This window comes from Pseudomonas sp. G(2018) (assembly GCF_005502415.1).
Classification (GTDB): Bacteria; Pseudomonadota; Gammaproteobacteria; order Pseudomonadales; family Pseudomonadaceae; genus Aquipseudomonas.
The window spans coordinates 56,054-113,724 of sequence record NZ_SCOO01000010.1; the positions used below are offsets into that span (position 1 = coordinate 56,054).

Here is a 57,671-nt window from a genome sequence, read left to right on the forward strand (position 1 = left end):
TCGACCTGACCGTCCTTGAACGTGATGTTGCCGAACAGCACGGCGCTCAAGCCGAAAATGGTGCCGCCCTGTACCTGGGCGACCACGCTGTCGGGATTGATCGCAATGCCGCAATCGACCACCGTGATGATCTTGTGCACCTGCACTTCGCCATTGGGCTTGACGCTCACTTCCGCCACTTGCGCCGCGTAGGTGCTGAAGCAGGAGGTCAGCGCCAGGCCACGACCACGCCCCGCGGCGGGCGGCGTGTCCCAGGCGGATTTCTCCCGGAGCATTTGCAGCACTTTCACTGCCCGCGGGTGTTTCTCCAACAGCGGGTAGCGAAATTCGAATGGATCGGTCTTCGACAGATGAGCCAGTTCGTCGACCAGACCTTCGACCATGAACGCGTTCTGGGTGTGCCCTACCCCACGCCAGAACGCCGGCAAGATCCCCGCCGGCGGATCGTGTCGCACGTAATGCACGCTCAGGTTCGGGAACGCGTAAGGGCCGCAGGCATCGCGGATGGCATCACGGTCGATGCCATTGACGAACGCCGCCGGCGCCCAACGGGCCAGGATCGAACCGCCGGTGACCTTGTGCGTCCAGGCCACCGGACGGCCCTGGGTATCCAGTCCGGCACTGAGGTGGTTGTAGTGGAACGGCCGCAACGTGCTGTGCCGGGTGTCTTCTTCCCGGGACCAGATGACCTTCAACGGGTAGTCCACCTGCCGGGCCAGTTTCACCGCGTCGGCGACGAAGTCGACTTCAAGGCGACGGCCGAAACCGCCGCCAATCAAATGGTTGTGCACCTGCACGGACGCTTCCGGCAGGCCCGTCAATTGCGCGGCCACCGCTTTGGCCCGCGCCGGCACCTGGATACCCAGCCAGAGGTCACAGCCGTCCTTACGCACATGCACCGTACAGTTCACCGGTTCCAGGCAGGCATGGGCCAGAAACGGCACCTGGTAAGTGACTTCGACTTTCCTGTCGGCCTTGGCCAGTGCCGCCTTCACGTCACCTTCGTTGCGCACTTGGACGCCAGGTTCGAGCGAGGCCGTCGTGATGTTCTTGAGCATCGACTCGCTGGACACCCCGGCGTTGGCCCCGGCGTTCCATTTGATCTGCAACAGTGACAGGCCCTTGCGCGCCGCGCCCATATGATCGGCCACGACAGCAACCGAATTGTCGGTGTGCAGCACCTGCCGCACGCCTTTGACGGCCATCGCCGGTGCCGGGTCGACGGACTCGAAGGTGCCGCCAATCACCGGGCACAACATCAGCGCCGCGACCTTCATGCCGGGCGGACGGACGTCGATGCCGAACACCGCCTTGCCGTTGACCTTTTCCGGTGAGTCGGTGCGTTTGGCGGGCGTGCCGATCAACTTGAACTCGCTGGGGTCCTTCAGGGGGATGGTCGATGGCAGCGACAGTGTCGACGCGGCATCCACCAGTTGGCCATAACCCAGTTTCCGGCCGCTGTCAGGGTGCAGCACCACGCCCTTGTCAGCCTTGCAACTCTCGGCCGGGACGCCCCATTGCTTGGCCGCCGCGCTGACCAGCAGAATCCGCGCCGCCGCCCCGGCCTCGCGCAGCGGCTTCCAGTTGCCGGGAACCGAGGTCGAACCACCGGTGACCTGGAAGCCCAGCATCGGGTTGGCGTAACGTTTGTCGTCGGCGGGGGCGTGTTCGATGACCACTTGATCGAGGCCCACTTCCAGCTCTTCGGCGATCAGCGCCGGCATCGAGGTGTAAGTGCCCTGGCCCATTTCGACCGGTTGTATCGTCAGGAAAATCCGCCCCTCGCGGTCGATGCGCACATAGGCGTTGGGGGAAAACTCAGCCTCCCCGGCCTGGGCGCCGCGCATCAGCCCCGGCAGCGAAAAGCTGATCAGCAACCCGCCGCCTATCGCCGCGCCGGCCTTGATGAAACCGCGTCGGGTGAGGCCTTCGGAGATTTCTATCGAACTCATGATGCAGCCTCCGAACTGGCGACAATGACCGGGCCGGCAGCGGTCTTGATCGCTTCGCGTATCCGCACATAAGTGCCGCAGCGACAGATATTGCCCGCCATCGCGCTGTCGATGGCTTGATCGTCCGGGTGTGGATTGGCGGCCAGCAATGCCGTGGCGGACATGATCTGCCCGGACTGGCAATAACCGCACTGCACCACTTCGTGGGCCAGCCAGGCGTCCTGTACGCGCTTGCCTGTCGGCGTTTCGCCAATCGCTTCGATGGTGGTGATTTCCGCCGCCAGCAGGGCGCTGACCGGCATCATGCAGGAACGTATCGGCGTGCCGTTCATGTGCACCGTGCACGCGCCGCACAACGCCATCCCGCAGCCGAACTTGGTGCCGGTCATGCCCAGCACATCGCGCAGCACCCATAACAAGGGTGTGTCGTCATCCACGTCGACCTGATGGACAACCCCATTGATCTTGAGACTCTGAGCCATGAAGCCTCCTCATCCATCCGGTGCTGAAACAGTTGTTATGGTTTTAGCGCTCGCACCCGGATGCCACCTGGCATTGGTGCGCGCGTCAGCTCACTAGAGTAGAGAGTCTGCTCTTTTGAAATACCGTCAATTTCTGCAAGAGCCTTGAAGGGAAACTTAACAATGATGCCGTGCAACGGGCGGTCGGGCTTTGCTCAACCCCGGCTCGGCTCATCTTCCACCAGCAGCGCGGCAAGGCGCTTGATCAACGGCGTTGCCAGCAGCACGAAAGGAATAAGGGTGGCCCAGGCCAGCAACCAGGCCTTGAACCAGTAAACCAGCAGTGCATCGGGGGAAAGGCCGGAGGGACTGGCAATCGCGGCGGCAATGGCGCAGGTGATGGCCGACTGGATCACACCAGTGGCGTGCTGACGGTAGCGCGGGGAAAGTCTGCGCATGCTGCGAACCTCCTGCTGGTATGGCGGTGCCCCGTGCAACGGTGCACCGCCAGGGTGTGGATCAGGCCTTGAGGTAGTCCAGGGTTTGCGCCGTGGTCCACAGAGCATTGGCGATGTAGCGGTAATTGATCAGCGCCGCCAGGTAACCATCGCCTTCCGGAGTGGTCGGGCCGGCGGTGGCGTCGCGGACGACGGCCACTTCAAAACCCTGCTCCAGCAGCTCACGCAAGTGCGACTCGACACAAAGGTTGGCCGCCATGCCCGCCAGAATGACCTGCGACACGCCGTGCTTGCGCAGTTGCAGCGCCAGGTCATTGGTTTCCGGACCGTACACCTTGTGCGGCGAGGCAATGATGGTTTTGCCGTCGAGAATGTAGGGCTTGAATTCGGGCATGAAATCGGCACCGGAGTTTTCGAAACCGTCGAGGGTCAGCGGCCCCTTGCGATCGAACATGCAGATGCTGTGCATCACTTTCTCCAGTGGCCCGCCGAACTGCCATTCGTGGTCACACGGATAGTAGTAATGCGGGGAAACGGCGACGGTAATGCCCGCGTCTTTGGCCGCGGCGAACAGCTGGCCGAGGTGATTGACCACATCGTGTTCGACGACGCTCTTGCCGAACACGCTCCAGCTCACGCCCTCGGGGCTGAGGAAGTCGATCTGCGGGTCGATGACCACCAGCGCGGTACGGGACAGGTCAAGTTTCATGCCCGGATCCGGCAATGCAGGCTCTGCCGGGTCGACGTACTGGGGGGCGATGCGGATCGAATCGTTGCTCATAGCGGTGGACTCCGGTCGTGGACAAGAAAAATCGCTCTGCGCCATGGCACCCGTCAGGGGCGTTGATTACCATCGGCGAGAGCTGCATCCTACGGTCGCGCCCTGCTCCACTTTTGCCAGGACGTGCAGAGTCTTTACCCGGGCGTCTCCAGCATGGATATCCTTTCCGAATTCTTCGAACGCACACACCTGCAGGGCCGGCTGTTCTTCGCCGGCCCCGTGGACGGCACACTGGTACTCGACAAGCCGCCGGGCATGGCGTTTATCCATGTGATCGGCCGCGGCGGCATCGACATGGTGCAACCGGGGCTGCCGAAAATTTCCATCAACGAACCCAGTGTGCTGTTCTGCCCCAGCAGTTGCCGTTATCAGCTGCGTTCCAGCTCCGCAGGAGGCGCCGAGCTGATCTGCGCCTCGTTCCAGTTCGGGCGCAATGCCCTGCAGCCCTTCCCGCTCGGGCTCAAGGAAACCCTGGTGTTTCCGTTCCGGCAACTGGACAACCTCACACCGCTGCTCAGCACCCTGATCAACGAATTCCAGAACCAGGCCCCCGGCCGGACCAAGGCACTGAACCTGCTGCTCGAATATCTCTTCGTACGATTGGTTCGGCGCTCGGTGATGGAAGGCAAGATTTCCAGCGGCCTGCTCTATGCCCTGCAGGATGGGCGCCTTGCGACCGTCTTCAGCCGGATTCATCAGGAACCGGAGGCACTCTGGACCGTGGAGAAACTGGCTCAGCTTGCGAACATGTCGCGGTCGAAGTTCTCGGCGTGCTTCACCCGGATCATGCAGATCTCACCGATGGGCTACGTCACCGCCTGGAGAATGAAGCTGGCCCAGGACCTGCTGCGCGACGGGGTGCAGATCAAGGTGATCGCCGACTCGGTGGGCTATAGCTCGCAAGCCTCGTTCTCCAGAACCTTCCTCAACGTGGTGGGTCTGCCGCCGGCCGAATGGCTCAAGCGCGATGCAAGCGGTGAAGACGTGCCGCAAGTGACGGCCCGCGTACAGCGCGACCTGCCGGACGACTCAACCAACCAGTAACCCAGTCAGAGGGAAAACAGATGATCACCTGCTACCTGAAATATGTACTCGACCCATACAAGCTCGACGCGTTCGAACACTACGGCAAACTGTGGATTCCCCTGGTGGAAAAATTCGGCGGCCAGCATCACGGTTACTTCCTGCCGTCCGAAGGCGCCAACAACATCGCCCTGGCGATGTTCACCTTCCCCAGCCTTGCCGCCTACGAAACGTACCGGCAACAGTCGGCGAACGACCCGGAGTGCATCGCCGCGTTCAAGTACGCCGAAGAAACCCGCTGCATTCTCAGCTATGAGCGCAGCTTTTTCCGGCCGGTCTTCGGCTAATCAAAAACGCAGCCTGCGCCTGACAACAATCCCCTGTGGGAGCGAGTCTGCTCGCTCCCACAGAGAACCGGGTCCTCGAGAGACTTCGCTGCGGCAAAAATTTTCCCTTCAGCACCTTTCAACCCTGTGAATGGCCAGCCATTGGCCATACTGCAATGTGCCCCTCCTCCCGATCTCCCTGCCCAGCCTGGTGAGTGAACATGAACATCCCGTGGAGCCGTTTTCGCGCATTAATCCTGCTGCTGACGCTGTGCTGCCTCAACACGGCACTGGCACAGACCCAACCCGAACTGCCTGCCGTCGAACTGACTCCGGCTGAAGAAGCCGAGGTGCAAAAAATGGTGTTGCCCGTTCTGCCGGACTGGGTCGGGGATTTCGAAGGCATGCGCGAACGCCGGTTGATCCGAGTGCTGGTGCCTTACAGCAAGACCTTTTTCGAGCTTGATCGCGGTCGGCAACGAGGGCTGAGTTATGAGCTAGGCAAGGGGCTCGAAGCCTGGCTGAACAAGACCCAACCCTATTCGAAAAAATCCATGCAATGGCGGGTCATGTTCATCCCGACCGCCCGCGACGAGTTGATGCCCAAACTGATCAAAGGCGCTGGCGACATCGCCGCCGGCGGGCTCACCGTGACCGAGGCACGACTCAAGGACGTGGATTTCAGCGACCCGTTCGCAGTCAACATCCCGGAAATCCTGGTGTCCGCCCCTGGCAGCAAACCCGTGGAAAAACTTGAAGACCTGTCCGGTCAGGAAATTACCGTGCGGGCGTCCAGCAGCTACTACGAGCACCTCCAGGCGTTGAGCGCCTCATTCAAGGAGCAAGGCCTGGCGCCCATCGACCTGAAGGCCGCCGATGAAAACCTGGAATCCGAAGACCTGCTGCAAATGGTCAATGCCGGGTTGCTCAAGTCCACGGTGGTGGATCGATACATCGCAAAAATCTGGACGCCGCTGTACACCGATATGCAGATTCACGAGGGCATTGTTGTGCATGACAACTCCGAGTTTGCCTGGGCGATTCGCAAGGACAGCCCACAGTTGAAAAGCCAGCTCGCCGGTTTCGTCAAAACCCACAAGATCGGAACCACCTTCGGTAACAGTCTGCGCACCAAGTACGTCACCAACAGCAGCAAACGGGTGGTCAACGCAACGTCCGAAGCCGAGATGAAGAAGTTTCAGGAAATGGTGGAAATCTTCAACCGCCACGCCAGCACCTACGGTTTCGATCATTTGATGCTCATGGCGCAGGGTTTTCAGGAGTCGCAACTCGATCAAAAGGCCCGCAGCCCGAGAGGTGCGGTCAGTGTCATGCAGTTGCTGCCGACAACCGCCAAGGACCCAACGGTGGCCATCGACGACATCGACAAGAGTGCCGACAGAAACATCGAAGCCGGCAGCAAGTACATGCGCTTGCTCGCGGACAAGTACCTGAACGACCCTCAATTGACACAAATGAATAGGACCCTGATGACCTTCGCCGCTTACAACGCCGGGCCGGGCAATCTGCGCGAATTCCGGGCGCTGGCAGAAAAGTCCAATCTGAACAAAAACGTCTGGTTTGGTAATGTCGAGCAGGCGGCGGCACAAGTGGTTGGCCGTGAGACCGTGGATTACGTCGGCAACATCTACAAGTACTACGTGGCGTACAAGCTTGTAGAGGAAAAATCCGCCTCGGGCGCTGCAAAACCCACCCAGTGATGGCAAGTGGCTTCTGCGCCGAAGGTCTCAACCCCCATAAACAGCGGCTTTCAGCCTGGATAACTCCAAACATCAACCTACGCTGAACGCCCTGGCCTTCAGCATGGCCAACGATCTGTATCCGCTGCTGCCGTTTCATCAGACGCTGGTGTTTGCGGCCTGTCACACCCCAGCGAGGATTCCATTTTCTCGCCGCACTGAAGCGCGAAAGCGGGTTTTGACGCCGTTGCCACCCCGGTGGCGTACCGCTGAAGGATGAGTGCTGTCTGGATCAAGGTTCGGCAACAAATCGACGAACGACGCCCAATCCGCGACCTACGACCACGCGGGGCTTGAATTGTCGAACTAATCTTCCACGACTGCCTTGAGCAGTGAACGGGAATGCCATTGTGTCGTCAGGCGATTTCCTTGAACTGTCCGGGCTAAACGTTGGGGGGTTACTCACGAAGATGCTTGTTGTTTTGCCCTCGATGCCTGAGCGGCCCACAACGAGGATCTGAACTTGAGAAAGGACACCCTTATGAACAGGTTCGCGCACCGCTCCAGGCTTTACCTCGCATGTTCATTGTTACTGGCAATCAACGTTGCCCAGGCGGCACAAACCGAAAAAACCAATATCCTGTTCATCGTCTCCGACGACACGGGCTATGGTGACCTCGGCCCTTACGGCGGCGGTGTCGGACGAGGCATGCCGACGCCCAGCATCGACCAGTTGGCGGCAGAAGGCACCACCTTCTATTCCTTCTATGCCCAACCCAGTTGCACCCCGGGCCGGGCCGCGATGCAGACCGGACGCATCCCCAACCGCAGCGGCATGACCACGGTAGCCTTTCAGGGTCAGGGCGGCGGCTTGCCAGCGGCTGAGTGGACACTGGCCTCCGTACTGAAAACCGGAGGTTACGACACCTACTTCACCGGCAAGTGGCACTTGGGCGAGGACGACTACGCGCTGCCCAATGCTCAAGGCTATGACGTGATGAAGTACGTTGGCCTGTATCACCTGAACGCTTACACCTACGCAGACCCTACATGGTTCCCGGACATGGACGATGAAACCCGTGCGATGTTCACCAAAGTGACGCGCGGCGCATTGTCGGCCAAGGCCGGCGAAAAAGCGGTGGAGGAATTCAAGATCAACGGCCAGTACGTCGACACGCCTGTGATCGACGGCAAACCCGGTGTCGTCGGCATCCCGTTCTTCGACGGCTATGTCGAAAAAGCCGCGCTGGAGTTTCTCGACACCGCATCGAAATCCGATAAACCGTTCTTCATCAACGTCAACTTCATGAAGGTGCACCAGCCGAACATGCCGGCACCGGAGTTCGCCCACAAGTCGATCTCCAAGACTAAATACGCCGACTCGGTGGTAGAACTCGATACCCGCATCGGCCGCATTCTGGACAAGTTGAAAGCCCTGGGAATGGATAAAAACACCCTGGTGGTCTACACCACCGACAACGGCGCCTGGCAGGACGTTTACCCCGACGCCGGCTACACGCCCTTCCGTGGCACCAAAGGCACCGTGCGCGAAGGCGGCAACCGCGTGCCGGCAATCATGGCCTGGCCCGGCAAGATCAAGCCCAACACCAAGAACCACGACATCATGGGCGGTCTGGACCTGATGGCGACCTTCGCTTCCGTTGCCGGGGTGAAGCTGCCGGACAAGGATCGCGAAGGCAAGCCGATCATCTTCGACAGCTACGACATGACCCCGGTGCTGCTCGGAACCGGCCCGGCCCCTCGTAAAGAGTGGTTCTACTTCACCGAGAACGAGCTCTCTCCCGGTGCTGCCCGTGTCGGCAATTACAAAGCGGTCTTCAACCTGCGCGGCGACAATGGTGCCGTCACCGGAGGTCTGGCCGTCGACTCCAACCAGGGCTGGAAAGGCCCGACCAAGTACGTGGCGACTGTCCCTCAAGTGTTCGACCTGCTGCAGGATCCGCAGGAACGCTACGACGTTTTCATGAACAACTACACCGAGCACACCTGGACCATGGTGCCGATCAGCATGGCGATCTCGAAGCTGATGAAAACCTACGTTCAGTACCCGCCACGCAAACTGCAAAGCATGAGCTACGACGGCCCTGTCGAGTTGTCCAAGTACCAGAAATTCCAGTCGGTTCGCGAAGACCTGGAAAAAGAAGGCGTCATCATTCCAATGCCTAACTAGCCCTGTGGTGGCAGCCTCGTCGAGGCTGCCATTTTTTTGAACAGGAAAGTATCCGGAAACCTGCACACATCCCCTCACGCACAGCCTGACCCTGCCGATAACGTCGGAGCGTCGTGCCCGTTCGCCGCCGCTTCATGCATCCGAATGCTTTGACAGGGACTTCACATGCGTCACCTCCGACACCTCACCTCCGGCCTCAACCCGCAAACAATCGCCGGCGTCACCTTTCACTTCGACCCGTCTCACCAGACCGAACTGGCGACCTTGCTGCAGCGCTTTTTTGCCCAACCCGAGCAATACGCACTGCTGGATATCCCTGAGGAAACCCGCAGCGTGTTCCTGCTTGAAGGTGAGCGTAAATGGGTGTTGAAACACAACCGGCTGACCCACTGGAAAAAGCAGCTGCAGAACTTCCTGGGTCTCAAGCGTGCGTTCGGCCTGCATGACCTGACCAATGAGTTCATCAATTTGTCAGCGGTGTCCGCCAAATCGCAGACCTCGCCCCGGGTCGCGGCCTTCGGCCACAGCGGACGTTTTCCGTTTCTCAAGGAAGAGTATTTGCTGGTCAGTTTTTTCGACAACCATTGCAGCGTCGATGAACGACTCATCGCAAAACCGGAACAGGCCGCCACCCTGCTGCTGGACATTTTCCACCTGTTTGGCCAGACCCTGGTCGAAGGCTTTGTGCACATGGACCCGCACCCCAAGAACATCCTGATCGGTCCCGATGGCGCGCTGAGACTGATCGATTTCGAATGCTGCGCACATTCGGTGCTGGATCACGACTTCAGCCTGGGCTTTCTGCTGGGTTATTTCTATCGCTACTGGTTCCAGAAGTTCATTGCGCTGGAGGACTACGATGCTTGCTGCGAGCGCTACCTGAGCATGGTGCACCCGACCGTGAACCGAGAGATTTTCCAACCGGTGTACGCGCGGTTTCGCGACAGCGGCGTTTCTCGCAGCACCCGTTATCGCATTCTTACCTGCGCCAGATCCCAGGGCGAGTTTCTGCGCGAGCTCCGGTTATCAGCGGATCAGCCCTTGGTCAAATCGAGACAATAGGTGTAGTAACCCGGATCACGCACATAGCCCAATGACTCGTACAAACGTTGTGCGGTGATGTTATCCGTCGCTGTTTCCAGGGTCATGCCCCTGGCGCCCATCAACCGCGCAAAATCGCGGGCGGTGTTCATCAGTAGCCTGCCGACGCCTTTGCCCCGGGCGGCGGGCGCGGTGAACAGGTCGCCGAGCAGCCAGGTGCGGTGTGCGTCGATGGAGGAAAACGTCGGGAACATCTGCACGAAACCCAGGGTTTCGCCACTGGCGTCCTCGGCATAGAAAATCACCGATTCGTCCCGGGCGATGCGTTCGGCGATGAACTCACGGGATTGCGGCAGGTTCGAAGGCTGGCCGTAGAAGCCGCGATAGGCGTCGAATAACGGGGCAATTTTTTCGATGTGGGAAGCGTCGGCGCGCAGGGCCTGGATAGCCATGGGGGTACTCCATTGGGGTTCTTGGGATCTAGAGCCTAGCAATGGGATTCGAAATTGTCCCCTGAGAGCGAAACTTGCTCGCAATGAGGCGATTACTATCAACATTGATATTGACCGGCCCACCGCTTTCGCAAGCAGGCTCACCCCCACAATGAATCTGCGTCGCGCCGGGGTTTTGAATTCACTGAAGATCAAATGTGGGATCAGCCCTGCTCGCGAAAAAACTGCCGGGCACCGCTGTGCATCAGGTTTCCCGCGTTATCGTTCACGACCAGTTCAAGCTCGCTCCTATAGCGGCCCGGTGGCATCTCAGCGATTTTCAATAGGACTCACGGGGGGCTCGTACTCGCAAATAACGGTATGCAACAAACGCAAACAACACAATGAAGCCAGTCACAATAGTGCTTGTCATCATCACGCCCTGTGTAAATGCAGCGTTCGCTTCTAGCAGAATCCGCGTCGGCACTTCCTCTGGCGTGGCTTTGCTGATTGAGTGAGCCCCACCCAACGTCGCAACCGCGGTAACTACATTTTCGGGGGTGCCCTCTGGAATTACCAAAGACAACCGATACAGCGCCGCTACTGCCCCTCCGATCAACGTGGTACCCAACACCACGCCAATCTCGTATGCCGTTTCACTGACGGACGAAGCACTGCCGGCGCTCTCGGCCGGCACCGAGCCCAATAAAAGGTCATTGGACACGGTGGTGATGGCGGCAACACTAGCGTTGAGCAAGACGAAAGCCACACCTACGATCAGCGCAGTAGGCGCAAGCAGTGCCATCATCGCGAAAGCCGCAGCGGCCAGCAGCAGACAGCCGGCAATCACCCTGTTCGGTGCATGCTGTTGCGCCACCGGTACGACGGCAAGTCCGGCGACAATCGCCAATACCTGCCCCGGTACCAATATCAAGCTGGCCAACACCGGGGGCAAGCCAAAGACCAACTGCAACAGCTGGGTGGCGAAAAAGATGAAGCCAATCAACAAGCCCAGGCTAACGAGATTTGTCGCAATGGACACGCTGAAGGCAGGAGAGGCGAACAACCTGAGGTCCAACAGCGGCTGCTCTAACGCTAGCTGGCGATGGACAAAAACCACACCCAGTAATATTCCGGACAGCGCCCAGATTAAAACCTGGCCGTCGAAGCCGACCGTGGCCAGATGCTTGAGACCCAGCATCACACCCGTCATGGCGCCCAGGCTTAGCAAGATACTCAGATAATCGGTTGATCTACCCGACTCTCTTGGCGACTCGGTGATCATCGGCGCAAAGAACAACACGGGCAGCAGAAACAGCAAAGCCACCAGAAAAACCGACTGCCAATCGAAATATTGCAGCAGCACACCGCCAAGCAATGGCCCCAATGCCGACCCGATAGTCAGGCAAGTTGCCCACACCGCCACTGCCAGACGCCGCTCTACTCGATCCTCGAATGCGGTGCGGATCAGCGCCAGGGTCGCAGGCAAGATCATTGCACCGAAACAGCCCAACAGAGCACGCCCCGCAATCAGATGCCACGCTTGCTGTGAAAACACCACACCCACCGACACCACTGCGAAACCCATACACCCTAAACAAAGCATGCGTCGATGACCAAAGCGGTCCCCGGAACTGCCCATGGTCACCAGCAACCCAGCGAGCACCAGAGAATAGGCATCGATCATCCACAGTTGCTCGGCAGCAGACGGGTTAAGTGCCGTAGCGATACGAGGCAAAGCGAAATTGAGAATTGTGTTATCGATGGTTACCAACAGGACGGGAAGCATGATCACCAGCAAGGCGGCGCCCTTCGAGCGATCCCGGATAATGGAGATAAGGGGGGATGCAGTTCTTTGCATCAGTCACTTTTCCTTGATGGGTTCAGTGTTTTGAAGAGCGCTTCGCAGGTTTTTCCATAGGCGTCGACATACGCACCCAGCTGTCTTTGCACAGCATTCAGCTTTTCGGCAAAAGCCTCAGGCGTATCAACCCCACACAGATGATCCAGCAATCCTAGGCTGGCAGATAATTGATACCGCTGCTGCCGGGCTGCATTGTTGTGTTTCTGGATATCCCAGTAGATGACAGGCGCGTTGTGCAAGATTCTCGCGACCAGGCTCAGCATGGTTTTCATCGGCGGTGGTGCCAATGCCTGGAGCGTATCCATGTCACATCCTGATTGCTCCAACGCAAAGGCAAACGCCAAGATCGCTGCGTGAGGCAGTGCTTGGCATACAGCCATCGCGCGATCATGCTCATCGGGAAGCAGCCGTGTTACTTGCATTGCATGTGCTTGTAAAAGTGTTGCCAAGCGATTGCCCGCCTCGCTTTCACTGCGCTCGCACAGCACCACTGGACGCTCCGCACAATCAAGCGTCGGTGCAAACATAGGATTGATACCCACCGAGGCAACTGCGGGAAACAACTCCTCAGCCCTACGCTGAAACGGCGCCTGCACAGAGCATGTGTTGACTAAGACTTTGACGGATTGAGCCTTCCCGACAAAGCACTCCAACCCCCGAATCGCGACATCCTCAGGTAAAGCAAAAACAATGATGGTGGCAACCTCAAGTAGCTCGGGGGCTTGCTCGGGCATGCTTAGCACATCCATCACACGGTGATTAAGCAGTGTTCGCGGCGGAACTACATCTACCAAAGTGAGTGCGTGCCCGCCCTTCCCCAGAATCCCGGCGACGAAGCTACCGACCATACCCGCGCCACCCAGGATCAAAATATTATCCAATGGTTACCCCTTACCCTCTAATACTGTGAAACGGCACACTAGCCTTCACCAGTGTCTCGTGCATTTCCTCTGCCGGATCAGAGGCGGCGACAATTGCGCCCCCGATACCGAAACGGGCGATACCATCTTTAATCACTGCGGTCCGGATCACGATGCTTAGATCTGTGTAGCCATCGAATCCGATCCAGCCCAAAGCCCCCGAGTAGATGCCACGCGCCGAGGATTCAATTTTGTCGATGATTTCCATGGTGCGTATTTTCGGTGCACCGGTCATAGAGCCGCCGGGAAAACAGGCTCGGATCGCCGAGAATGATTTGACTCCCCTACGCAACTGTCCTTGGACCGTCGAAACCAGCTGATGCACCGAGGAGTAGCTTTCAATATCAAAAGCCTTTGGCACCTTCACCGATCCCGGCACGCAGATGCTGTTAAGGTCATGGCGTACCAGATCGACAATCATCAAATTCTCTGCACGGTCCTTTGAAGAGCACGCGAGATCTTGCTTGAGCGCTAGGTCTAGTTCAGGGTCATTCGCCCTGGGCCGGGTGCCCTTTATTGGTCTGGAAGTGATGCGGCCTGTTGCATCGATATTGAGGAAAGTCTCAGGGGACGCTCCAAGGATCGAAAACGTCCCAGTGTTTAAATAGGCACCATAAGGCACAGGACTGATACGACGCATACGCAGATAGGTACTGAGAGGGTCTTTCGTACAATGCAGGCTAGCTCGGTTGGTGAGGCAAATCTCATAAGACTCACCATCGGCAATCTGCCGCAGACACGCATCAACCTTTGCCATGTAAGTGCTTGAACAATCGGCCAGCCCCAGCGACGACTCAGCCACCGGGCCAGGGGTAAAGAACACATTTTCGGTGTGTTCGGCGTTGTCCGTAGCCTGCAAAACCAGACGTTCGCCCCACAGATGACACAGATAGGTGATTTCGGTTGCGTGATCGAGGACCAGCATATTCTGTGGCAGGTAAAACAGGGCATCGGGCAATTCCGACACGTGAGCGTTGCGCACACCGACTAGAGCTTTCAACTCGTAGCCCAAGTAGCCTACCAAACCGCCCTTGAAGGGAAACGGAACCTGTTGCTGCTGTCCTACCCCCAATAAGTCAACAACCTCCTCCATCAAACTGAAAAAATCCCCTTCGATAGTTGCGCACCCTACAGGCCCGTCGATCGACAACAATCGTCGATTGACGTCATAGGCAAACACCAACGCCGAATCGCGATCGCAGGAGCCCATCAGTGAATACCTTGCCTGCGACCGATCAGAAAGCTCGCTGTCAAGCCAAAAGGCGGCCGGCTTACCTGCGAAATTCGCATCGAAGAGCTGGGCCGGGGTGGGTGAATGCTCTATGCATTCGAAATCTAATGACAACCGCATCGGCCCACCAGCCGCCTGCAGTGCCTGGAGCATCGGACTATGCGTAGCACACCTTCGACAAATCTGCGCCTCGCCAGCCAGCCGAACAAAATTGTGGATGATCTGCAGACCGAATTCAGAATCGATTGACTCCGGGTGAAACTGCACGCCCCAAATTGCCCGCTCATGGTGCGCCAAACCCATGATTAGGCCGCAGTCCGAACGTGCTGTCACTTCAAGACAAGAAGGCACCTCAGTGCACACCAGAGAATGGTATCGCACGACTTCAAAGCCATGCGGGATACCCTCAAAAAGACCGGTGCCAGAATGACTGATGCGAGACCGATAGCCATGCACAGGCTTGGGTGCATGTTCCACTGTTCCACCAAAGAAAAAGTTGATGCCCTGATGTCCCAGACACACGCCGAGTATCGGAATCGTCGCATGCTCCAGAACATCACGACACACGCCGAAGTCGGCATCACGGGCAGGATGCCCCGGCCCTGGCGACAATATCACCGCATCATAGCCCGCTAGGTCGAGTCGCTCGAAGGATGTGGTATTGGGTACGACTTTCGGCTGATCACCCGATACCTCATAGACATACTGGGCAATATTGTTAGTAAAGGAGTCGAAGTTATCGACAATAAGGACGCGCATGCCTCATTCCTCCACACGCGACTGGTAGAGAGCGTCCATAAGGCGCTGCTCCTCGTCGCAGGTTTCCTTGATGATTAAGGCGAAAAGGTCGCCGACGTACTCCGGGCGCAACTTATGTGAAAGCGCCATAGACCTGACCAAATCCAAGGTGGAAGTCACCCGATGCGGCTGCATCATTGGGATCCCATTCGCGGACTTGACGTGGGCAATCACCCGACAGACCTCCATGCGTTGGGCCAGTAGATTCATCAGTGCCTGATTGATCTCGTCCAGTTGCTGGCGATAGGGTTGGAGATCTCCACCAGGCGCAATGCTCCCTTCAGCATTCGGTGACATAGCCATTCCTTGCGAGAATCGTCAGGCAGATGCCTGGCTTAGTTGGACGTTGAGTTGACGCGCCAAGTTATCGATCTGCTCTGGCGTGTGAAGCGCCGACATTGCGCACCGCAGCATGGCTTTTCCGGTTTCAACGATCGGGTAAAACACCGGAAATACGACAATGCCAGCGGCTCGTAACGCACTAGCAGCTGCCGCTCCCTGCTGCTCGGTTTGAAACAATGCACCGCGAATAGGTGCGCGTAGCGAAGCATTCATCATCTCCTGCTTAACTTGCTCATCCAGACGGCGTACGTTCTGCCACAACGCGCTCTGCAGGCAGACAATATCTGAGGAAAGATGGAGCTGTGCTGACGCAACATTAGCCGCCTGCAACGGCACAGAGACGGTGTGCCCAAATACCAGCGGGTTGGCAAGCGCACGCAATTGCGCCGCTTGATAACCAGATTTCAGCACGATGAATCCACCCGCACCGCCGAATGCCTTGCTCAACGAACCGGCAATAATCGTATTGCCCGGAAGACGGTGCCCCAGATTCTCGAAGGCATAGCCCGCTCCGTGCTTACCCGTAATCGAGATACCATGGGCGTCGTCGATGTAGAGATAACCACCCCAGGCTTGCAGTAGTTCGCTCAGCTCACTCACCGGCAACAATCCTGACATTGACCCAACGCCATCGATCAAGAGAACAGGAGTGATCTTTTCCTGGGCACACTGCACCAGCACATGCTTGAGTCCATCCATGTCTTGGGTATCGACCCGGTTTACCGGCCCAAACTGCGACAACACCCCACGTAGCACCTGCATCGAGGCATGAGCAGTGCGATCCACAAGCCACATGATCGAACTCTTGATTGGGTAGCCGTCCATGGTCCCGCTGCCTAAAAGTGGCAGCACACCCAGGTGCGCATTACTAGTTGAGGTGAACACCGTCACGCTCGCGCCGGTGTAGATATCACTTAGCAACTGCTCAAGTTGCCGAAGGTAAACCGGACTCATGGCGCTCCGGCTAGCTGAAAGGTGGATGCCAATCCGCTCCAACGCGGCCCCTGCGGCCTGAATTAGCATGGGATGGCTTTCCAAGCCTAGGTAGGAGCATGAAATGAACTCTGTGCAAGTCGTACCATCGGCAAGCGTTAGCGCCTTACCTTTGCGGGAAACCACTTCGAAACTGGTAAGGCCGTTATCCGATGCACTGCTTAGCGCACCGCTAGTGCGCTGCTGACGAATAGTCATCCAGCTTGGGCCCGTTTCCATAGTGTTCATGCTTTTATTCCTACGGTAATGACGGAAGAGCCCGTCGCATCGGAAAAATCTTCGTTAACAGAAGTACAAATCGAGCAGAAACCATGACTTTTCAGGATTAATCCAACCTGCTGCTCTTGGGATTCACCGTGCTCGATTAGTAATGTGCCTCTCGGCTTCAGCACCGAGCTTGCAAGTCGTGCGGTCGACTGGATCAGCGCAACACCTTCGTCCGGGGCGAAGATGGCGCCGGCAGGATGATTAACGCCCCATTCAGGCAGAAGCACCGTGCCTTGAGGAACATAGGGTGGGTTGGCTACTACGACATCTACGCTGCCCCTCGCAGATTCAAAGACGTCAATACGATTGATATTTGCCTCGCACAAGGTCACCCCCTGTTCGCCAGCGCTCATTCGTAGGATGTTGCGTTTGAGGTAGGTCTGTGCGATTTCATCGATTTCAACGCACACCACTTTGGCGGCGGTTCTGGACCAGATCGCCAAGCCGATCGCTCCTACTCCCGCGCAGAGGTCGTACACGGATGATCGGGCATCAAGTGACAGGTTCTGCTCGATCCATTGCACAATGGCCATACTCTGCAATCGCGGCACGAAGACTCCAGTGCCCACGACGAAACGAAGGTCGGCAAAGTCGACGTAACCCAGAATGTGCCCGAGAGGTATGCGTGCACATCGCTCGGCCACATCCTGGCGAAAACCTGCCATTCTTTGCGGATCTGGTGGCCCTTCCGTATGAAAATGCTTGCCTATGATGGCTTGGAGATCCTGGACAGGATCCCAGACGCCAGCGTCCATTAAGGTTGCCAATGCCTTGGCACGGTCATACTCGAATTGAGAATGGATCATGACCAGGCCTCGTAATAACGTGCCAGACGGTCATACATCGAGCGATACAGATACGAGAAGGCGACCAACTCGGGCGGTGGTGTGAATTGCGGGTGCAGCGATTCAATTAGTGCCGTGTAGTTTTCACTCATACCCTTGTCTAGCAAAGGCATCCAATACGGTTTGATATTCCAGTGGTACTCGTAGCCCGTTGCGAACATCTGCTTGACGGTCTCGGCCACTGTGTTGCTGCGCGGTACTCCTTGCAGGGGTTTGCGCACCGGTGCAAAACACGACAAATCCAAGTTGTTAGGAACCCCTTGAATCTGGTCTGCCACCCAAGCGGCTAGCAGCGGCGATTGATGCAAGCCATCACGATATGTACCGGTGGCCAACCACAGTCCTTCGTAACCACATTGCCCAATCAGAGGAAAACCATCGGCGGGGATGGGCCGGTTACCGACCTGGATGCTCATGATTTCGGCATCATGCAGGTCGAGGTTGAGCTGGTCGACAGCACAGTCGAGCAGAAACTGAACATCAGAAATCAATGCATGCGAGCGAGGCTCTTCAGCCAGGATATTGGTTGCGCCTATATATAGCAGCTCCGACGTACGCGGTACGCAATGCAAGCCGCAGGCAAAGGCGCGGTTAGGCGTTCGGATCACCGTCGACGGCGTTAACTGTCCCGGCTTCAGCTTAGCGAGCACGGATACCCCGTAGCCTGCAAACATCGGCGGTATTCGATCTTTGATGTCATCCAAGGTATCGAGTAGTGACAGTGACTGGACACCGGCCGCTATTACGACATGCTTTGCCGCGATGTGTTGCCCGTTTTCCAGTTCCACACCTGTCGTCACACGGCCCTCTGTCAATATGGTGCGGGCGTTGATGTTGACGAGTTCACCCCCGCTCGCCAGAAATGCGGCGTCTAACTTTTCCAACAATAGGTGAGAGTTCACCGCATTTTCATCGGGGATCAACAATGCCTATAGCGGGCGCACTAGATCGTTAGCGTTGACCCACTCCAGCTCAGCAGGGGCAACGCTTGTGAAAGGCTCTCGGCGATCACGCAGAGTTTGTTCGATGGCTGCGTAGTTGACGCTATCAATTTCAGCCATACCCGCAGAGTTCAGGAGCACATGAGTGCCGCGTGCTGCCAGCATTTCTTGCCAGTTGCCAGAGGCCTGCGCAAGCCGCTGAGACCAATCCGCCCATAGATCCTTAGCTTGAATATCCATGGTCAATTTCAACCGACCATGCTCACTGGCGAGCAGACCGCTGGTAATTTCACCGAAACAACCATTCATCGCGCCCGCAACCTTGGATGCCGCATTCGTCCTGTCCGCCTCACCTAGCCTGCAGACTTTGAACCCGCGACTCGCCAATTCGAAGGCAATCGAACCACCAATGGCACCGTTACCAACCACAACAATGTCGTAGATCATTTTCAGCTCCAAACTTTAAACTCAGAGTCAACATCAGAACTTACGAAAAAGACAGAAGACCACTAAACCCAGAGCACAAACTTGCTGAACCAAAAAATCATTCTCGCATTCAAATAGATTCAATTACGACAACATCATATATTTGACAATTATTTCCCCCACGAAAAAGCACTTTCGCGAAACGAAACTGTGGCTTGATTACTCGAAATCAAAGTCCACTCCGCCCCGCACTTGTACCTTCGCGCAATCCATATTCCGGCACACCAGCTGAACGAGATATCGCACCGAACCTGTTGGCGCTTACTGGTGTACCCGGCAACGGCAAAGGGCATATTTTTCAAACCGACCTCAACTGCACCTCACAGCATGAAAGTCTCTTTCAGACCATTTTCGATGACCATGCTTCAAGCCTAAAATTTACCCAATAAGAAACTATCGTACACCACGAAGTTTCACCCTAAACAACAACAAGGACGCATCTCACACTAGAAAAATAATGTTCTGAAGGAAATTTCTCACTCTTCACCACAACTTCAATTACCCACCCCGATCAACGTAATTAAAGAATCAAATTAACACGCAATAGATCAACACAGACGCACCATTGCCAGCCAACAATGCCCAGTTACTGCTGCGTAACGCGTACGGGTCGAAGCTGGAAAAGCCCTTCAAGAGCAAATTAAAAACAGGTGCGATTAACCAATGCCCCATCGCGCTCCTACGGTGAACATGTTCATGTACCAGCCTCCCCTGCTCGCGATGGACGACAACGATGACGTGCCCTGACTGGATGCCCGCGTTGTCTGGATGTTTTTCGCGAGCAGGCTCGCTCCTACAGTGGAACGAGTACACCCGCCAAATCAGGTCGGCTTTAAGGCCGCCTCGCGGTGCTTTGGCTTTTGATTTTCTTGCCCCCTCGATAGGTCGAGTGGAGGTTCTGCGCAGTGGGCAAACCGGCATGGATGCCGGTTTAGCCGCGCTGGGCCAAGGATGGCCCAGCGCGGCGGGCCCACGGAGCAGGACCGGAGCGAGGCACCGAACGAAAGGGGCAAGAGCCCTTGGTTACTTGGAGCTTTTCCAAGTGACTCGCTGTAAGAGCGAAACCAATAGTGGCCGTTTCCGCAGGAATGGATATGTACTCGGTCAGTAATACATGGAGCGGTTCGGAGGCAGCCATCGCGGGCAAGCCTTGCTCCCACAGGAGATCGTGGATACCCGCGAAATCAGGCTAGACCCGCACGTTACGCCCCGGCAACGCCGAGCGCTGGCTGTTCTCCCAGTTCTCCACCAGCCCGACCGGCACCTGCGATGCCGGCAGCATCGCCACCCCGCGCACCAGGTCCGACGCCCGCTCGGCCAGCATGATGGTCGGGGCATTGAGGTTGCCGTTCGGCTCGGTCGGGAACACCGAGGAGTCGATCACCCGCAGCCCGGCAATGCCATGCACCCGCAGCTCGGAATCCACCACCGCCAGGTCGTCCTCACCCATGCGGCACGAGCCACAAGGGTGGTAGGTGCTTTCGAGGTTGTCACGGACGAAGGTGTCGATCTGTTCATCGGTTTGCACCAGTGGACCAGGGGCAATTTCGCCGTCGCGGAAACGGTCCATGGCCTTCTGGCCGATGATCTCGCGGGTCAGGCGGATACAACGGCGGAAGCCTTCGCGATCCTCCTCGCGTTGCAGGTAGTTGAAGCGGATTTCCGGGTGTTCATACGGGTCGGCGGAACGCACCCGCACGTAACCACGACTTTTCGGTTTGTTCGGCCCGGTGAGCACCATGAAACCGTGGCCCTTGATTGGCTTATTGCCGTCGTAACGCATGGCGGCCGGCAGAAAGTGGAACTGGATGTCCGGCCAGCGCAGGCCCTTGTCGGAACGGATGAAACCGCCGGCCTCGAAGTGATTGGTGGCGCCCAAGCCATCCTTGAACAACAGCCAGCGCAGGCCGATCAACAACTTGCTCAGCGGGTCCATTTTGCTGTTGAGCGTCACCGGTTCCTTGCAGCCGAACTGGATGTATACCTCGGCGTGATCCTGCAGGTTCTCCCCTACCCCAGGCAGGTCATGACGCACCTCGATCCCGGCTTTGCGCAGAACCTCGGCCGGGCCGATGCCGGAGCGTTGCAGCAAATGCGGCGAACCGATGGGGCCGGACGAAATCAGCACTTCGCGGTTGCAATACACCTCATGGGTCTGGCCATTGTGGTCATAGCGGATGCCCACCGCGCGCTTGCCTTCGAGGATGACCTGCCGGGTCATCGCGTGGGTGATCACGGTCAGGTTCGGGCGGCCCATGGCCGGGCGCAGATAGGCGTTGGCGGTGGAGCAGCGCACGCCATTCTTCACGGTCATGTGCATCGCCCCGAAGCCTTCCTGCATGAAGCCGTTGCAGTCGTCGGTCTTGATGTAGCCCGCTTCCGCCCCGGCTTCGACCCAGGCCCCGTACAGCGGGTTTTTCATGTGGTTACCGTTGGTGGTATGCAGCGGGCCGGTTTGCCCGCGATAGCTGTCCCCACCGGACTCGTAGCTCTCGGCACGCTTGAAGTACGGCAGGCAATTTTTATAACCCCAGCCTTGGGCGCCGAGGGTTTCCCACTCATCAAAGTCGTAAGCGTGTCCACGGATGTAGACCAGGCCGTTGATTGACGACGAACCACCCAACACCTTGCCGCGTGGGCAGTGAATGCGCCGGCCATTGAGGTAAGTTTCCGGCTCGGTTTCGTAGCGCCAGTTGTACTTCTTGGTGTTCATCGGGATCGAAAACGCACTGGGCATCTGGATCACCACACTGCGGTCGCTGCCGCCGAATTCCAGCACCAGCACAGAGGTGGCCGGGTCTTCGCTGAGACGGTTGGCCAACACACAACCGGCCGAACCGGCACCGATGATGATGTAGTCGTATTTTTGCGTAGCCATGATTTATCTCCGAGCCGCCGATTCGTTGAACACCGGCAACGAGGGTTTGGTCAGCGAGTCGCCGGTGGTGTATTGCGGGCAGGTTTTTTCGATGTGCTGGATGATGGTTTCTTCGCGCTTGAGATCAATGGAGCGGCTCAGCCAGTAGTACGCCAGCCCCGACACGATCAGCCCGACCAGCCAGGCGATGTCGATGCTGCCCAGGGCCTTGGCCAGCGGGCCGACGTACACCTCGCGCTGTTCGACACCGTCGTAGATGTAGAAGAACGGGATCATCGAGATGAAGCCGATGGCATACGCGGCAATCCCCCGCAGACCCCAACTGCCGTAGATGTTGCCGTGGGGCATGAAGAAGTGCGGGATGGCGTAGCGGCCCTTGCGCACGAAGAAGTAGTCGGTGAGGTTGACCGAGGTCCAGGGCACCAGGAAGTACAGCATCACCACCAGGTAGATGCCGAGTACCGACAGGCCCTTGCCCGAACTCTGGATGCTCAGGGCCACGCCCAGTTGCAGCAGGATCACGAAACCGATGGCCAGGATTCGCGCCTTGCGGGTCGGTTCGATGTGCTTGATGGAGTCGACGCAGGTCAGCGTGGTCAGCTTGGCGCTGTAGATGTTCATCGCAATCACCGGCAGGAACGCCAGGATGGTGATGACCACCACCGCCGTGCCCATCAGGGGCGACACGGTATTGCCGACTTGCCCCAGGGCCACCAGTACGTCGGTGGAATGCAGGTGATCGGCCAGCCAGCCGCCCACGGAAATCATCCATGCACCGGACAACGACGCACCGAGGAACACCACCGCGATCAACTTGCCGCTGGAGGTATTTTTCGGCAGGTAACGCGAGTAATCGGACACATACGGCGCATACGCAATGTTGTAGCTCGCCGCCGCCGCGAACTGCGCGATGAAGCCGGTCCAGTTGAAACCCAGCGGCGCCGGGGCCACTTCACCTTCGGCGAGTGGCGGCAGCACCGCATCCGGCACCCAGCCCATCAACACTGCCAGCGTCACCAGGCCGTACAGCGGCAGCGACAGGTACAGGGCCCATTTGAAACTGCGGTGCATCCAGTCATGCCCCAGAATCGCCAGCACCGCCGCCGGGATGGTCACCGCCACCGCAATCACCGTGGGGCTGAACCCGAACAGCGTGTGCAGCCCTTGCATCATCAACACCAGATTGACGATGTTGAAACCGGCAAACACGAACAGCGTCGCCAACAGCACCAGAATCACCCCGCGATAACCGAACTGCGCCCGGGACTGGATCATCTGCGGCAGGCCCAGGTGCGGGCCTTGCGAACCATGAAAGGCCATGAACAGCGTGCCGAACATGATGCCCAGCGTGCCGGCCAGGGTGGTCCAGAGCGCCGTCAGGCCCACGCTCGGGCCGACGAAACCGATGGTCATGGTGAAGAAGGTGAAGTTACCGAGGAACCAGAACGGACCCTGGCTCGACAGCTTGTCGGTGCGCTCGTTCTCCGGGATGAAATCGATGGAATGCCCCTCGACCACGGATTTGTCGTCGAGGATGGACAGACTCGGAGCAGGCTTGGCGTCAATGTTCATGATGGTCTCTTATTGTTGGAAGATCATGACGAGATAACCGCATTCTTTTGGCGCGTCCCTGCCGATTACCCTGTAGGAGCGAGCTTGCTCGCGATGAACCCAGGAACACCACGGGGTGTCAGGCTGCCAGCGTTATCGTTGGCGACCATCGCGAGCAAGCTCGCTCCTACAGGGTCAAGGTCAACCGGGCAAGGTGATCCATACCGCCTTGGTTTCGAGCAGGTAGTCGAGCTGCTCCGCGCCCAGGTCCTTGCCGAAACCCGACTGCTTGTAGCCACCGAACGGCATCGACGGGTCGAGGGTGCCGTGGGCGTTGACGTAGACCGAACCCGCTTTCAACCGCGGAATCAGGCTGTGCACTTTTCCAAGGTCGTTGGAATACAGGGCCGCCGCCAGGCCGTAGGGCGAGTCATTGGCCAGGGCCAGTGCCTCTTCTTCATCGTCGAACGCGGCGGTCACCAGCACCGGGCCGAAGATCTCCTCCTGGACGATGCGCATGTCGTTGCGGCAATGGGCAAAAATGGTCGGCTCGACGAAGAAACCCGGACCCTCGACCGGCTGGCCGCCGTAGACCAGCTCGGCACCTTCGCGCTTGCCGGCCTCGATGTACTCGGTCACGCGCTGCTTCTGCAACGCCGAGACCAGCGGTCCGATGAAACAGTCCGGGTCCAGACCCGGCGCCATCTTCAACGTCCGGGTGTACGCGATCAGTTCACGCAGGAATTCGTCGTAGACACTGCGATGAACATAGGCCCGCGTACCGGCGTCGCACACCTGCCCCGAGTTGAAGAACACGCCATTGGCAACCGCTTGCGCAGCGGCCGGAATGTCCGCATCGGACAAGACGATTACCGGTGATTTTCCTCCGAGTTCGAGGGTTAGTCGCTTCATTTCGTCGAGCGCGGCACGGCCGACGGTGCGGCCCACCGGGGTCGATCCGGTGAAGGTCAGTTTGTCGATGCCGGGGTGGGTGGCCATGGCCGCGCCGACCACGCTGCCGCGCCCGGTGACGATGTTGATCACGCCGTCCGGGATGCCCGCTTCCTGTACCAGCTCGGCAAATCGCAGCGCCGAGAGCGAGGTCAGTTCGGCGGGTTTGACCACCACGGTGCAACCGGTGGCCAGCGCCGCGCCAAGCTTCCAGGCCATGGTTTGCAGCGGGAAGTTCCACGGCACGATAGCGCCGACCACCCCCACTGCTTCCTTGCGGGTATAGGCCAGGTAATTGCCCGGCAGCGAAGGTTCGACGGTACGCCCGTGGAGCTTGGTCGCCCAACCGGCGAAGTAACGCAGGGTGTCGACCGTGCCCTGGATATCGACATCCTTGGCGAAGGCGACGGATTTGCCCATGTCGATCGATTCGATCTCCGCCAGCTCAAAGGCGTTTTGCTCGATCAGGTCCGCCAGGCGCTGTATCAGCCGTTCGCGCTCCGCCGGTTTGGCCTGGCGCCAGGCGCCGCCGTCGAACTGGGCACGGGCAGCTTTTACGGCGCGGTCCAGATCTTCCGTGGTGCCCATGGGAATGCGGGTGATCAGGCCTTCGGTCGAGGGTTCGATGACCTCGGAGGTCTGGCCGTCGCTGGCTTCGACCCAGGCACCGCCGATGAACATTTTCTGCACCTTGCTGAGGAAGGTTTGGGTGGCTTCGCTGACGCCGAATTTTTGCAGGTAGCTTTTGACGATCGTGTCCATTTTTATGCTCTCAGGCCGGGGTGGCTTCGTTGATGGACTGCCGCGCCTGGGCGCGCTCGTGGAAGATGAAACCGATGCTATTGAGCAGCAGTTGCGCGGCGAGAATCGAGGTCATGCCGGTCGGGTCGTACACCGGCGCGACTTCCACCAGGTCCATGCCGACGATGTTGCCCTGGCTGCGTTTGGCCAGCGCCTGGATGATCTCCAGCACTTCGTAGTAGAGGAAGCCGCCATGGCTGGGGGTGCCGGTGCCGGGGGCGATGGACGGGTCGAAACCGTCGATGTCGATGGTGATGTAGTAATTGATGTTCTGCGGGATCAGCGCCAGCACCCCATCGACACCGAGCCGGCGCACGTCGCGTACCGAAAGGATCTTCGAGCCCGCCGCGTGGGCCGCTTCGTAGTCATCACGGTTGGACGACGACACGTTACGAATGCCCATCTGGGTCATGCCGACGATGTGGTTCATTTCCGAGGCGCGGCGCAGCGGGTTGCCATGGCCGTACCTCACGCCGTGGCGCTCGTCGACGAAATCCAGGTGCGCATCGAAATGGATGATGTGGATCGGACCGCGCCCTTCGAACGCCTTGATCACCGGGGCATGCACCGAGTGATCACCGCCGAGTACCACCGGCATCACGCCGGCATCGAGGATCTTGCGCACCGCGTATTCGGTGTTGTGGTTGCTGGTGACCATGTCGGTGTGGACGATGTCGGCATCCCCGACGTCGACCATGCGCACATCGGCGGCGGTCAGGTACATGACGTCATCTTCGTGGTCGTAGGCGCCGGCATGGCCGAAGGAAAACAGCGTCGATGCCTCGCGAATGCCCCGTGGTCCGAAGCGTGCGCCGGAGCGCCACTGGGTGCCCATGTCGTTGGGCACGCCGAGCACCGCCACGTCTGCGTCCAGGGCATCCCAGTCGGTGCACACCGGGGATTTGCCGAAGGTGCAATGCCCCACGAATGGCAGGTTCAGGCGGCCGGATTCATAACCGTTGTTCGACATTTCAAGCCTCTCCACTTCTTGTTATCGGCTGGGCGGACTGCAAGGCGACCGCCGTTGGAAAGACTATGGGCGCAGCTTTTCGTGGAAAAAATGCTAAACATCAGATACTCATATCGGCATTGCCGATGTATTCGCAGGCGGGAGGTCCAGGGTGATTCAACTGCACGATGTCGACCTGAAATTGCTCAGGGTGTTTGCCACGATTGTCCGCTGTGGTGGCTTTTCCGCGGCGCAGGCGGCATTGAACGCCGGCCAGTCGACCATCAGCGAACAGATGACCCATCTGGAGACCCGGCTTGGGGTCAAGCTCTGCCAGCGTGGACGCAGTGGCTTTCGCCTGACCGAGCAAGGCGTGGCGATTCATGAAGCCACCCAGCGCCTGCTCTCGGCGGTGGAAAATTTCTGCATGGACGCCGATGTGCTCAAGCAGCACATCAGCGGCAAGCTCAACCTGGGGATCATCGACACCACCATCACCGACCCCGATTCGCCGATCCCGCGCACCACCCAGCGCTTCGTATCGCGCGGGCACGATGTGCACCTGAGCGTGTACGTCGGCGAACCTGCCGAACTGGAGGAACGGGTGCTCGACGGCCGCCTGCACCTGGCCATCGGGCACTTCCCGATCCATGTGCCGGGGTTGCAGCATTCGCCGCTGTATCAGGAAGCGCTGGGGCTGTATTGCGGGCGGCGGCATCCGCTGTTCGGCAGCCAGGCCGAAGGTGATGAGCTGCTTGAAGAAATCAGCACCAGCCGCATTGTCGTGCGCGGCTACATGCAGCAATACGACCTGGAACACCTGGGGGTGAGCAAGGCGGCGGCGACCGTGGACAACATCGAGGCCTTGGCGATCCTGATCATCTCCGGGGCTTACCTGGGCTTTCTGCCGGTCCACTTCGCCACCCAGTGGATCAAGACCGGCGAGATGCACCAGCTTGCCCCGCAGAGTCTGCAACTGATGTCACCGTTCGACGTGATCACCCGGCGCGGCACGGCACCGCCGCCGATTCTCCAGGCATTTCTTGAGGATCTGGCGGCCTGTTCGCGAAAAGTGACTTGAGCCGAGAAGAACTGACAAACCTTTCCCCACAGTTTTTTTTGCACCAGCACCACCATGGAGGTGTAGCCGATTTCAAGCCATGATGGGCTGGCTTGTCATGCATTCATGGAGGTCGGCACGATGCCATCTGCAGCTCGATCATTGCTTCTGTTCCTGTGCCTCACCCTGACCTGCCTCGCCAATGCCGAAGACAGGCCCGGGCACATGGTGTATTTGCGCACGATCGATCCCGGCATCGAGCAGGACATCCGTTATGCCGCTGCCCACAACTTCACCGGGCACCCGCTCGACGGCTACGAAGCGGCGGAGTGCCTGCTGTCGCTCGACGCCGCCAAGGCCCTCGCCCGGGTGCAATCGGCATTGCGGGCGCAAGGCTATGGTTTGAAAGTATTCGACTGCTATCGCCCCAGTCGGGCGGTTGCGGACATGGGGCGTTTTGCGACGGAACCGGGCGACCCGCGCAAGGCCGAGTTTTATCCACGGGTGGACAAACAGGACTTCTGGCGCCTGGGCTACGTGGCACGGGTGTCCAATCACTCCAGGGGCGGCACGGTCGACCTGACCCTCACCGGTCCCGATGCCCTGCCCGCCAATACCTGGACGCCTTCAGCCACACCCGTCGATTGCACGGCACCTTATGGCCAGCGCTGGCACGATGGCGCCGTCGACATGGGCACCGGTTTTGATTGCTTCGATGAGCGCGCCCACACCAAGACGACATTGATCAACGCCACGGCCATGGAAAATCGCCAGCGGCTCACCCGTGCCATGGAGGCAGAGGGCTTCACTGGCTATTCCGCCGAGTGGTGGCATTTCACATACTCGCGCGATCCTGGCTTGAAGACCGTCATGGATTTCCCCATTACCCCGCTTGAACCCATGGCCCAGGGGCTCGGCGATAGTCGGCAGTTGATCGTCGTCACCAGCAAAAATTGGGATGACATTCAGGGCACTGCCCAGCGCTATGAACGGCGCGACAACAGGCTTGAAAAGTTCGAGGCCGCTTTTCCTGTGGTTTTGGGAAAAAACGGAATGGGTTGGGCCCAGGAACCCAACAACCTCGAAAAACGTCAGGGACCGATCAAACAGGAAGGCGACGGTAAAGCGCCGGCCGGGATTTTCAAACTGGGTACGGCGTTCGGCTACGCACCAAAAGCTGAAACGAAACTGCCCTACCTCGCGCTGACGCCGGCCATCGAATGCGTGGATGACAGCCAGTCGAAACGCTACAACCAACTGATCGACGGCTCGACGGTCGCCAAGGACTGGAGCAGTTCCGAACGCATGCGGCGCAGCGATGACTTGTATCGCCAGGGTATTTTCATCGAACACAACACCCCGGCATCCCCCGCCGCCGGTTCGTGCATTTTCTTCCACATCTGGCGCGGCCCAACGACGCCGACCCGTGGCTGTACCGCCATGGCGCCGACGGAAATCGAGCGCCTGTTCAACTGGCTGGACCCACGCCAGTCTCCGCTGCTGGTGCAATTGCCCGAGGCCGAGTACGAACGTTTACATGAGCGCTGGCAGTTGCCCGAGCGTTGATCCTGCCCCTGTGCTGAGCCGTGCAAACCTGTGGGAGCGAGCGCCTGGTTTTACGCAGCTTGCGCGCGGTTTCGACAAACGGCGTCACGATCAGGCTGTAGAGCGTCAAGTAACGCTGCCGATCCGCCTCGCCGGTGCCGAAGCGGATGGCCTCGGGCTCGGACTGCGTGACATAGAGCGTGCCGAACATCCAGTCCCAGAGTGACAGGTTGCCCCCGAAATTCTTGTTGATGTGCCGAGGTGCGTCACTGTGATGGACCTGATGCTGGGCCGGGCTGTTGAGCACGTGCTCGACCACCGGCCCGAACGACAGCCAGACATGGCTGTGCCGCAGGTTGGACGCCAGGGCGTTGAGGATGAACACCATGTAGGTCACGCCGAACAGCGTGTAGCGGTCGATCTCACCGCCGCAGGCGTACCAGAAGATGCCGGCGAAGACGCTGATAAACACGATATCGATCAGCCGCTCGATCATTTTCTCGATGAAGTGCACCCGGCTGGCCGTGACCGGCACCAGCACCGGCGCCGAGTGATGGACCTTGTGGAACGCCCACAGATAGCGCGAATGGTAGGCGCGGTGGGCCCAGTAATGCAGGAAGTCCTGCAACAGAAACACTCCCAGTCCGTAGAGCAAGGACAACCCAAGGTGCTGCTCCACCTGCACCCGTGCGCCCCACAGGTGGGTGAAGAAGCGTACGTAATCCCCTGAGCGCAACACGTACGGGTCCACCAGGCCGACGATGGGCACCACCAGCATGACTTTCAGGATCGCGCGCACAAAGTAGTAGCGGTAATCGAGCAGCGCCGAGGGATGAAAATGCACGCGGTTACCGCCGATGAATTGCCAGAACGTGGGCGCATCGGTCAGCCCGCGGGATTTCCTGAAGCGGAACAGGCCAAAGGCAACGGTGTAGGAGCTGAACAGAAAAGCCAAACAGAGACGGCCATTAAGGTCGAAAAGGCCAAGGAACTGGTCGCTGACAGGGGTGATCACCCACCGGAACAGGTATTGATAGAAAAGTGCTGAAACATCCATGAACGGCTGGTCCGGAAGGTAAAGCGTTATTGGTAGGTTAAGAACGACGCGGATAATAATGACCCGTCCCTTTCTAGCCAACACCCTTCGACTACAAGGGGGCACACCAGCCAGATAGCCTGTACGCCCGCCTTCCCGGTGGTTGGCGTATCACCGAGTGTAGCCGTTATTGCGCATGTTTCTTGTTTACGCTTTGGTTCGTCCTTCAACGGGCACGACAACCGCCGATGGCCGGGCCAGCAGGTAATACAAAACGCCTGGCACCATGAGCCCCACGATCCAGGAAACATCCACGCCACCGAGCTGCGCGACCATCGGTCCGGAGTAGAAATGGGTGTCGACGAAAGGCAACTGAATCAGCACGCCGATCACGTACACGCTGATCCCCAGCAGGTTCCAGCGGCCATATCGCCCCGCCGGATCGGACAAGGCCGGAATGTCGTAACGCTCCTTGTTGATGAAGTAGTAATCCACCAGGTTGATCGCACTCCAGGGGGTGAAGAACGTCAGCAAAAACAGGATGAAATACTTGAACGAGTTGAGGAACGAGTACTGCCCCAGCAGCGCCAGGGTGGTGGACGCCGCGACAATCAGCAGCACGAACACCATGCGCTGGCGGGCGCTGAACGCCAGGCGACTGCGGAAACCGGTGATGATGGTGGCCACGCACATGAAGCTGCCATAAGCATTGAGGGTCGACACCGTGACCTTGCCAAAGACCACGCTCAGGTACAGCAAGGAAGCCATCACCCCGCTGCTGCCCAAACCGACGATGGTCGCCACTTCGTGACCACGGAAGTTCGCCCCCGCCAATGCCGCGGCGAACACCCCCAGCACCATGGAAGCCTGGGCGCCCAACACTGTGCCCAGGCCGACGGCGGCGAAGGTTTTCCACGATGACGTCTTGCTCGGCAGGTAGCGTGAATAGTCGGCCACATACGGGCCAAAAGCGATTTGCCAGGACGCCGACAGCGACACCGCCAGCAGGAAAGTACTCCAGGCGAAATGGCGGTTTTGCAGCAACAGGCCGATATCGTTGAGCGTCATCAACCGGGTAAACAGATAGACGAACGCGATGACGCCGAGCACGCTGGCAACCCGCCCGACCAGGTGGATCACCCGGTAACCGAACATCGTCAGCAAGGCGATGCAGGCGGCGAAAATCAGGATGCCGGCACTGTCGCTGACGCTGATCAACTGGGCAATCGCCTGCCCCGACAACACCGCGCCGGTGGCGCTGAAGCCGAGGTACATCAGGCATACCAACACAATCGGGATCGCCGCGCCGTACACCCCGAATTGCACGCGACTGGAGATCATCTGTGGCAATCCGAGCTTCGGCCCTTGCGCCGCATGCAGCGCCACCACGGCACCGCCAAGCACCTGGCCGATCAGCAAGCCGACGAGCGACCAGAACACATCACCGCCCAACACCACGGCCAGCGCTCCGGTAACAATCGCGGTGATCTGCAGATTGGCCCCGAGCCACAGGGTGAACTGGCTATACAGGCTGCCATGGCGCTCGGCCTCAGGGATGTAATCGATCGAACGGGTTTCGATCAGGGGACTTTGTTGCTGGGTCATCATTCTTGTTCTCTTCCAAATTAATAGGCATCACACATTCCACTGTGGGAGCGAGCCTGCTCGCGAAGGCGGCTGCATATCCAACATTGATGCAAGCTGACACTCCGCTTTCGCGAGCAGGCTCGCTCCCACAGGGACTGCGTACAACTGAAATTATTTTTGTTGTTCGATAACAGCCACCTGCCCCACAAACGGTGCCTTGGCCCACACCACCTTGCCGCCTACCATCGTCATCAGCACCTGATTGCGCCCCAGTTCCTCCTCGGGCACTTGCATGAAGTTTTTATCCAGCACAATCAGGTCGGCGAACTTGCCCACTTCGACCGAACCGACCACCGTCTCCAACCTGAGCTGCTCGGCGGCATTGAGGGTGATGGTGCGCAGCACCTCGGCACGGGACAGCGCCGGGTCAGCATTGAGCCGGCCTGCGTACTTGGGGCCATAGCTGTGCGGGTTCTGCGGATCGCCGGAGCGGGTGACGCCGATTTTCAGCGCGAGGAACTCGTCGAGCGGATCCACCGGCCAGTCGCTGCCATAAGCCACCCGGCCTCCGGCACGGGCGATGCTGCCTGACGGTTCCATGCGCGCGAACCGTTCGGCACCGAGGTGATCGCTGGTGCCGTCCACCGTGGACGGCGCCTGCTGTGCCCACTGGAAGGACATGTTGGCGGTGACGTCGAGCGCCTTGAACCGCCCGTAGTCGGCAGGGTCCACCGATTCGGCGTGGGTGATGGCCGGGCGGAAGGGATTGCCGGGTAATTGCCGGCGCACGTATTCGATGCCGTCGAGCGAATCGCGCACCGCCCGGTCGCCGGTGGCGTGCAGGTGCGGATCGAGACCGGCCTGCACCGCTTTGAGCAACAATGCATTGAGTACTTGCGACGGGAAGTACAGCTCGCCACGGTTCTTCCCTGGCGTCCATACCGGCGCCTTATCGGTTCCGGCGTTGTGCAGATACGGCGTCAACATCGCCCCGGTATCGGCCGGTGCGTTGATAATGCCGTCCATGAACAGTTTGACGTGGCGCATGCTCACTCCCGGCGCGACCCGGGTTTCGCCCTGGTCGTAAGTGGCGGATAGCGCCTTGGCCTCGGCGATGGTGTTGTCCGGGTCGGCGGTCGCGGCGGCCGGATCGAGCTTGATCGCCAACAAGGCCCGCGCGGTCAACTCGCCGGATTGCTGCAGCGTGGTAAAGGCCTTGCCGTTTTCCGGCCCCGACAAGGCATCGAAGAAACTGGTGATGCCTTGCTGGCGCATGGCGTCGAGCGCGGCGCGGCTCTGGTTCAACTTCTCGGCATCGGTGGCGGGCGGCACCACGGCGGCCATGGCATCGGCCGCGCCGTCCTCACAGATACCGGTGGGGTTGCCCGCACTGTCGCGCACGTACTTGCCGTCGCCGGGGTTGGCCGTGTGTTTGTCGATACCGGCCACCGCCAGACCACGGGAATTGACCAGCACGGTATGAAAGTCGGAGGAGCGCACCTGGATCGGTCGCTTGGTTTTCAGTGCATCGAGGGTTGATTTATCAGGGTCGCCGTCGAGACCGTTCATGCCCATGCGATCCCAGCTACCCACTTCGAGCCAGACATCTGGCCCCTTGTCCTTGTCGGCGTCCAGGCAGGCCTGAATAGTTTCCTGGAACACCTTGCGGGTCATGGTCTGGTATTTCAGGTCGCACAGGGTCATGGCACGACCGCCGTCACCGGGATGCATGTGCGCATCGATGAAGCCGGGCATCAGCATGCGCCCCGCCAGATCGATCACCTGTGTCCGGGCGCCGACATACGAAGCAACCCCTTCATCGCTGCCGACAAAAACGATCTTGCCTCCCGTGACCGCCACCGCCTGCTGCACCGAATGATTACCGTCGACGGTGTACACATAACCGTTGCGCATGACCATGTCGGCGCTGGTCGAACCGCGACTCTGGCACCCCACCAGCGCCACGCAGGAAACGGCCGTTGCGCCGGCCACGGCGATAAATAGCCTGGACAATTTCAATTGCCTCACCCCTTTTTATTGTTTTGCAAGGACTCGACCGGACGGCCGCGCATGTCCTTGATATGCAGGGCATACCCTATAGGGCGCGGTGAGCGGATGGACCTCTGCAAATGAGGAGGGGTGAGGTAAATAGTGGGGGGATGGGTTCACTTGTGCCAACCATGGGCTGCTAAACCCGATCACTGACAATCAGTGACGCGAATCAAATTACCGAGCCGTCCCAAAGCGCACAAGCCGGCGGATTCTGGCGTACCCGTAGGCAACGCCGCAAGGCCTTGTAGCTTTCAGGGAGCGAATCCGACGACGATTAAACACACCCTTTCGAACAGTGTTTAACGCGTTGAAATTCTGCCCCCGTCCTTGATGAAAACTGCCAGAAAAACCCGGAAGCATCCGACATGTTTTTAGGGTTGGCCGTCGGAAGCGTGACCGTTAGCGTGACAGCTCCACTAACACTTCACGGAGATTCACCATGCGCAAGATCCCCGACGTCCCCACCCGATCAGAAGTAGAAAGCACTGCCCCCTACGTCTCCACACCTTCGAAAAAGCTGCACCAGGCTGTCAATAGCGCACTTGACCATTACCTGAATCCACCTGCTCCTGACATGACTACCAAACGCCCGCCCAGCGCCCTTTTTGTCGTTGCGCCTGACATCAACAACGAAACGCTACTGGCCTACGCCTGTGAGTCGCTCGCCTCAGCGAGCGTGTTGGCCAATGAATTTTCCGGCACGTTGGAAGGTACGCACCGCAACACGATGTTGGCCCTTCAACAGGTGATCATGCTGGGTGAGCTGGCGGTGAACCGGGTGCTGGACAATATGGAACCATCACACACCATCCCGGCGGCCTGACTCCCCCTGCGAACCCGACGAGCGCAAGACCGAGCCCAGCTCCACCTTGCTCTTCACCCCCAGTTGCAGGTAGCAGTTACGCAGGTAGGTGCGCACCGTCGCCGGGCTGAGGGTGAGAATTCGGGCGATTTCCTTGTAGGAGTGCCCGGCGGCGAACAGCATGGCGACGGTCCGCTCCCGTGGTGCCAGCACCGCCCCGCGCGGCGGTGTTTCCAGGGACAGGATGACGTGTTCGGCATTCGGACTCAGGGTCAGCGCCGAACGGCCCAGGCGCATGACACAAGGTGCCTTGGGCAATTGTGCGATCACTTCGGCGGGCAGCGTCGAGCCGTTCCAGCCGGGCAGTTCCCGCTGAATGGCCGCACACAACCCGGCGCCGACGTAGAGCAGACCTCCGTCCCGCCGCGCGACCGCGAAATCGGAGGCGCCGTTGCCGGTGTCGACGCGGATCATGTCCTGCACCTGAAAGCGCCACAGCTGCAACAAGTGATCGCAGAACGCGGAAAACAGACCAGCCTCGCGGTCGTTGAAAGCCGGTGCTTCAACGCCACGGTAAAGACAGACGAAAAACATCAGGCCACTTTCCGGCAGCTCGAAGGTGATGCACATCGGGTGGTAGAGATCATGGCGCCGGGCGAACGCGTCCACCTCGGCATCGGGGTCGGTGAAACCGCTGTCACGAATGACCTCGCCGGGGCGGCTCAAGGTGTCATGGGAGAATTTGTCGCTGCCGGCACTTTGTTGCCATTCGGCGGCAAAGGAGTCGGCCAGGGCGATGCGCCCGTGCATCCAGCTCTGCGGCGGAGCGTTGGCGGCCGAAGCAGACATCTCGCCCCACCACGCCGAGGCGAACGGCACCAGTGGGCGGAACGCCTGCAAGCCGTCGGCAATGAACTCGGCGGCACCCCGTTCCCGTGCCAGACGCCCCAGGTGCAACACGCAACGGTTGAACGCCTGGAGCGTGGTCATTGAGGTGTCGACGCAGCCCTGGTTACCCTCCTCCATTGTGCCGGTCCTGTTCGTTGTTTGATCTGTGGCCTGGACCATGCCACAGGGGTTGCGATGTCGTCCACAGAGGCAAACGGAACCGGTCTTTTGTGGCGAATCCGATTTGCCTGCGATGGCGCACTTGAGATTGCCTTCGCGAGCAGGCTCGCTCCCACAGTTGAATCGGGTACATCTGCAAGAGATTGGTCGGCTGTCAGGCAGTCTTCACAGGCAAGCCAGCTCCCACAGGGGATCGAATGGTGTTCAGGGATTTTTTGCAGCCAGCAGTGCGGCTTCAATTTCCTCGGCGACCAGACCTTCGAGGCGACTCATGTTGCGGTCACGGATGCCTTGCTCCTTGAGCATGGTCACCGTGCGGAACAGGTATTGCGCCGCCGAGCCCCAATGCCCCGCCGCGCGGGACAGGACTTGCGCGACCTTGTCCATCGGCAACTTGCCGGCGTAGGCCTTGCCGTTCCGCGCCGCGACAAAAGCCAGTGCCCGCAGTGGCCCGGACGTCGTTTTCACCGATATCCAGCGCGCCACGTTGGTCGGCGGGTTGGCGTCGATTTCCCGGGCCAGCAACAAACCGATCTGTTTGAAGTGATCCTGCGAGGGCAACCGGTAGACCAGGCCCTGACAGCTGCCACCGCGATCGAGGGCCAGCATCAGCGCCGGCAATTCGCGAGTGCCGCGCCAGCGGGTCAGGGTCAGGCAGAACGAGCGATGCCAGCCATAAGCGGTGGCGCTGCGGCACTCGTCGAATTGAAATTCCGGGTTCCAGATCAACGAACCGTAGGCGAACACCCAGAGATCCTTTGGCGTGTATTCCCGCAGAAGGACCTCCACCATCGCATCGACTTCTTGCGGCGTATGTTCGGTGGTGCCGGGGTCAGGCCCGGGGTCGGGCTCGAACCGTTCGACATGGGCGACCAGTTCCGCCGTCAGGTTTCGTCTGGTCGTTTGCCGGGTTTTGCCTGCGTCCATATCCGCCTCTCAATATGGATCCAACTCATCATTGATCAAACTGAAAGACTAGCAGCGCGCACCAAATTTTCCCGAGCCGGGTGTCACTGCACCACGCTGCTCAAGCCATACAACTGCGGCCGCCGATCCCGGTGCAGGTCATTGCGCTCACTGATGCGTTTGTTGCGCGCCTCGGCGAGGTTCAGGGTGGCCAGCAGAATTTGCTCGCCACCCTGCTCCGCTGGCCCCGCCAACGGATAGCCATCGGCATCGACGATCACCGAGCCCTGCACCCAGCCCACGCCGCGCTCATGTCCATAACGGTCACAGGCAGCGATGAACAATCGGTTGACCGAAGCGTTGGCCTGCACCCGCAAGACCTCCGCCGGACGCTCGGTTTGCGGTCGCGGGCCATCGGGCCAGTTGACCGGCGCACAGATCAGGTCGGCGCCGGCAAGGGCCGGGAGACGCACCCACTCGGGGAACTCCAGGTCGTAGCAGATCAGCACGCCGATCCGCCCGTGGACCGTTTCGATCACCGGCGGCGCAGCATCCCCGGCGCTGAAGATATCCTTTTCGCCATCCCACAGATGCGCCTTGCGGTACACCGCACGCAAGCCCCGGGCATCGATCAGTGCCGCGCTGTTGGCCAGCTCATCGTCGTCCAGTCGCTCACAGAAACCGCCCACCACGACGACGTTCAATTCCCGAGCCAGGGCCTGCCACAGGCGCAGGGTCGGGCCGTCACGGGTTTCACTCAGGGCCTGGGCCTCATCGCGGTCGGCAAACAGGTAGCCGCTCTGCACCAGTTCCGGCAGCACCACGACCTGGGCGCCCTGCAGCGCCGCCGAGCGGATTGCCCGCTCGGTGAGGGTACGGTTGTAAGCGAGGTCGCCGATTTTCGGTGCCAGTTGGCAGCAGGCGACCAGGGTACTCTTGGCAATACTCAACGCACGGTCTCCGCGGATTGATGGGGCATGGCGACGATGTCGTGTTCGGTGATCGCGTCGATGACCCGGCGTTCGGCCTTCAAGTCCAGAGAGCGACTGAGGATGTAGTAAGTCAGGCCCGACACCACCAACCCCACCAGCCAGGCGATGTCCACGCCTTCGAGCATGCGCGCCAGCGGGCCGACGAACACTTCCTTGCCGGCCGCGGCATCGTAGATGTAGAAGAACGGCACCATGGCGGCAAAGCCGATCAGGTAGGCGACGATGCCGCGAAATTGCCAGGCACCATAAATGCCCTTCGGCGTGAAGAAATGCGGGATCGCGTAGCGACCTTTGCGCACGAAGAAATAGTCCACCAGATTGACCGCGGTCCACGGCACGAGGAAGTACAGCAGCAACACCAGGAAGGTGTTCAACAGCGCAATGCCGTCACCCTTGATCGACAGCACGCAGGTCAACAGGATGAGGCTGATCACGCTGATCGACAGCACCCGCGCACGGGGTGTCGGGGTGATCTTTTTGATCGAGTCGACCCCAGTGAGCAAGGTCAACATGGCGCTGTAGGTGTTGAGCGCGATGATCGGCAGGAAGCCGGCCACCGATACCACCACCAGCAAATTGCCCAGCCCCGGAATCATCGAAGAGCCGACCTGATTCAACGCCACCAGTGCATCCGCCGCTTTCAGTTCCTGGGCCAGCCAGGCACCGAGGCCGATCATCCAGCTACCCGACAACGAGGCGCCGATGAACACCGCCGCGATCAGTTTCGGCCGGCTGGTGTTTTTCGGCAGGTAACGGGAGTAGTCGGATACGTAAGGCGCATAGGAAATGTTGTAGCTGGCGCCGATGGCGAACAACGTGGCGAAGGCAATCCAGCTGAATCCCAGATCAGTCGCCGGGGTGACGCCTTCGGAACCTGCACCGAACATCAGGGCGATGGTGACCAGTGCATACAGCGGCAAGGTCGCCAGCAACGCCCACTTGAAAGCCTTGTGCATCAGGTCATGCCCGTAGATCGACAGCAACGCACCGATCAGCACCACGACCACGGCGACGATGGTCGGGTCAACGCCAAACACATGCTCAAGCCCGTTCATGATCAACGAGATGTTCACCACGTTGAACCCGACGAACACAAACATCGTCGCCATCAACGCCAGAATCACCCCGCGATATCCGAACTGGGCGCGGGACTGGATCATTTGCGGCAGGCCCATTTCCGGACCTTGTGAACCGTGGAACGCCATGAAGAGGGTGCCGAACATGATGCCCAGCGCACCGGCCAGCATGGTCCACAGCGCCGACAAGCCAAGGCTTGGCCCGACGAAACCGATGGAGATGGTGAAGAAGTGGAAATTGCCGAGAAACCAGAACGGCCCCTGACTGCTGAGTTTGGCGTGACGTTCGTTTTCCGGGATGTAATCGATCGAGTGGCCTTCGATGGCCAACCCGCTGCCAGCCTCGGCGGCGTGCGCGGAAAGGGGGGACCCTGACATACGATGGTTCCTATGCAGTTGATTGTTTTTATTGTGGGTACAGAGGCCGGTTCAACATCCAGATCCGGTGAAACGCCAGAAAAAGCTGACGATGCCCCTGGTTTCCCTGCAATGTATGGCGAAGGCCTGTGCGGTAAAATATTGCAAACACACTGTTCACATAGATCTGTATCTATGTAATCGACTGTCGGGAGCCCCCATGCTGGGAACTGTAACGGAGCTGGATTTGCGCTTGATCCGAGTCTTTCTCACGGTCGTCGAAGCCGGCGGGATTTCGGCGGCGCAAACCGCCCTCAACACCACGCAACCGACCATCAGCGCTCAACTGGCGACGCTGGAGGCACGGGTAGGGTTTCGCTTGTGCGAACGCGGTCGCGGCGGTTTTTCGGTGACGCCCAAGGGTGGCCAGTTCGTCGAGGCCGCCCGGCGCCTGCTGGCGGCAGCCGAGGGCTTCCGGGTCGAAGTCCAGCACATCAACCGCAAGGTCTCGGGCAACATCAACATCGGCCTGCTGGGGCAGATCGATCCGGTGGCGAACAAGAAAATCGGCTTGGCCATCGCACGTTTGCGGGCTCGGCATGAAGGCCTGTACTTCCATTTCACCGAACTGTCGTCGTCGCTGCTGGAAGAGAAAATCATCAACAGCCATATCGATCTGGCGATCGGGTATTTCTGGCACCGCTTGCCGAATATCGATTACTTCCCGTTGTTCCAGGAAACCCAGATCGCCTATTGCGCGCCGTCACACCCGTTGTTCGAGCAAGTGGGAGCGCTGACCCGCGAGGATGTCAGCCACTACGACTGGGTCTGGCCGAGCCACCCGTTGCCGGAAATGCCGGCGCCGACCTCAATCGAACGCCTGACCGTACTCACCGACAGCATGGACGGCGCTGCCCTGCTCATCCTGTCGGGTCAACACCTGGGCTTTCTGCCGCAACACTACGCAGCCCGGCATGAACAGCTCGGGCAGTTGCATCCGCTCAATCCCGAGTTGCTGCGCTATGAGGTAAGTTTTCACGCAGCGGTGCGGCACTCGGCGCGGCAGCGGGATCTGGTCAGTGCGTTCCTGAATGAGTTGATCGATATCTTCGGCTCGCCTCAACATTGATGTGATCTGTACCGCCGTCTTCGCGCAGTTTTCAGAAACGGATCTCACTGGCCGGAATCACGTCGATCCGCGCCACCGATCCACTCAGTTCAGCCCAATCCTTGTTGTGCTCGGCAATGATGTCTTCGGCAGTCACATTGCCATTGTCGACGGTGGAATGCGCGTCGGCGGCCAGCACCACGTCGTAACCCAGTTGATGCGCCTGACGCACGGTGGCGTTCACGCAGTAATCGGTTTGCAGACCACAGATGACCAGGCGTTCGAAGTCTTGCACGGGTACCAGGTTCTGCAGGTTGGTCTGATAGAACGAATCGCCGGTGGTTTTACGCACGCGATGATCGTCCGGTGAGGTTTGCAGCCCTTCGGCCAGTTGCCAGCCGGGGGCACCGTGTTTCAACAGATCGCCCTCTTCTTCGTGCTGGATCAGCACCACCGGAACCCCGGCTTTTCTCGCCCGGGCACTGAGGCCGTTGATGGTGTCGATGACGCGCCTGATCTCGAAGCACTCGTATTCGCCGGAACACAGGGCCTGCTGAACGTCGATGATTAACAGTGCGGTGGTCATGATTCCTTCCTTGATGAGTTGAAAAATCAGGGGACAAACATAAGTCTGCCCCCCTTTCAAACGCAACCGTCAGTAACCCAGCGACAACCCGGTGTTGCGCCGTGGGTCATTGGCTCCATAGAAACGGTTCTTGCCCACCGGTTTGCCCTCCAGCGACGGAGCCCCGACGAGGATCGCCGCCAGGTGGTTAGGGTCCTGGGGACCGGCAAACTTGTGGCCCCAGCTTTCGAGGATCTTCACCGTGTCCGGGCTGGTAGTAAAGTTTTCCAGGTTGGTTTCCTCCGGCAGCCATTGCTGGTGAAAACGCGGCGCATCGACCGCTTCCTGAATGTTCATGCCGTAGTCGATCACGTTGAGCATGGTCAGCAAGGTCGCGGTGATGATGCGGCTGCCCCGGGCGTGCCGACGACCATCACCACTTTGCCGTCCTTGGTGACGATGGTCGGGCTCATGGACGACAGCGGCGCCTTGCCGGGGGCGATGGCTTCACACTGCACCAGGCCGTACATGTTCGGCACGCCGATTTTCGAGGTAAAGTCATCCATCTCATCGTTGAGGATAACCCCGGTCTTGCTGGCCATGACCCCGGCACCGAACCAGTCGTTGAGGGTGTAGGTCACCGACACCGCATTGCCCCATTTGTCGACGATGGAGTAATGGGTGGTGTTGCTGCCTTCATGGGGCGCCACGCCAGGCTTGAGATCCTTGGAGACGCCGGCCTTTTGCGGCTGGATGGCTTCGCGCAGTTTGGTGGCGTAGTTTTTGTCGAGCAGGTGGGCAATCGGGTTTTTCACGAAGTCCGGATCGCCCAGGTAGCTGTTGCGATCGACATAGGCGTGACGCATGGCTTCGATCTGGTAGTGCATGCCCTGGGCCGAGTGATAGCCCAGATCCTTCATCGGATAGCCTTCGAGGATGTTCAGGAAGATCGAGCCGGAATCCTTCATGTCCTTCTTGAACACGTCGGTAGCGTATTCCAGCAACTCGACATCGCCCTGCTCCAGCACGAAACCGTCTTCGGCGAGTTTGATGGCCGGGGCGATGACTTCCTTGCGCGGTTTGGTGCCGTATTTGCTCAGGGCCAGTTCCATGCCGGACACGGTGCCCGGCACGCCGACGGCCAGGTTGCCTGCCGCGGGATACACCACCGCCAACGCATACCCCACCGCGACGGCGGCATCGACGGCGTTGCCGCCGTTCTTCAGTACATCCACACCCACATGACTGGCCAGATGCTGCGCAGTGACCACCATGCCGTTCTCGGCCGCCACCGGTGCCACGGAGGCTGCGTGGGCCATCAGGCAGCTGAGCGCCAATGAGGTCGCGATCAGCGATTTGGCAAAAGGTTCGGACTTCATGAGTCAGTCTCTTTTTGTTTTTAAGTAGGAAAACGCATCAAGAGCAGTACGCAGTATGGTCGGGATTGCGTATTGCGCCTCCCCGGCGAGGCAGTATGCTTAACGCCTGTTCAGCACATCGGCGAAGTCTGCGGCATGACCTATACGTACCTCACCCTCGCGTCACCGGTCGGCGAATTGAAGCTGGTGGCGAACGGTTCACGACTGGCGGCCATCCTCTGGGAAAACGACAAACCCGGCCGGGTGCGCCTCGGTCCGATGAGCGAAGCGCCTAACAACCCGATCCTGATGCGCACCGCCCGGCAACTGCGCGAATACTTCGCCGGCACGCGCCAGCGTTTCGAACTGGAACTGGATTTTGCCGGCACGGAATTTCAGAAAAAGGTCTGGGCAGCGTTGCTGACCATTCCATTTGGCGAGACCCGCAGCTACAGCCAGATCGCCGAACAGATCGGCAACCCGAGCGCGGTGCGGGCGGTGGGTGCGGCGAATGGTAAAAATCCGATTTCGATCATTGCGCCGTGTCATCGGGTGATTGGTGCGTCGGGGAAACTGACGGGGTTTGCCGGGGGGCTGGAGGCGAAGGAGATGTTGCTGACGCTGGAAGGGTGCGAGTGGACGGACGCCGGCAGGACAGGCGATTTATTTTCGAATTGACGCGTCTCTGTGGGAGCGAGCAGGCTCGCTCCCACAAGGGTCAGGCAGTAAAGATGTTTTTCATCGCGGCATATTGCAGCAGCATGATGGTCTTCGCGTCGCAGATCTCCCCGCGATAAAAAGCTTCCAGCGCTTTATCGAACGACCACTCCAGCACTTCCAGTTCCTCGGTTTCTTCCTCCAGTCCGCCACCATCACTGACCTTTGAAGTCGCATCATATTCAGCGATGAAGAAGTGCAGTTTCTCCGTCACCGAGCCTGGGCTCATGTAAGACTCGAACACTTTCTGCACATGGTGTACGCGATAGCCGGTTTCCTCTTCGGCTTCGGCGCGGATGCGCTCTTCGGGCGCAGCACCTTCGAGCAATCCAGCCGCCACTTCGATCAGCAAGCCGTCATGCCCGTTGACGAACACCGGCAGGCGGAATTGCCGGGTCAGTACCACGGTTTTCCTTGCGCGGTTGTACAAGAGAATCGCCGCGCCGTTGCCACGGTCGTAGACCTCACGGGTCTGGCGTTGCCATTCACCATTATTGCGTTGGTAATCGAAAGTGATTTTTTTCAGCAGGTACCAGTCGTGGGACAACACCTGGGACTCGAGGATGTTGACCCGCTCGGCTGTGTTGGACATGAAAACGCATCCTGTTTTTTCAGTGAATCGACATCTTAGGTGAAAACGCCCAACGCTTGCGTCCTCAAGTAAGCTGCGCCTTGTATTCCTTCACGTACTGGTTCGCCAGCGTCTCTTTCTGCTTGTCGTCGAGCAACTTGCCGGCCATCTGGAAGAACTTCTGCTCTTCCTCCTTGAGATGATGGTGGACCTTTTCGGATAGTTTTTTCGCCGTCGCCAGCCAGGCCGGGCTGGACATCTCGGTCTCGTCCAGCGCCTCCATCATTTCATCCATTTCATGATGCTCGGCGATCGCATGGCGGCTGAGGTCGACGCCGTTGTCGAACTCCATCAGCGGGATGTAGAAATGCCGTTCCTCAGCGGTTTCGTGAGCCTGCAACTCGGATTTGAGCTGTTTGTAGGCCTCGACCCGCTCAGGGGTGTCGCCGCTGGTGTGGATCAGCGCTTTGGCAAAGGTGCGTTGGCGCTCGTGGCTTTCGCGCAAGGCTTCGAAAATATTCACGGAGTGTCCTCATCGGCCGCGTTCTGGAATGACGCTTCTTGAGGCTAGACATCTGCGCGCAGGCGACGGTTCCACGTCTACCGGGGGATGGATCAATCGCCATGACCAAGCTAGTCTGCGACTTCACTGCCATAAGGATGTAGCCATGACCTTGCGAATAGAGTTTTCGCCAAACCCCACGGAAGAGGAACGGCAGGCCATCCTGCTGCCACTGCGCGCCTACAACGCTTCGAAGGCCGACGGCGCCATACCCGAAAGCATTGCGCTACTGGTTCGCGATGAAAACGATGAGATCCTTGGCGGTCTCTACGGGAAGTTGTTTTATCAGTGGCTATTCATTGACCTGCTGTCGGTGCCGGAACAGGCTCGGGGACAAGGCATGGGCACCAAGCTGATGCAGATGGCCGAAGATCTGGCGCGGGAGAGAAAATGCGTCGGACTGTGGCTCGACACCTTCGAATTCCAAGCGCCGGAGTTCTACAGGAAATGCGGCTATAGCGAGGTAGGGCACATCGCCGACTACCCGCCGGGTCAAAAGCACTTCTTCTTCCAGAAGCGCCTGTCTGATCACAACAAATAACACTGTGGGAGCCGGCTCGCTCCCACAGGGGTAATACTCTAGCCTTTAGATCACAGACACGTCGCCAACGCCGCCAACCGGCGCTTGGCGACGAAGTCATCCTGCTGCGCGTAGTAACTCAACACCGTGCCTGACGCATCGGTGGTCACGTCCACGAAGGACTCCGCCGAGCGCGTGTACACGGTCGTGCCGCCCTTCTCGCCTGGCTGCAGATAGCCGCTGGCATCGACACCGAACACCGCTTCGTCCTGCCAGGAAAACTGCACGCACTGGGCCACGACTTTTTCCGGCTTGTCCGAGTTCAGGGTCTTGTACGGGGGTTTGCTGCGGGCGTCGCTCATCACCGAACCCGCGCACCCGGCCAGCATTGTCGCGGCCAGCGCCACCATCAGAATTCGCATTGCAGTCGCTCATCAGGAAAAAGCGGACTTTATCACTGTGGCACGGCTTACCGATCTGCTTTACTGCATTTACATCTATCGAAGGAGCGACCATGGCTGCACCCGAGCAACACCATGAACAAGCACTGAAGCGCTTTCTCGATGAGCGTCCCGAACTTCGCGCCGAGCTGGACAACCTCAATCCGCTGCTCGCCCAGGCCAAGGGCGAAACCCTCGCGCAGTTTCGCGACGAGCGTTTGCACGAAGCCTTCGAGGCCGAAGCCGAGCGCCTTGGCCTGTTTGCCTGGGAATTGACACTGCAACTGACCGCCGCCACACCTGAGGACTACGAGGCCCAGCGCCTGGAAGTGCACAGGGAAGTGGCCGAGATGGCCGGGATGGATTGGCTGGAGTATTGCGAGCTGTATGGGTTGGGTGATCAACCTTAATAACTGCTTGGCCTGTGAGTCCGCTTTCGCGACTCGGTCTTCATCGCCGCCCCGCCGATAAAGCTTTATCATGGCCGCAGTTTCACTGATCGAGTCCGTCATGAAGTTCGCCATTGCCGTATTTTCTGCCGCCCATGCGCCCTCCTCGCGCCGTGCCTTGTTGTTCGCCCAGGCCGCGCTGGCCGGCGGGCATGAGATTGTCCGGCTGTTTTTCTACCAGGATGGCGTCTATAACGCGTCCACCAGCGTGGTCACGCCCCAGGACGAACTGGATTTGCCCAAACAATGGCGCGCCTTCGTCAGCGAACAGCAACTGGACGGCGTAGTCTGCATCGCCGCCGCCCTGCGCCGTGGCGTGTTGAACGAAGAAGAAGCCCGACGCTATCAGCGTGAGGCTGTGGCCGTCGGCACACCATGGGAGTTGTCCGGCCTCGGTCAGTTGCATGACGCGGTGCAGGACGCCGACCGCCTGATCTGTTTCGGAGGCGACTGAAATGGCCAAATCCCTGTTGATTATCAGCCGTCAGGCGCCGTGGTCCGGGCCGGGTGCGCGGGAAGCGCTGGACATCGTGCTGGCCGGGGGCGCGTTCGATCTGCCGATCGGTCTGCTGTTTCTCGATGACGGCGTGTTCCAGCTTGCGACGAAACAGGACGCCAAGGCCCTGCAACAGAAAGACTTGAGCGCCAATTTGCAGGCCTTGCCGATGTTTGGCGTCGAAGAACTGTTTGTCTGCGCTGAAAGCGTGGCCCAGCGTGGCCTGGACTCCAGCGCTCTGTCACTGGAAGAAGCCCGGGTGCTGGCCGCCCATGAAATCACTGCACTCATTGACCGTTACGACCAGGTGATCACCCTCTGATGTCGACTTTGCATGTGTTGTCTCATTCCCCGTTCGGCGACGACCGCCTGAGCAGTTGCCTGCGACTGATCGGCGCTGACGATGCGCTGCTGCTGTCCGGTGACGCGGCCTATGCCTTGCAGCCGGGCACCGCACCCTTCACGGCTCTCGAAGCTCGTGGCTTGAAACTCTATGTCCTGGCCGAAGACGTCCAGGCCCGGGCGATTGCGGTGCCGGACTGGGTCGAGTCCATCGATTATCCGGCCTTCGTCGAGTTGTCGATCCACCACGACAAGGTCAACAGTTGGTTATGAATTCCCTGACGGTCGGCGCCCGCGCCATCGAGTTGGACAAGGACGGTTTTCTGGTCGAGCTGAACGACTGGTCCACCGACGTCGCCAGCGCCCTGGCGGCCGCCGAAGACATCGAGTTGAGCCCGGAACACTGGGAAATCCTCGAACTGCTGCGCAGCTTCTACGCCGAGTTCCAGCTGTCACCGGCCACCCGCCCGCTGATCAAGTACACCGCACTGAAACTCGGCCCGGACAAGGGCAACAGCCTGCATCTGAACCGATTGTTCAAAGGCACACCCGCCAAACTCGCCGCGAAGCTGGCGGGCCTGCCCAAACCGACGAATTGCTTATGACCGATTACCCAGCGCTGACCCTCGAAACGCCCGCCGAACATCCGTTCGCCCAATACGTACGCATCCTTGGCAAAGGCAAGCGCGGTGCCCGCGACCTGACCCGCGAAGAAGCCCGCCAGGCCATGGGCATGGTGCTCGATGAGCAAGTCGAGGAAACCCAGCTCGGCGCATTCCTGATGCTGTTGCGGCACAAGGAAGAAAGCGCCGAGGAAATGGCCGGGTTCACCGAAGCTTTGCGCGAGCGCTTGCAGCCACCGGCATTGAACGTCGATCTGGACTGGCCGACCTACGCCGGCAAGAAGCGTCATCTGCCGTGGTATCTGCTGGCGGCCAAATGCCTGGCACAGAACGGCGTGCGAATTTTCATGCACGGCGGCGGCGCGCATACCGCGGGGCGGCTGTACAGCGAGCAATTGCTGGACACGTTGAAAATCCCGCTGTGCCGTAACTGGCAGCAGGTCGGCGCGGCACTGGACAACGGCGGCCTGGCCTTCATGCCGCTGGTGGACTGGGCCCCCCAGTTGCAACGCATGATCGACCTGCGCAACACCCTGGGCCTGCGCTCGCCGATCCACTCCCTGGCGCGGATTCTCAATCCGCTGGGTGCCCGTTGCGGCCTGCAAAGCATTTTCCACCCTGGCTATCAGGCGGTGCATCGCGATGCCAGCGGCCTGCTCGGCGACACGGCAATCGTGATCAAGGGCGATGGCGGCGAAATCGAAATCAACCCGGATGCCGACAGCCATCTGTACGGCACCACGGGCGGTGAAAGTTGGGACGAGGAATGGCCGCAGCTGTCGAGCCAGCGCCACGTCAAACCGGCCAGCCTCGACCCCGAGCACCTCAAAGCCGTATGGCGTGGCGATGTGGTCGACAGTTATCCGCAAATGGCCCTGGTTTCGACCATGGCCCTGGCCTTGCGCGGCCTCGGCCAGACCCGCGAGCAGGCCTTCGAAACCGCCCAAAAATATTGGGATGCGCGAGACAAATCGATTTAATCGATAGTGACCCTTTAATCTTTGCGCTTTTATATCGAACCTATCGGAATAGACTCCTCTCAACGCTTACTGGTTGAGGAGTCTTGGACATGGGTTTGCTCGTTGAAGGTCGCTGGCAGGACAAGTGGTACGAAAGCAAGGACGGCGCGTTCCAGCGCGAACAAGCGCAGCGCCGCCACTGGGTTACCGCTGACGGCCAACCCGGTCCGAGCGGTATTGGTGGCTTTGCTGCCGAGGCGGGTCGCTATCACCTCTACGTGTCCCTGGCCTGTCCGTGGGCTCATCGCACACTGATCTTGCGCAAACTCAAGGGGCTGGAAAGCCTGATCGACGTGTCGGTGGTCAGCTATCTGATGCTGGAAAACGGCTGGACCTTCGACAAGTCCCACGGCTCCACCGGCGACAAACTCGACCACCTCGAATTCATGCACCAGCGCTACACCGCCGATGCCGCCGACTACACCGGCCGTGTCACCGTGCCGGTGCTCTGGGACACGCAGCAAAAACATATCGTCAATAATGAATCGGCGGAAATCATCCGCATGTTCAACAGCGCCTTCGATGAGTTGACCGGCAACGATCTGGACTTCTATCCGGCGCCGCTGCGTAGCGAGATCGACGCGCTGAACGAGCGCATCTATCCGGCGGTGAACAATGGCGTGTACCGCGCCGGTTTTGCCACCTCACAGCAAGCCTACGAAGAGGCGTTCGACCAGCTGTTTGTCGAACTGGATCGACTTGAACAACTGCTAGGCGCCAACCGTTATTTGACGGGTGAATACCTGACCGAAGCGGACATCCGCCTGTTCACCACGCTGATCCGCTTCGATGCGGTGTATCACGGCCACTTCAAGTGCAACCTGAAGCGGATTGCCGATTTTCCGAACCTGTCGAACTGGCTGCGGGAGATTTATCAGTGGCCAGGGATTGCCGAGACGGTGGACTTCACCCACATCAAGCACCACTACTACGGCAGTCACAAAACCATTAACCCGACGGGTGTTGTGCCTAAAGGTCCGGCGCAGGATTTCACCGCGCCCCATGATCGGGAGCGGTTGAGTGGCAAAGGGGTTTGGCGCAGGGCCTGAGGATTGTGCGGGTTTTGAGGGCCCCAATCGCCAGCAGGCTAGCTCCCACAGGGAATCTGTGTCGCTCACAAATCCCCCTGTGGGAGCCAGCCTGCTGGCGATGGCGGCAACTCGATTTCTAGACCTGCCCCTGAGCCCCCTCAAACCACGCCAGTTTCTCGCGCAGTTGCACCACTTCCCCCACGATCACCAGCGTCGGCGCATGCACTTCATGCTCCGCCACCAGTTGCGGCAGGTCAGCCAAGGTGCCGGTAAACACCCGCTGATTGACCGTGGTGCCCTGCTGGATCAACGCCGCCGGGGTATCTTTGCTGCGACCGTGCTTGATCAACTGTTCGCAGATGATCGGCAGGCCCACCAGCCCCATGTAGAACACCAGGGTTTGCGCCGGCGCGACCAGATCGGCCCATGGCAGATCGGTGGAACCGTCCTTGAGATGTCCCGTGACAAATCGCACCGACTGCGCGTAATCGCGATGGGTCAGCGGGATCCCGGCATAAGCCGCGCAACCACTGGCCGCCGTGATGCCCGGCACCACCTGGAACGGGATGCCATGGGCTGCCAGTTCTTCAATCTCTTCACCGCCACGCCCGAAGATGAACGGATCACCGCCCTTCAACCGCACCACACGCTTGCCCTGCTTCGCCAGGTCCACCAATTGCTGGTTGATCTGATCCTGCGGAACCGCGTGATCGGCGCGACGCTTGCCGACGTAAACCCGCTCGGCATCACGACGGCACAACTCGAGAATGGCCGGTGCCACCAAGCGGTCATACAGCACCACGTCGGCTTGCTGCATCAGGCGCAAGGCGCGGAACGTCAGCAGGTCCGGATCACCCGGCCCGGCGCCGACCAGATACACCTCGCCAGTCGCCACCGGTGCCTCGCCATCCACCTTCGCCTGCAGCAAACGCTCGGCTTCGGCGCCCTGCCCGGCCAGTTGCCGGTCGGCAATCGGCCCCTGGAACACGTCTTCCCAGAACGCCCGACGCTGCTGCACATCCGGAAACAGGTTTTTTACCTGGTTGCGAAAACGCGCCGCCAGTCCGGCCAGTTGACCGTAGGTGGAGGGAATCCAGGTCTCGATCTTGGCGCGGATCAAGCGCGCCAGCACCGGCGCATCGCCGCCGCTGGACACGGCAATGATCAACGGCGAACGATCGACGATCGCCGGGAAGATCACGCTGCACAGGGCCGGTGCATCCACCACGTTGACCGGCACGCATCGCCGATGGGCATCGGCGGAGACTTGTGCGTTCAACGATTCGTCATCGGTGGCGGCAATGATCAGCCCGCAACCGTCCAGATCGGTTTCGACATAGCCACGCAACAGGCACTCGCCACCACTGGCGGCCACCAGGTCGCGCAGTTGCTGTTCGATTTCAGGTGCGACCACCCGCAGCAGCGCACCGGCATCGGCCAGCAGGCGGGATTTGCGCAAGGCAATTTCCCCCCCACCGACAACCAACACACGACTGCCGCGCAGGTTATGGAACAGCGGCAGATATTTCATTTAGCCGATGACCTCGAGGCCACCCATGTACGGTTTCAGTACCTCTGGCACGCGGATCGAACCGTCGGCCTGCTGGTAGTTTTCCAGTACCGCCACCAGAGTACGACCGACCGCCAGGCCGGAACCGTTCAGGGTGTGCACCAGTTCAGGCTTGCCGGTTTCCGGGTTGCGGAAACGCGCCTGCATGCGTCGGGCCTGGAAGTCGCCGCAGTTGGAGCACGACGAAATTTCACGGTACTTGTCCTGGCTCGGAATCCACACTTCCAGGTCGTAGGTCTTGACCGCGCTGAAGCCCATGTCGCCGGTGCACAGCGCAATGGTGCGGTATGGCAGTTCCAGCAGTTGCAGGACTTTTTCGGCGTTGGCGGTCAGGCCTTCCAGCGCTTGCATCGAAGTCGACGGCTCAACGATCTGCACCATCTCGACCTTGTCGAACTGGTGCTGGCGAATCATGCCGCGGGTATCACGACCCGACGCACCGGCTTCGCTGCGAAAGCACGGCGTATGGGCGACGAACTTGATCGGCAGCAGTTTGGAATCGACGATCTCGCCGGCAACGATGTTGGTCAGCGATACTTCGGCGGTCGGGATCAGGTACAGATCGGCTTCGCCATCACGACCGATCTTGAACAGGTCTTCTTCGAACTTCGGCAGCTGACCGGTGCCTTGCAGCGCCGGGGCCTGGACCAGATAAGGCGTGTAGGCCTCTTCGTAACCGTGCTCGGTGACGTGCAGGTTGATCATGAACTGCGCCAGGGCGCGGTGCAGACGGGCAATCGGGCCGCGCAGCAGGGCAAAACGCGCGCCGGACAGCTTGGCCGCGGTTTCGAAGTCCAGCCAGCCGAACTTCTCGCCCAGGGCGACGTGGTCCTGCACCGGAAAATCGAACGCGGTCGGGGTGCCCCAACGGCGTACTTCAACGTTGCCGTCTTCGTCGTCGCCGATCGGCACCGATTCGTGCGGCAGGTTTGGGATGCCGAGCAGGATCGAGTCCAGTTCGGTCTGGATCGCGTCCAGTTCGGTTTTACCGGCAGCCAACTCGCCCGCCATGCGCTCGACGTCCGCCATCAACGGCGCGATGTCTTCGCCACGTTGCTTGGCCTGACCAATGGATTTGGAACGCGCATTTCGTTCAGCCTGCAGTGCTTCGGTGCGGGTCTGGACGGTCTTGCGCTGTTCTTCCAGCGCTTCGATGCGCGTGACATCCAGGGCAAAGCCACGGGATGCCAGGCGGTCCGCTACGTCCTGAAGGTTGCTACGTAACAGTTTGGAATCGAGCATGTCGGTCTCTCGTTTATCAAAGTTTGGTCAAGGATAGGCCAGCCCAGGTGGCAAGCAACCCGCCGAATACGCTGATGGCCAGATAACCGAAGGCTATCGGCGCCTGCCCGCTTTCCAGCAGGCGCAGCGTATCCAGTGAAAAGGATGAAAAAGTCGTCAGCCCCCCTACAAAGCCCACAATCAGGCCGGCGCGAATTTCGATCGGTACTTCCGGGCGCGTCAGAAACAGCCCGTACAGCACGCCGATGATCAGACAGCCGACCAGATTGACCGCCAGGGTTGCCGTATAAAAATGCCGGGGCCAGTTGGCGCTGACCCAGTTGCCGGTGGCGAAACGCAGTAATGTACCAGCGATGCCGGCCACGGACACCGCAAGAATCGTTTGAATCACTATTTTCTCCGCTGCCGGGGGCTTAAACGATCGAGTTGCGCCAGATGATTGAGCTTTTCGCCGATCTTCAGCTCCAGGCCACGGGGCACCGGTTGATAAAACGGGATCGGGTCAAGTTCTTCGGGGAAGTAATCCTCGCCGGCGGCATAGGCGTCCGGTTCGTCGTGGGCGTAACGGTATTCGTCGCCGTAGCCCAGCTGTTTCATCAGCTTGGTCGGCGCATTGCGCAGGTGCAGCGGCACTTCCAGCGAACCATGTTCGGCGGCTGCGCGCAGGGCTGTCTTGAAGCCCATGTACACGGCGTTGCTTTTCGGCGCGCAGGCCAGATAGGTAATGGCCTGGGCCACCGCCAGTTCGCCCTCGGGGCTGCCGAGGCGTTCCTGCACTTCCCATGCCGCCAGACACAGGCTCAGCGCGCGCGGATCGGCGTTACCGATGTCTTCACTGGCCATGCGTACAACGCGCCGGGCCAGGTACAGCGGATCGCAGCCACCGTCGATCATCCGCGCGAACCAGTACAGCGCGCCGTCGGGGTTGGAGCCGCGCACCGACTTATGCAGCGCGGAAATCTGGTCGTAAAAGGCTTCGCCGCCCTTGTCGAAACGCCGACGGGTATCGCCCAACAGACTTTGCAGCAGTTCGACGCCGATCTCGCTGTTGTCTTCGGCCAGGTCGGAGGCGTTTTCCAGCAGATTGAGCAGGCGCCGGCCATCGCCATCGGCAGCCGACAACAACATCTGAAAGCCTTCATCGCTGAGGGTCAGGTTGCGTTTACCCAGGCCGCGCTCTTCGGTGAGCGCGCGATGCACCAGTTTGCGCAGCGCCGTTTCATCGAGGCTTTTGAGTACATAAACCCGGGCACGGGACAACAAGGCGTTGTTGAGTTCGAAGGACGGATTTTCGGTGGTTGCGCCGATGAAAATCAGCGTGCCGTCCTCGACGTAGGGCAGGAAAGCATCCTGTTGGGATTTGTTGAAACGGTGCACTTCGTCGACGAACAGAATCGTGCGCCGGCCGTACTGCGCCGCCTGCTGCTTGGCGATTTCCACCGCCTGACGGATTTCCTTGACCCCCGCCAGGACCGCCGACACCGTTTCAAAATGCGCTTCCGAGACTTCCGCCAGCAATCGCGCCAGCGTGGTCTTGCCCACCCCCGGCGGCCCCCAGAAAATCATCGAATGCAGGGCACCCTGCTCCAGGGCTTCGCGCAAGGGCTTGCCGCGAGCGAGTACGTGTTCCTGACCGACGTACTCATCCAGATTGGCCGCACGCAGACGGGCGGCCAAGGGTTGAGCGATCGGGGTGCTGCGAAACAGGTCCATCACAAGCTGTTAAAACCTCACTGAGTCCTGATGCCTGGCAGATCCCTGTGGGAGCGAGCCTGCTCGCAAAAGCGGTGTATCCGTCACATTAATGCTGAATGTGCCGACGTCTTCGCGAGCAGGCTCGCTCCCACAGGTTTTGTGTGAGTGTTCTTTATTCCTGGATCACATCGGCACCCTTGGGGATGTCGAACTTGAATTTGGAGGCCGGGATCGGCTCGTTGGCCTTCACACCGGTGAACAGGATATTGGTGCGCTGGCCGACGCTGTCGATCAGCTGCATATCATTGACCAGGCCATTGCGGAACGACAGGCGCAGGCTGTCGAACAGGGTGTCCTTGGTTTTCGGCTTCAGGATGAAGTCGATCACGCCACCGGCTTCCTTGGCGCTGATGTCGAAGCTCTGGCTGATCTTGGACACGTCACCGGACAACAGCAGCGCTGGCGTCTGGGTCAGGCGCTGATCGAGATTCTTGATGGTGACCTGCTCCAGGTCCGGGTCCCACAGGGAAACCTTCTTGCCATCGGACACCATCAATTGCTCTTGCGGTGCGTCGGTGTGCCAGTAAAACAGGCCCGGACGCTGCAGGGACATCTGACCGGCGGTTTCCTGCAATTGGGTGCCGGTGCCGTCGAGGGTCAACTGGGAGAAACGCGCGGTCAAGGTCTGGGATTTTTCCAGCAACTGAGTCAGACGCGCCACGTCCTTGTCGTCGGCGTGGGCCGAGAGCGTGGTCAAAGCCAGTACCGGCAGCAACAGCATGCGGATAAGACGCATGGGAGTCCTCATAACATTCGTGGGAGTGCGGGTGGCGCCCGAGAGCGCCGCCCTTTCAATATCAGGTCAGTCGCGTACCGGGCCAGGGGCCAGGACTTCACGCGAACCGTTGGTGTTCATCGACGTCACGACACCGGCCATTTCCATGGCTTCGATCATGCGCGCAGCACGGTTGTAGCCGATTTTCAGCTTGCGCTGAACCGCGGAAATGGAGGCGCGTCGGCTTTCCAGAACGAACTGCACCGCTTCGTCGTACAGCGCGTCGGCTTCAGGGTCATCGCCATCGCCACCCCCGCTGCTGCCTTCAAAGCCACTGCCGGCCTCTTCGACACCGTTGAGAATGTCGTCGTTATACTCCGGCGCGCCGCGCAGTTTCCAGGCTTCCACCACCCGGTGAACCTCGTCATCGGAGACGAAGGCACCGTGGACACGGATCGGCAGACTGGTGCCGGGCGGCATGTACAGCATGTCACCGTGACCCAGCAATTGTTCAGCGCCACCCTGGTCGATGATGGTCCGGGAGTCGATCTTGCTCGACACCTGGAACGCCATGCGGGTCGGGATGTTGGCCTTGATCAGACCGGTGATCACATCCACCGACGGCCGCTGGGTCGCGAGGATCAAGTGGATACCGGCCGCCCGCGCCTTCTGGGCGATACGGGCGATCAACTCTTCAACCTTCTTGCCGACGATCATCATCATGTCGGCGAATTCGTCCACGACCACAACGATGGTCGGCAGCTTCTGCAGCAGCGGCGCTTCGTCGTGGATGCTTTCGCGTTTGTACAGCGGATCGCTCAACGGCTCGCCGGCGTCCTGGGCTTCCTTGACCTTGGCATTGAAGCCCGACAGGTTTCGCACGCCCATCTTCGCCATCAGCTTGTAGCGCCGTTCCATCTCGGCGACGCTCCAGCGCAGGGCATTGGCCGCGTCCTTCATGTCGGTGACCACCGGACACAGCAGGTGCGGAATGCCTTCGTAGATCGACAGTTCCAGCATTTTCGGGTCGATCATGATCAGCTTGGCGTCTTCCGGGCCGGACTTGAACAGGATCGACAGGATCATCGCGTTCACACCCACCGACTTACCGGAACCGGTAGTACCGGCCACCAGCAGGTGAGGCATTTTCGCCAGGTCGGTGATGACCGGCTTGCCGCCGATGTCATGGCCCAGGGCCAGGGTGACCGGCGACTTGAAGTTGTCGTACTCGGGGGTCGACAGGACTTCGGAGAAGCGCACGATCTGTCGGTCTTCGTTGGGAATCTCGATACCGACGGTGGTCTTGCCGGGAATCACTTCCACAACCCGCACGCTGGTCACGGCCAGGGAACGCGCCAGGTCCTTGGCGAGGTTGGCGATGCGGCTGACCTTGACCCCGGCCGCCGGCTGGATTTCGTAACGGGTAATCACCGGACCCGGATGGATCGAATCGACGGTGACTTCGACGCCGAATTCCTTGAGCTTGATTTCCAGCAGGTGGCCGACCGCCGCCAGGGACTCCGGTGAATAATTGAGTTGTTTCTTTTCCGCGGGATCGAGAATCGAGATCGGCGGCAAGGTGCCTTCCACGGCACTGTCGACGAACAGCGGCGCCTGTTTCTCCTTTTCCACGCGTTTGCTCGGCGCTGCGGGCTTGACCGGGGCCGGGGCAATCACCGGCGGCACCTGCTTCTCGCGCTCGGACATGTGTTTGCTCAGGGCCTGCTCGCGCTCGATCAGGCGTTCCTTGACCTTGGCCTGCTCGCGCTTGTCCGTCACGGTCGGCGCGACCACGTCGTGCACGCGATCATCGACTTCACGCAATTGCGCGACCAGCTGCTTGCGCTCGGTCCGGGCCGCCCACCAGCGATTGGCCGCGCCCTGGAACAGCTCGAACAGGTCAAGGGTGATCTTGCCGGTGACGTCCATCACCTTGAACCACGACAGGTCGGTGAACACGGTCAGGCCGAACAGGAACAGGGCGATGAACAGCAGCGTACTGCCCTGGATGTTCAGCGCGTTCTTCGCCAGGTCGCCCAGGCTTTCGCCCAGCGCGCCGCCAGCGCCGGCCGGCAGACCGGTCGCGGCATGGAAATGGATATGCGCAAGCGCCGCGCCGGACAGCACCAGGAACACCAGGCCGATCAGGCGCCAGGAAAACAGCCAGCCGCTCCACTGCCACGGCTCATGGCGCTGACGGAAAATCTGATAAGCCTTGATCGCCAGCAGCAACGGGAAGATATAGGCAAAGTAACCGAGCACCATGAACAGGATATCGGCGCTGTAGGAGCCGGCCGGTCCGCCGAAGTTCTGCACGTCATCGATCTTGCTGTTATGGCTCCAGCCCGGATCGTCCTTGCCATAGGTCAGCAAGGCCATCATCAGGAACAGGCACAACGCACCGATGGCGATCAATGCACCTTCCTTGAGCCGGTAGTGCAATTGCTGGCGCCAGAGCGGAACGACTGTTTTGGGTGCTTCGGTGGATTTCTTCAAAACGCTTCTTTTCCTGCGCCATCGGCGCGTCCATCTGGTGAATGTCTAAAAAACAGCCCAAAAAACTGCCCAATCCAGGCAGGTAAAAAAGTTAACAGGCGCAACCGGGTCTACTTTTAACACTGTGCCCCGGTTTTTATAAACACGAGGTGCACGCTTATTCTGTTACAACCACAGTTACAAACGCTGTTACAACCAGGCATTGTACGGGTTTGTTCGTCCGATGCCATGCTTGAAACACTTGTATGCAGCATAGTCAAAAACACATTACATGCGACTCAATTGGAGCATGCATTCTCTTTTGTGACAAAGGCTTATGAGGTGTTTTTATGAGCGAAGCGCAACATCACCGCCTGATCATCCTGGGTTCCGGCCCCGCCGGTTACAGCGCAGCCGTGTATGCCGCCCGCGCCAACCTCAAACCCGTTGTCATTACCGGCATACAGGCAGGTGGCCAGCTCACCACCACCGTTGAAGTCGATAACTGGCCAGGTGATGTCGAAGGACTCACCGGCCCGGTCCTGATGGAGCGCATGCAAAAACACGCCGAGCGCTTCGATACACAGATCGTTTACGACCACATCCATACGGCCAAGTTGCAACAGCGCCCGTTCGAATTGACCGGCGACAGCGGTACTTATACTTGCGACGCACTGATCATTGCCACCGGCGCCTCGGCGCAATATCTGGGGCTGCCGTCGGAAGAAACATTTGCCGGCAAGGGGGTTTCGGCCTGCGCGACCTGTGACGGCTTCTTTTACCGTAATCAAGTGGTTGCGGTGGTTGGCGGCGGCAACACGGCGGTTGAAGAAGCGCTGTACCTGTCGAACATCGCCAAAGAGGTCCATCTGATTCACCGTCGCGACAAGCTGCGGTCGGAGAAAATCCTCCAGGACAAACTCTTCGAGAAGGCCGCCAACGGCAATATCCGCCTGCACTGGAACCAGCATCTGGACGAAGTGCTGGGCGATGCCAGCGGCGTGACCGGCGCCCGCCTGCGCGACAGCCATACCGGCGAAACCGCTGAACTGGCACTGTCCGGCGTGTTCATCGCCATCGGTCACAAACCCAATACCGACCTGTTCGTCGATCAGCTGGAAATGCGCGATGGTTATCTGCAAGTCTTGGGCGGCAGCGAAGGCAATGCCACCGCGACCGCCATCGCAGGCGTGTTTGCCGCCGGTGACGTGGCCGATCACGTTTATCGCCAAGCGGTCACCTCCGCCGGGGCCGGCTGCATGGCGGCCCTCGATGCGGAAAAATACCTCGACGACATTCCTGCCGTTTGACGGCACACTGAGTGACGGGCCAAATTGTGCCCGTCACCGCCCTCCCCTTCTGCAAGCCCGGACGCCATGCTGACTTGGTTACAACGCAACTCCCTGACTTTCCCGCCGCTGGAAAAAGCCATGCGCGACCCCAACGGTCTG

At 59.5% G+C, this 57,671-nt stretch carries 52 protein-coding genes and 2 pseudogenes (2 of these 54 running past the window's edge); 20 read left to right on the top strand and 34 right to left on the bottom strand.

All coding sequences use genetic code 11. From position 1 onward, the window contains the following. The 4 genes from FFS64_RS12825 to FFS64_RS12840 form a co-directional block, all read right to left on the bottom strand. A protein-coding gene (locus tag FFS64_RS12825; protein WP_137805702.1) for a molybdopterin cofactor-binding domain-containing protein crosses the window boundary here: on the bottom strand, positions 1–1,952 show its 5' portion. Its footprint begins 211 nt before the window's first position; the window shows 1,952 of its 2,163 coding nt (coding positions 1–1,952); it begins with the start codon at positions 1,950–1,952; its stop codon lies off the left edge, out of view. Continuing rightward, positions 1,949–2,434, bottom strand: a complete 486-nt coding sequence (locus FFS64_RS12830; RefSeq protein ID WP_137805703.1) for a (2Fe-2S)-binding protein — start codon at positions 2,432–2,434, stop codon at positions 1,949–1,951. The genes FFS64_RS12825 and FFS64_RS12830 overlap by 4 nt, the downstream gene beginning before the upstream one ends. A 194-nt stretch (positions 2,435–2,628) precedes the next feature. Then, positions 2,629–2,871: a DUF2798 domain-containing protein gene (locus tag FFS64_RS12835; protein WP_170948624.1), complete on the bottom strand. Its 243-nt coding sequence runs from the start codon at positions 2,869–2,871 to the stop codon at positions 2,629–2,631. Positions 2,872–2,932: 61 nt separating this feature from the next. Further along, a complete protein-coding gene (locus tag FFS64_RS12840; RefSeq protein WP_137805705.1) occupies positions 2,933–3,652 on the bottom strand; it encodes a cysteine hydrolase in 720 nt (239 codons plus the stop codon). Positions 3,653–3,805: 153 nt separating this feature from the next. On the opposite strand from FFS64_RS12840, the gene FFS64_RS12845 reads away from it, so the two are divergent. From FFS64_RS12845 to FFS64_RS12865, 5 genes are all read left to right on the top strand, one after another. After that, positions 3,806–4,696, top strand: coding sequence for an AraC family transcriptional regulator (locus FFS64_RS12845; RefSeq protein WP_137805706.1), 891 nt, complete (start codon positions 3,806–3,808; stop codon positions 4,694–4,696). 20 nt (positions 4,697–4,716) lie between these two features. Further along, positions 4,717–5,022 carry an NIPSNAP family protein gene (locus tag FFS64_RS12850; protein WP_137805707.1) on the top strand — a complete coding sequence of 102 codons (306 nt, stop codon included), beginning with the start codon at positions 4,717–4,719 and terminating at the stop codon, positions 5,020–5,022. A gap of 200 nt (positions 5,023–5,222) precedes the next feature. Continuing rightward, positions 5,223–6,722 (top strand): lytic transglycosylase F, encoded by a 1,500-nt coding sequence (locus FFS64_RS12855; RefSeq protein WP_137805708.1) that lies wholly within the window; start codon positions 5,223–5,225, stop codon positions 6,720–6,722. Between the two features lie 520 nt (positions 6,723–7,242). Continuing rightward, a complete protein-coding gene (locus FFS64_RS12860) occupies positions 7,243–8,892 on the top strand; it encodes an arylsulfatase (protein ID WP_137805709.1) in 1,650 nt (549 codons plus the stop codon). Positions 8,893–9,057: 165 nt separating this feature from the next. Then, positions 9,058–9,954, top strand: a complete 897-nt coding sequence (locus FFS64_RS12865) for a phosphotransferase (protein WP_137805710.1) — start codon at positions 9,058–9,060, stop codon at positions 9,952–9,954. Here the strand turns inward: FFS64_RS12865 and FFS64_RS12870 are convergent. The 12 genes and pseudogenes from FFS64_RS12870 to speB all read right to left on the bottom strand — a co-directional run bounded on the left by FFS64_RS12870 (position 9,927) and on the right by speB (position 26,202). Next, positions 9,927–10,385 carry a GNAT family N-acetyltransferase gene (locus FFS64_RS12870; protein WP_137805711.1) on the bottom strand — a complete coding sequence of 153 codons (459 nt, stop codon included), beginning with the start codon at positions 10,383–10,385 and terminating at the stop codon, positions 9,927–9,929. The two genes, FFS64_RS12865 and FFS64_RS12870, sit on opposite strands and share 28 nt — an antisense overlap. 319 nt (positions 10,386–10,704) lie before the next feature. Beyond that, positions 10,705–12,225: an MFS transporter gene (locus tag FFS64_RS12875; protein WP_137805712.1), complete on the bottom strand. Its 1,521-nt coding sequence runs from the start codon at positions 12,223–12,225 to the stop codon at positions 10,705–10,707. Then, positions 12,225–13,109, bottom strand: a complete 885-nt coding sequence (locus tag FFS64_RS12880; protein ID WP_137805713.1) for a prephenate dehydrogenase dimerization domain-containing protein — start codon at positions 13,107–13,109, stop codon at positions 12,225–12,227. Before FFS64_RS12880 ends, FFS64_RS12875 begins: the two co-directional genes overlap by 1 nt. A gap of 10 nt (positions 13,110–13,119) precedes the next feature. Continuing rightward, positions 13,120–15,138 carry an aminodeoxychorismate synthase component I gene (pabB, locus tag FFS64_RS12885; RefSeq protein WP_137805714.1) on the bottom strand — a complete coding sequence of 673 codons (2,019 nt, stop codon included), beginning with the start codon at positions 15,136–15,138 and terminating at the stop codon, positions 13,120–13,122. 3 nt (positions 15,139–15,141) lie between these two features. Further along, complete coding sequence (locus FFS64_RS12890; RefSeq protein ID WP_256660450.1) at positions 15,142–15,474, bottom strand: chorismate mutase; 333 nt, start codon at positions 15,472–15,474, stop codon at positions 15,142–15,144. Positions 15,475–15,495: 21 nt separating this feature from the next. Then, entirely contained in the window at positions 15,496–16,740 is a 1,245-nt protein-coding gene (locus FFS64_RS12895) for an aminotransferase class I/II-fold pyridoxal phosphate-dependent enzyme (protein ID WP_137805716.1), read from the bottom strand. Further along, positions 16,737–17,585 (bottom strand): HemK/PrmC family methyltransferase, encoded by an 849-nt coding sequence (locus FFS64_RS12900; protein WP_256660452.1) that lies wholly within the window; start codon positions 17,583–17,585, stop codon positions 16,737–16,739. Before FFS64_RS12900 ends, FFS64_RS12895 begins: the two co-directional genes overlap by 4 nt. Further along, positions 17,582–19,012 (bottom strand): annotated as a pseudogene (locus FFS64_RS12905) (NAD(P)/FAD-dependent oxidoreductase). The gene FFS64_RS12900 and the pseudogene FFS64_RS12905 overlap by 4 nt, the downstream one beginning before the upstream one ends. A 1,228-nt stretch (positions 19,013–20,240) precedes the next feature. After that, the gene (betA, locus tag FFS64_RS12910; protein WP_137805717.1) at positions 20,241–21,929 is read right to left on the bottom strand and encodes a choline dehydrogenase; all 1,689 of its coding nucleotides are present in this window, start codon (positions 21,927–21,929) and stop codon (positions 20,241–20,243) included. Positions 21,930–21,932: 3 nt separating this feature from the next. After that, a complete protein-coding gene (locus FFS64_RS12915; RefSeq protein ID WP_137805718.1) occupies positions 21,933–23,501 on the bottom strand; it encodes a cytosine permease in 1,569 nt (522 codons plus the stop codon). A 180-nt stretch (positions 23,502–23,681) separates the two neighbouring features. Further along, on the bottom strand, positions 23,682–25,193 hold the full coding sequence (locus tag FFS64_RS12920) for an aldehyde dehydrogenase (protein ID WP_137805719.1): 1,512 nt from the start codon (positions 25,191–25,193) through the stop codon (positions 23,682–23,684). A 10-nt stretch (positions 25,194–25,203) separates the two neighbouring features. Next, on the bottom strand, positions 25,204–26,202 hold the full coding sequence (gene speB / locus FFS64_RS12925; RefSeq protein WP_095192668.1) for an agmatinase: 999 nt from the start codon (positions 26,200–26,202) through the stop codon (positions 25,204–25,206). 151 nt (positions 26,203–26,353) lie between these two features. On the opposite strand from speB, the gene FFS64_RS12930 reads away from it, so the two are divergent. Next, positions 26,354–27,262 (top strand): LysR family transcriptional regulator, encoded by a 909-nt coding sequence (locus FFS64_RS12930; protein WP_137805720.1) that lies wholly within the window; start codon positions 26,354–26,356, stop codon positions 27,260–27,262. Positions 27,263–27,382: 120 nt separating this feature from the next. Then, positions 27,383–28,807, top strand: a complete 1,425-nt coding sequence (locus FFS64_RS12935) for a M15 family metallopeptidase (protein ID WP_137805721.1) — start codon at positions 27,383–27,385, stop codon at positions 28,805–28,807. On the opposite strand, the gene FFS64_RS12940 is transcribed toward FFS64_RS12935, so the two are convergent. The 3 genes from FFS64_RS12940 to FFS64_RS12950 all read right to left on the bottom strand — a co-directional run bounded on the left by FFS64_RS12940 (position 28,710) and on the right by FFS64_RS12950 (position 33,428). Continuing rightward, on the bottom strand, positions 28,710–29,843 hold the full coding sequence (locus FFS64_RS12940; protein WP_137805722.1) for a sterol desaturase family protein: 1,134 nt from the start codon (positions 29,841–29,843) through the stop codon (positions 28,710–28,712). The genes FFS64_RS12935 and FFS64_RS12940 overlap by 98 nt on opposite strands. 186 nt (positions 29,844–30,029) lie before the next feature. Next, a complete protein-coding gene (locus FFS64_RS12945; protein ID WP_137805776.1) occupies positions 30,030–31,427 on the bottom strand; it encodes a cytosine permease in 1,398 nt (465 codons plus the stop codon). Between the two features lie 153 nt (positions 31,428–31,580). After that, positions 31,581–33,428: an amidohydrolase gene (locus tag FFS64_RS12950; RefSeq protein ID WP_137805723.1), complete on the bottom strand. Its 1,848-nt coding sequence runs from the start codon at positions 33,426–33,428 to the stop codon at positions 31,581–31,583. A gap of 472 nt (positions 33,429–33,900) precedes the next feature. Here FFS64_RS12950 and FFS64_RS12955 point away from each other — a divergent pair, with 472 nt between their 5' ends. Next, positions 33,901–34,284, top strand: coding sequence for a DUF6124 family protein (locus tag FFS64_RS12955; protein ID WP_137805724.1), 384 nt, complete (start codon positions 33,901–33,903; stop codon positions 34,282–34,284). Here FFS64_RS12955 and FFS64_RS12960 read toward each other — a convergent pair. The 4 genes from FFS64_RS12960 to FFS64_RS12975 form a co-directional block, all read right to left on the bottom strand. Next, a complete protein-coding gene (locus FFS64_RS12960) occupies positions 34,261–35,289 on the bottom strand; it encodes a helix-turn-helix transcriptional regulator (protein WP_137805725.1) in 1,029 nt (342 codons plus the stop codon). The two genes, FFS64_RS12955 and FFS64_RS12960, sit on opposite strands and share 24 nt — an antisense overlap. 246 nt (positions 35,290–35,535) lie before the next feature. Beyond that, the gene (locus FFS64_RS12965; RefSeq protein ID WP_137805726.1) at positions 35,536–36,258 is read right to left on the bottom strand and encodes a gamma-glutamylcyclotransferase; all 723 of its coding nucleotides are present in this window, start codon (positions 36,256–36,258) and stop codon (positions 35,536–35,538) included. 83 nt (positions 36,259–36,341) lie between these two features. Further along, positions 36,342–37,187 (bottom strand): nitrilase family protein, encoded by an 846-nt coding sequence (locus FFS64_RS12970; RefSeq protein WP_137805727.1) that lies wholly within the window; start codon positions 37,185–37,187, stop codon positions 36,342–36,344. Continuing rightward, positions 37,184–38,683 (bottom strand): cytosine permease, encoded by a 1,500-nt coding sequence (locus tag FFS64_RS12975; RefSeq protein WP_137805728.1) that lies wholly within the window; start codon positions 38,681–38,683, stop codon positions 37,184–37,186. Before FFS64_RS12975 ends, FFS64_RS12970 begins: the two co-directional genes overlap by 4 nt. Positions 38,684–38,882: 199 nt before the next feature. Between FFS64_RS12975 and FFS64_RS12980 the strand changes: the two genes are divergently transcribed. Then, complete coding sequence (locus FFS64_RS12980; protein ID WP_137805729.1) at positions 38,883–39,791, top strand: LysR family transcriptional regulator; 909 nt, start codon at positions 38,883–38,885, stop codon at positions 39,789–39,791. A gap of 31 nt (positions 39,792–39,822) precedes the next feature. Here FFS64_RS12980 and FFS64_RS12985 read toward each other — a convergent pair whose 3' ends face one another. After that, positions 39,823–40,356, bottom strand: coding sequence for a cysteine hydrolase family protein (locus tag FFS64_RS12985; RefSeq protein WP_137805730.1), 534 nt, complete (start codon positions 40,354–40,356; stop codon positions 39,823–39,825). A 69-nt stretch (positions 40,357–40,425) separates the two neighbouring features. Further along, a pseudogene (locus tag FFS64_RS12990) lies at positions 40,426–41,714 on the bottom strand (gamma-glutamyltransferase family protein). Positions 41,715–41,849: 135 nt separating this feature from the next. Here FFS64_RS12990 and FFS64_RS12995 point away from each other — a divergent pair. Further along, positions 41,850–42,371, top strand: a complete 522-nt coding sequence (locus FFS64_RS12995; RefSeq protein ID WP_137805731.1) for a methylated-DNA--[protein]-cysteine S-methyltransferase — start codon at positions 41,850–41,852, stop codon at positions 42,369–42,371. A 40-nt stretch (positions 42,372–42,411) separates the two neighbouring features. On the opposite strand, the gene FFS64_RS13000 is transcribed toward FFS64_RS12995, so the two are convergent. Beyond that, positions 42,412–43,002, bottom strand: coding sequence for an NUDIX domain-containing protein (locus FFS64_RS13000; RefSeq protein WP_137805732.1), 591 nt, complete (start codon positions 43,000–43,002; stop codon positions 42,412–42,414). A 64-nt stretch (positions 43,003–43,066) separates the two neighbouring features. Further along, on the bottom strand, positions 43,067–43,504 hold the full coding sequence (locus FFS64_RS13005) for a hemerythrin domain-containing protein (RefSeq protein WP_137805733.1): 438 nt from the start codon (positions 43,502–43,504) through the stop codon (positions 43,067–43,069). A gap of 145 nt (positions 43,505–43,649) precedes the next feature. Here FFS64_RS13005 and FFS64_RS13010 point away from each other — a divergent pair, with 145 nt between their 5' ends. Continuing rightward, entirely contained in the window at positions 43,650–44,084 is a 435-nt protein-coding gene (locus FFS64_RS13010; RefSeq protein ID WP_137805734.1) for an N-acetyltransferase, read from the top strand. Positions 44,085–44,134: 50 nt separating this feature from the next. Here the strand turns inward: FFS64_RS13010 and FFS64_RS13015 are convergent, their stop codons facing one another. Continuing rightward, the gene (locus tag FFS64_RS13015) at positions 44,135–44,485 is read right to left on the bottom strand and encodes a hypothetical protein (RefSeq protein ID WP_137805735.1); all 351 of its coding nucleotides are present in this window, start codon (positions 44,483–44,485) and stop codon (positions 44,135–44,137) included. A 92-nt stretch (positions 44,486–44,577) separates the two neighbouring features. On the opposite strand from FFS64_RS13015, the gene FFS64_RS13020 reads away from it, so the two are divergent. The 7 genes from FFS64_RS13020 to FFS64_RS13050 all read left to right on the top strand — a co-directional run bounded on the left by FFS64_RS13020 (position 44,578) and on the right by FFS64_RS13050 (position 48,481). Continuing rightward, positions 44,578–44,913, top strand: coding sequence for a DUF6388 family protein (locus FFS64_RS13020; protein WP_095192689.1), 336 nt, complete (start codon positions 44,578–44,580; stop codon positions 44,911–44,913). A gap of 100 nt (positions 44,914–45,013) precedes the next feature. After that, positions 45,014–45,406, top strand: coding sequence for a sulfurtransferase complex subunit TusD (tusD, locus tag FFS64_RS13025; RefSeq protein WP_137805777.1), 393 nt, complete (start codon positions 45,014–45,016; stop codon positions 45,404–45,406). A 1-nt stretch (position 45,407) separates the two neighbouring features. Further along, complete coding sequence (gene tusC, locus FFS64_RS13030; RefSeq protein WP_137805736.1) at positions 45,408–45,770, top strand: sulfurtransferase complex subunit TusC; 363 nt, start codon at positions 45,408–45,410, stop codon at positions 45,768–45,770. Further along, on the top strand, positions 45,770–46,063 hold the full coding sequence (gene tusB / locus FFS64_RS13035) for a sulfurtransferase complex subunit TusB (RefSeq protein WP_137805737.1): 294 nt from the start codon (positions 45,770–45,772) through the stop codon (positions 46,061–46,063). The genes tusC and tusB overlap by 1 nt, the downstream gene beginning before the upstream one ends. Continuing rightward, entirely contained in the window at positions 46,060–46,395 is a 336-nt protein-coding gene (locus FFS64_RS13040; protein ID WP_137805738.1) for a TusE/DsrC/DsvC family sulfur relay protein, read from the top strand. The genes tusB and FFS64_RS13040 overlap by 4 nt, the downstream gene beginning before the upstream one ends. Continuing rightward, positions 46,392–47,393 carry a glycosyl transferase family protein gene (locus FFS64_RS13045; RefSeq protein WP_137805739.1) on the top strand — a complete coding sequence of 334 codons (1,002 nt, stop codon included), beginning with the start codon at positions 46,392–46,394 and terminating at the stop codon, positions 47,391–47,393. Before FFS64_RS13040 ends, FFS64_RS13045 begins: the two co-directional genes overlap by 4 nt. 89 nt (positions 47,394–47,482) lie before the next feature. Continuing rightward, entirely contained in the window at positions 47,483–48,481 is a 999-nt protein-coding gene (locus FFS64_RS13050; protein ID WP_137805740.1) for a glutathione S-transferase family protein, read from the top strand. 118 nt (positions 48,482–48,599) lie between these two features. Here the strand turns inward: FFS64_RS13050 and cysG are convergent, their stop codons facing one another. The 6 genes from cysG to FFS64_RS13080 all read right to left on the bottom strand — a co-directional run bounded on the left by cysG (position 48,600) and on the right by FFS64_RS13080 (position 56,241). Then, complete coding sequence (gene cysG, locus FFS64_RS13055; protein ID WP_137805741.1) at positions 48,600–49,994, bottom strand: siroheme synthase CysG; 1,395 nt, start codon at positions 49,992–49,994, stop codon at positions 48,600–48,602. Continuing rightward, positions 49,995–51,275, bottom strand: coding sequence for a serine--tRNA ligase (gene serS / locus FFS64_RS13060; protein WP_137805742.1), 1,281 nt, complete (start codon positions 51,273–51,275; stop codon positions 49,995–49,997). A gap of 16 nt (positions 51,276–51,291) precedes the next feature. Continuing rightward, positions 51,292–51,666 (bottom strand): fluoride efflux transporter CrcB, encoded by a 375-nt coding sequence (gene crcB / locus FFS64_RS13065; protein ID WP_095192697.1) that lies wholly within the window; start codon positions 51,664–51,666, stop codon positions 51,292–51,294. Next, complete coding sequence (locus tag FFS64_RS13070) at positions 51,666–52,988, bottom strand: replication-associated recombination protein A (RefSeq protein ID WP_137805743.1); 1,323 nt, start codon at positions 52,986–52,988, stop codon at positions 51,666–51,668. Before FFS64_RS13070 ends, crcB begins: the two co-directional genes overlap by 1 nt. 154 nt (positions 52,989–53,142) lie before the next feature. After that, positions 53,143–53,766, bottom strand: a complete 624-nt coding sequence (lolA, locus tag FFS64_RS13075) for an outer membrane lipoprotein chaperone LolA (RefSeq protein ID WP_095192699.1) — start codon at positions 53,764–53,766, stop codon at positions 53,143–53,145. Between the two features lie 66 nt (positions 53,767–53,832). Continuing rightward, positions 53,833–56,241 (bottom strand): DNA translocase FtsK, encoded by a 2,409-nt coding sequence (locus tag FFS64_RS13080; RefSeq protein WP_137805744.1) that lies wholly within the window; start codon positions 56,239–56,241, stop codon positions 53,833–53,835. Between the two features lie 329 nt (positions 56,242–56,570). On the opposite strand from FFS64_RS13080, the gene trxB reads away from it, so the two are divergent. Both trxB and aat read left to right on the top strand, forming a co-directional pair. Further along, a complete protein-coding gene (trxB, locus tag FFS64_RS13085) occupies positions 56,571–57,530 on the top strand; it encodes a thioredoxin-disulfide reductase (RefSeq protein WP_137805745.1) in 960 nt (319 codons plus the stop codon). Between the two features lie 66 nt (positions 57,531–57,596). Next, a protein-coding gene (gene aat, locus FFS64_RS13090) for a leucyl/phenylalanyl-tRNA--protein transferase (protein WP_137805746.1) crosses the window boundary here: on the top strand, positions 57,597–57,671 show its 5' portion. Its footprint extends 606 nt past the window's final position; the window shows 75 of its 681 coding nt (coding positions 1–75); the start codon lies at positions 57,597–57,599; its stop codon lies off the right edge, out of view.

Bases quoted from the DNA above. Each gene is read 5' to 3' on its own strand.
- FFS64_RS13045 (WP_137805739.1), top strand. From the start codon at position 46,392: ATGACCGATTACCCAGCGCTGACCCTCGAAACGCCCGCCGAACATCCG.
- serS (WP_137805742.1), bottom strand. From the start codon at position 51,275: ATGCTCGATTCCAAACTGTTACGTAGCAACCTTCAGGACGTAGCGGAC.
- tusD (WP_137805777.1), top strand. From the start codon at position 45,014: ATGAAGTTCGCCATTGCCGTATTTTCTGCCGCCCATGCGCCCTCCTCG.
- FFS64_RS12915 (WP_137805718.1), bottom strand. From the start codon at position 23,501: ATGAACATTGACGCCAAGCCTGCTCCGAGTCTGTCCATCCTCGACGAC.
- speB (WP_095192668.1), bottom strand. From the start codon at position 26,202: ATGTCGAACAACGGTTATGAATCCGGCCGCCTGAACCTGCCATTCGTG.
- FFS64_RS12945 (WP_137805776.1), bottom strand. From the start codon at position 31,427: ATGACCCAGCAACAAAGTCCCCTGATCGAAACCCGTTCGATCGATTAC.
- FFS64_RS13010 (WP_137805734.1), top strand. From the start codon at position 43,650: ATGACCTTGCGAATAGAGTTTTCGCCAAACCCCACGGAAGAGGAACGG.
- FFS64_RS12940 (WP_137805722.1), bottom strand. From the start codon at position 29,843: ATGGATGTTTCAGCACTTTTCTATCAATACCTGTTCCGGTGGGTGATC.
- tusC (WP_137805736.1), top strand. From the start codon at position 45,408: ATGGCCAAATCCCTGTTGATTATCAGCCGTCAGGCGCCGTGGTCCGGG.
- FFS64_RS12835 (WP_170948624.1), bottom strand. From the start codon at position 2,871: ATGCGCAGACTTTCCCCGCGCTACCGTCAGCACGCCACTGGTGTGATC.
- FFS64_RS12845 (WP_137805706.1), top strand. From the start codon at position 3,806: ATGGATATCCTTTCCGAATTCTTCGAACGCACACACCTGCAGGGCCGG.
- FFS64_RS12995 (WP_137805731.1), top strand. From the start codon at position 41,850: ATGACCTATACGTACCTCACCCTCGCGTCACCGGTCGGCGAATTGAAG.
- FFS64_RS13000 (WP_137805732.1), bottom strand. From the start codon at position 43,002: ATGTCCAACACAGCCGAGCGGGTCAACATCCTCGAGTCCCAGGTGTTG.
- FFS64_RS12875 (WP_137805712.1), bottom strand. From the start codon at position 12,225: ATGCAAAGAACTGCATCCCCCCTTATCTCCATTATCCGGGATCGCTCG.
- FFS64_RS12960 (WP_137805725.1), bottom strand. From the start codon at position 35,289: ATGGAGGAGGGTAACCAGGGCTGCGTCGACACCTCAATGACCACGCTC.
- FFS64_RS13020 (WP_095192689.1), top strand. From the start codon at position 44,578: ATGGCTGCACCCGAGCAACACCATGAACAAGCACTGAAGCGCTTTCTC.
- FFS64_RS12955 (WP_137805724.1), top strand. From the start codon at position 33,901: ATGCGCAAGATCCCCGACGTCCCCACCCGATCAGAAGTAGAAAGCACT.
- FFS64_RS12850 (WP_137805707.1), top strand. From the start codon at position 4,717: ATGATCACCTGCTACCTGAAATATGTACTCGACCCATACAAGCTCGAC.
- FFS64_RS12985 (WP_137805730.1), bottom strand. From the start codon at position 40,356: ATGACCACCGCACTGTTAATCATCGACGTTCAGCAGGCCCTGTGTTCC.
- FFS64_RS12975 (WP_137805728.1), bottom strand. From the start codon at position 38,683: ATGTCAGGGTCCCCCCTTTCCGCGCACGCCGCCGAGGCTGGCAGCGGG.
- FFS64_RS12935 (WP_137805721.1), top strand. From the start codon at position 27,383: ATGCCATCTGCAGCTCGATCATTGCTTCTGTTCCTGTGCCTCACCCTG.
- FFS64_RS13070 (WP_137805743.1), bottom strand. From the start codon at position 52,988: ATGGACCTGTTTCGCAGCACCCCGATCGCTCAACCCTTGGCCGCCCGT.
- FFS64_RS12920 (WP_137805719.1), bottom strand. From the start codon at position 25,193: ATGGACACGATCGTCAAAAGCTACCTGCAAAAATTCGGCGTCAGCGAA.
- FFS64_RS13015 (WP_137805735.1), bottom strand. From the start codon at position 44,485: ATGCGAATTCTGATGGTGGCGCTGGCCGCGACAATGCTGGCCGGGTGC.
- FFS64_RS12980 (WP_137805729.1), top strand. From the start codon at position 38,883: ATGCTGGGAACTGTAACGGAGCTGGATTTGCGCTTGATCCGAGTCTTT.
- FFS64_RS13050 (WP_137805740.1), top strand. From the start codon at position 47,483: ATGGGTTTGCTCGTTGAAGGTCGCTGGCAGGACAAGTGGTACGAAAGC.
- pabB (WP_137805714.1), bottom strand. From the start codon at position 15,138: ATGCGCGTCCTTATTGTCGATAACTTCGACTCCTTTACTAACAATATT.
- FFS64_RS12895 (WP_137805716.1), bottom strand. From the start codon at position 16,740: ATGAACACTATGGAAACGGGCCCAAGCTGGATGACTATTCGTCAGCAG.
- FFS64_RS12830 (WP_137805703.1), bottom strand. From the start codon at position 2,434: ATGGCTCAGAGTCTCAAGATCAATGGGGTTGTCCATCAGGTCGACGTG.
- FFS64_RS12855 (WP_137805708.1), top strand. From the start codon at position 5,223: ATGAACATCCCGTGGAGCCGTTTTCGCGCATTAATCCTGCTGCTGACG.
- FFS64_RS12840 (WP_137805705.1), bottom strand. From the start codon at position 3,652: ATGAGCAACGATTCGATCCGCATCGCCCCCCAGTACGTCGACCCGGCA.
- FFS64_RS12865 (WP_137805710.1), top strand. From the start codon at position 9,058: ATGCGTCACCTCCGACACCTCACCTCCGGCCTCAACCCGCAAACAATC.
- betA (WP_137805717.1), bottom strand. From the start codon at position 21,929: ATGGCTACGCAAAAATACGACTACATCATCATCGGTGCCGGTTCGGCC.
- cysG (WP_137805741.1), bottom strand. From the start codon at position 49,994: ATGAAATATCTGCCGCTGTTCCATAACCTGCGCGGCAGTCGTGTGTTG.
- FFS64_RS13040 (WP_137805738.1), top strand. From the start codon at position 46,060: ATGAATTCCCTGACGGTCGGCGCCCGCGCCATCGAGTTGGACAAGGAC.
- tusB (WP_137805737.1), top strand. From the start codon at position 45,770: ATGTCGACTTTGCATGTGTTGTCTCATTCCCCGTTCGGCGACGACCGC.
- FFS64_RS12860 (WP_137805709.1), top strand. From the start codon at position 7,243: ATGAACAGGTTCGCGCACCGCTCCAGGCTTTACCTCGCATGTTCATTG.
- FFS64_RS12900 (WP_256660452.1), bottom strand. From the start codon at position 17,585: ATGATCCATTCTCAATTCGAGTATGACCGTGCCAAGGCATTGGCAACC.
- FFS64_RS12965 (WP_137805726.1), bottom strand. From the start codon at position 36,258: ATGGACGCAGGCAAAACCCGGCAAACGACCAGACGAAACCTGACGGCG.
- FFS64_RS12870 (WP_137805711.1), bottom strand. From the start codon at position 10,385: ATGGCTATCCAGGCCCTGCGCGCCGACGCTTCCCACATCGAAAAAATT.
- FFS64_RS12890 (WP_256660450.1), bottom strand. From the start codon at position 15,474: ATGTCACCGAATGCTGAAGGGAGCATTGCGCCTGGTGGAGATCTCCAA.
- trxB (WP_137805745.1), top strand. From the start codon at position 56,571: ATGAGCGAAGCGCAACATCACCGCCTGATCATCCTGGGTTCCGGCCCC.
- lolA (WP_095192699.1), bottom strand. From the start codon at position 53,766: ATGCGTCTTATCCGCATGCTGTTGCTGCCGGTACTGGCTTTGACCACG.